The following is a 57,671-nucleotide window of genomic DNA, read 5'->3' as shown; positions in this document are numbered from 1 at the left end:
GCCGAGCTTGACCCAAGCTGTTCAACCTTAAGCTTGATTTCGCGAAGATCCTGTTCAATGACCCCACGGATTTCTTTCAAACCCTGCTCCAGAATATCCATGCGTTGCTGTTGGCGTGTTAACAGCGCGCTGGAATTTGACGATATCGCATTATCGCTTGCCGCGCTTTGTGCCATCGCATTTGCTGGCAGCAGCAAACTGGCCAACACCAAAAAGACTATCCGTTTATTCATCACGTCAATTCCCAACGACAAAGAAAAATTGATGATTGCAATCATCTGTTGCAAACATACTACAGGCGATTTTAGGCAGAAATTAGGCAAAAAAAGAGGGGCTCTTGCCCCCCTTTTCAAACAGATCAACAGGTCTAGTTTAGAACGGTTGCAGCACGGCGGTTAAATTCCCATGACCCTTCATTTGAACCAGAAACCGCTGGGCGCTCTTTACCATATGACACGGTACGGATGCGAGAAGCGTTGAGGCCCTTTGCGAGAAGATAGTCACGGACAGCCACTGCACGGCGATCACCAAGCGCTAGGTTGTACTCGCGGGTTCCACGCTCATCGGCATGACCCTCAATTATAACGACCATAGTTGGATTCACATTTAAGAATGCGGCCTGACGATCCAGAATAGCTTGTGCCTCACCGGCCAGCTCAGAGCTGTCAAATCCGAAATACACAGTGTTACCAACTTGCGCCAGCTTTTCAGCATCGCTCATCTGTGTTGCCGTTGTTGAGCTGCTGCTTGATCCAGCTGATGTTGCACTGCTTGATGAGCTGCCAGAGGCACTCTCACTGGCAACGTTTGAAGCCGTTTCACAGGCAGTGAAAAGAAAAGCTACTGCGCATATAGCGAAGAGTCGTTGAAACATCTGTATGCTCCCCAATTTTTTTCCGGCACACCGGATGGTTTCCATTTCTTATTGTATCCGGTGGCCTCGTTAACAGCAAGCCAACGGAACACCACGGTACTCGTCTTGCGACCCCACCACAGATTAGGGCTAAGCCACACCAAATTCTGCACTGTCCTTACATCAAATTTATGGCAAATGAAACCAAAAAATTGACCAATCAACTATAAAGTCGAAATTTTTTAGAAAGACCGCCTATCTTCGCGCCGAATAACATGATGATGATCGCCCTGCCCAAACATCATCGGGCACACCAATTACTATTTCCCAAGGCCTGCAGACAAAGATTGCAAAATTTCCATTAACTTGCCGAATTCGTTTCGTTAACGCAATATAGGCGACCACGCTGGATCAGATGCATCCGATGGGGTAATGATACGCTTCTCATTAAACCCGGTAATATCGATCCGGTAAACGTGCGTATCGCCACCACTGCCATCGGTTTCAAAGGGCTGTTGCTTGAAATACATCAAGACTCGGCCATTTGGTGCCCATGTTGGCCCTTCAACAAGAAACCCACTTGCAAGAAGCCGCTCACCAGACCCATCAACATTCATCACGCCAATGTAAAATTGGCCATTCGCCATTTTGGTAAAGGCAATGATATCTCCGCGGGGCGACCAAACCGGCGTTGCATAGCGGCCTTGGTTAAAGCTAATGCGCCGAACATTGGCACCATCAGCATCCATCACATAAAGCTGTTGGCTGCCGCCACGATCAGAATTGAACACAATTTTTGAACCATCAGGTGAATAGGATGGCGATGTGTCAATCGACGCCGATTGCGTCAGGCGATTGATCGCTTGAGTTCGCATATCCATTTCATAAATGTCGGTCATGCCATTTTGCGCAAGACTCATGATCAATTTATCACCTGATGGCGCAAAGCGGGGTGCAAAGGTCATGCCCGGGAACGAGCCAAGCCGTTCGGTGCGCCCTGTCGCAATTTCGAACAAATAGACATTTGGTTCATCATTGAAATAGTTCAGATAGGCAATTTCATTGGCTGTTGGTGAAAAACGCGGGGTCAAAACCAGATCAGCACCTGAGGTCAAAAATTGATGATTATGGCCATCCTGATCCATAATGGCCAACCGCTTTAAACGGCGGCTTTGCGACCCTGATTCAGCAACATAGACTACGCGCGTATCAAAATACCCTCTGTCACCAGTGAATTCCTCATAGACGAAATCGGCAATCTGATGCGAAATCCGGCGAATGGCATTTTGATCGGCATTGCCGCCACCGCCAGTGATATTGCGCTGGATCACCACATCCCACAGCACAAATTCCACCTGCAACATGCCAGCCGAATCAACATATGCCGACCCAACAAGAAGCCCCTTGACCCCCAACGGGCTCCAATTGGTGAAATTTGGCCGAATTGACGGCGCTTTTGGTGGCTCGATAAAGGCCGCGCTATCAACCGGCGCAAACAGACCTGAACTTTCCAGATCTTCGGAAATAATCTGGGCGATTTGTTTGCCGACCTCGGACACGACACCATCAGGGCCGGTAAAATTGGCGATCGCGATCGGTGTTGGCGCGACCTGACCTTCGGTTATATCAATGCGAAGCTGGGCATGCGCGATATTACCGAACAGACCAAAACAAGCCGCAACCACAATTACCAATCGCAAAAACATCATCATCGCTAATCCATTCCTATCTTTTTACCTGCCAATATGCGCTGTGCGGCGCAAACCATGTCACTTCATTATCGTGTTAAAAATTTCGGATCAAACCCGAAGATAAAGCTTTTCCATTGTTCATATTTGTCCAACGGCACCGGCAAAGGCGAACATTTAAACATTGTGCGAATGGCCTCATCGGCGGCAACCCGATATGTCCGGTCGGTGGCAAGTCGCATTTTATTGTCAACCTCGGCAGTCAAAACCTTTCCGTCTCTATCTAACGTGACAATTATGTCAACAATTAGCGTGTTTGCACCTGCCGTGCCAATTGGCGGCGACCAGCATGATGACACATGCTGGCGAATGCGATCAATGTCGGAAAGGCCAAGCGGGCCAACAACTGGCTTTTCGGGCGCGCGGATGGCATTGCCAGCCGCCGTTGTCAAATTGCTGGTCAAAGTTTCAGCCGCTTCTTTACGTTCTTTTTCGCGCCGTTTCTTTTCGGCATCTTCGGATACCGCCTTGGCCTTGGCAAGATTTTGCATCACCCCGCTCAACGCGTCTTCGCGCTGTTTTTGCAACGCTTTCTGGCGTGCCAGCTTATTGATGCGTTTGGGCGGTGATTGCGGCAGACGTTTTGGTGCTTTCAGAGTCGCGGTGGTTTTTGGCTTTGATTTTGGCGGCGCCGGTGGCTGGGCAATTGCCGGCTTGGGCTTGGGCGTGATTTTTTGTGGCAGGATTTCTGCTTTTGGATCAGGCGCTTTTGAGACTGGCTTGGCAACGGGCTTTGGCGCGGGCGGTTTTGCACGCGGCGGGGCTGGCGGTGGTGGCGGGGGTGGCTTTTTTGATTTTACTGCCTTTTGTTCCTTTTTTGCTGTATTCGGCTTATCGCCTTGCGTCAAATTTGTCGTTGGCACTGATTGCACCATTTCCATCACCACGATGGGCTGTTCGGCGGGAAGATCGCGCTTGATTGACGGCAAGCCAATCCACGCCAGTGTTGCAACACTGACGTGCAATCCAACCGAAATAATCAACGAACGACGATCCATCTCTAGCGTTCCACGCAAATTTCCATCATGCAGTCATTATTTCGCTTCAGGAAGCTGGGCCACTAATGCAACCTTTTCAAATCCGGCTGCCTGAATGCGACCCATAACACCAAGCACATCGCCATAGGTCACTGCCTGATCACCACGCACAAAAATACGAACATCAGGATTGGCGTTGGAAATGGCCTTCAGGCGCGGGATCAAAACCTCGGCGTCAACCGCGGCTTCTTGCAAATAAAGACTCCCATCAGCTTTGATCGAAACCACCAAAGGCGCTGCATCAGCATTGATTGCCCCAGCTTTGGTTTTTGGTAAATCAACCTCAACACCAACGGTCAAAAGCGGTGCTGTCACCATAAACACAATCAGCAGCACCAGCATAACATCAACAAAGGGTGTGACGTTAATCTCGCCCATTGGACGATGCCGCCGCCCGCCGGTTGATCGTTTGACTCCCGCTCCCATTATTTGCCGCCTTCATCAAGCTGGCGCGCCAAAAGCGTGCTGAATTCCTGCGCAAATGTTTCAAGCCGCGCGCCAAATCGTTCAAGATCACCAGCAAATTTATTATAGGCAATAACCGCCGGAATGGCCGCCGCTAGCCCAAGCGCGGTGGCAAAAAGCGCCTCGGCAATTCCGGGCGCGACAACCGCAAGGCTGGTGTTTTTTGACTCGGCAATCGACTGGAACGAACTCATGATCCCCCAGACCGTGCCAAGCAAACCAACAAAAGGCGATACTGAACCAATTGACGCCAGAAGATTCATCCCGCGCTCCATCCGTTCCATTTCACGCGTGATGGTGAAATTCATCGACCGGTCAATCCGGCTAACCAATGACGCGCGCAAATCGGCACGGCCAGCATCGGCAAGCCCGCGTGACGTTGCCCGTCGCCATTCACGCATCGCTGCAACAAACACAATTGACATTGCATCGCGCGGATTGGCACCTGTATCATCATACAGCTTATCAATCGATCCACCTGACCAGAAAGCATCTTCAAAGGCCTGCGCCAAACGCCGCTCGCGCCGAATGATGGTGATTTTTTCCACCACAATCGCCCAGCACCAGATCGATGCAAAAATCAAAAGCAACATGACCAGCTTGACGAAAGGATCCGCCGCCCAGAACAACCCCATGATGCTAAGATCTGCACTTGAATGGGTTACCGTCAACTCCACAGAATTCATTTATTCACCCTCTGTTTTCGTCCAAATAGCATTTTCGTTCGCACCTTTCGCCGGTGCGAGTTATCCATCTGACAATGCCAGATCGGAAAATTTGGCTTTGACCGCCGCCGGCAGCCGACATATTTTTGGCCGCGCCCCATCGGCCAGCGCGACAAGTCCTATGTCTACGACAAGTCGGGCAAGAATATGGCGATTTTCACGATTTATGATTTTTTGTTGAAGTTTCAGCGATGCGCCGCCAAGCCGAAGCAAGCCGCTTTCAACATCAAGAATATCACCAAGACCAGCAGGAAGATGAAAATCAGCCTCGATCCGGCGCACCACAAAGCCTAATCTGTCATCGGCAAGCATCGCCGGCTGGTCAATGCCAAGACATCGAAGCCACGCTGATCGGGCGCGTTCGGCAAAGGCCAGATATTGGGCATGATAAACAACGCCGGCAGCGTCGGTATCTTCATATTGAACACGAAGCGAATAAAAATGATTGCCAGCGTCGAGCCGGCCATCAAGCATGGCATCGGCACCGGCTGCCAGATTGGCATGATCGAAGGTTCCTGCCTGATTTTTTTGCCGACCACCCACCATCATACCCTATTCGATATCTGCCTCATCACCGGCGATTTGCGTCAGAAGGTCAATCTGCTTGGCAGCCGATGCAGGCGGCGTCATACCAAGATAGGCCCAGCCACCAACCGACAGGCACCGCCCACGCGGGGTTCGCATCAGTAATCCGGTTTGCATCAAATAAGGTTCGATCACTTCTTCCAAAACATCACGCTGTTCAGACAATACCGCCGCCAGCGTTTCCACACCAACCGGCCCACCAGCATAGGATTCAGCCAAACAGGCAAGATAGCGCCGATCCATCTGATCAAGGCCGTTGGCATCAACTTCAAGCCGGTGCAAAGCGGCATCGGCAACCACCGCGGTTACGGTTCCAGCGGCCTCGACCGCCGCAATATCACGAACCCGCCGCAATAGTCGGCCCGCCACACGCGGCGTTCCGCGCGCACGCCCAGCAATTTCGGCCGCGCCATCAGCGCCAAGATCAAGCCCAAGCTTGATCGCCTGTTTGGTCAGAATAAGTGACAATTCATCAGGGGTATAAAACTGCATCCGCATTTGAATGCCAAACCGGTCACGAAGCGGGGTTGTTAATAGTCCCGATCTTGTGGTCGCACCAACAAGCGTAAATGGCGGCAAATCAATCCGCACTGAACGCGCCGACGGCCCCTCGCCGATGATCAGATCAAGCTGAAAATCCTCCATCGCCGGATACAGAACTTCTTCGACCGCAGGCGCAAGACGGTGAATTTCGTCAATAAACAACACATCGCGTGGCCGTAAATTGGTAAGCAGTGCTGCCAAATCACCCGCCCGCGCAATCACCGGCCCTGATGTTGCCCGAAAGCCAACACCCAATTCAGCGGCGATAATCTGCGCCAAGGTTGTTTTGCCAAGACCCGGCGGCCCGTGAAGCAGGCTGTGATCCATCGCATCACCCCGATCACGCGCGGCATGAATGAATGTTTCAAGATTGCGGCGTCCATTGCCCTGTCCAATAAATTCGGCAAGTGAGCTTGGCCGCAAAGCATTGTCACTTCTCTCCTGGCTATCAGCGCCAATCAGGCGGCTGGGGTCATCTGCTTGGGTCATGTTCCCATCTCCCGCAAGGCCGCCGCAATCATATCTGAAAGATTGTCACCGCCTGCCTTTGCCTGAACCCGCATTACCGCGCTATGCGCCTCGGCGCGTCCATAGCCAAGATTGACCAGCGCCGAAACCGCATCACCAAATAACCCAGCGGCGGCACCGTCAAGCCCGCCAGCCGTGCCAGCGGCAGAATCACCAATCGCCAAAGCACCGCCAAGGCTGGTGATTTTGCCAATTTTCTCGCCAAGTTCATTGACCACACGCTGGGCAATTTTGGGGCCAACACCGTCGGCGCGCGCCACCATTGCCTTGTCACCTGCGATAATGGCATTGGTTAAATCGCTTGGTGACAACACCGACAAAATCGCCATCGCCGCCTTGGCACCAACACCCTGAACCGTGATCAAAAGCCGAAACGCATCGCGTTCAGCCAGATCAAGAAAGCCAAACAGCGTCATGCTGTCCTCGCGAACCTGCATTTCGGTTAAAAGCGCAACCTCGCCTGCCATGGCGCCAAGCTGGCCTTGCGTGCGGCCAGAAATATTGACTGCATAGCCAACCCCCTGAACATCAAGAATCGTCTGCTGATCATCAGTTCGCACTATGGTGCCACGCAATTGCGCAATCATGTCTTGCCCCCATTGCTGACATCATCTCGGGCAAGCGCCGCAGCAATAGCCGCCGACAGACCCCCAGTCGTCTGTCCCTTGCCCACTTGTTCCTTGCCCGCCTGCCCTTGGCCCAACTCTACCCCGACTGACGCCGCTGTACCAGCCTCATTGCTGGCGGCGATCGCAATTGCCAGCGCGTCGGCAGCATCGGCATTTTGTGCCGTGACCGCCAACAGGCGCGTGACCATATCTTGGACTTGCTTTTTATCAGCAGTGCCAGTGCCAGCAACAGCCTTTTTGACCGCGCGCGCCGAAATTTCGCCAACGCCAAGCCGATTGACGCCGCAAGCAAGAATGCCAACGCCGCGCGCCATGCCAAGCCGAAGCGCCGATCCGGCTGATTTTGCCACAAAGATTTGTTCAATCGCCGCCTGATCGGGCTGGTGAAGATTAATCACCTCGCAAAGCCCATCAAAAATAATTTGCAGTCGCGCCGCATCATCAAGCGTGGGTTTGGGCTGGATTGCACCATTGGCAATATGCTGCAACCGCCCGCCATCAAGGGCAACAACGCCCCAGCCGGTGCATCGCAATCCGGGATCGATGCCAAGAATTCGCATCATCGACCCCACTTAGGCAAGCTTGGCAATGACGTCATCCGAAATGTCAAAATTTGACGACACATTCTGCACATCGTCATTATCATCAAGCGCATCAAGGAGCTTTAACAAGGTCGTGGCCTGCCCCTCATCAACGGCAATCAAATTTTGCGGTTTCCATGTCAGACCCGATTCCTCGGGCGCACCGAACACGGTTTCCAATGCTTCGCGAACGGCGTTGAAATCATCCGGTGCGCAAATCACTTCATGCCCATTTTCATCTGACTCCACATTTTCGGCACCGGCTTCAAGAACCACTTCGAACATTGTATCAGCATCGGTCACATCAGCCGGATAGATAATTTGGCCAACCCGATCAAACATAAAGCTAACCGATCCGGTTTCGCCAAGTGACCCGCCAAATTTGTTAAAGGCGGCGCGCACTTCTGATGCGGTGCGGTTCCGGTTATCGGTCATCGCATCAACGATTAGCGCGGTGCCACCCGGGCCATAGCCCTCATAGCGGATTTCATCATAATTTTCACCCTCACCGCCCTCGGCGCGTTTGAGCACGCGTTCGATATTATCCTTGGGCATATTGGCAGCGCGCGCCGCCGATAGAGCCGAGCGCAAGCGCGGGTTTGAATCAGGATCGGTGCTGCTGCGGGCGGCAACGGTCAGCTCTTTAATAAGACGACCGAAAACCTTGGCGCGTTTTTTGTCCTGCGCACCTTTGCGATGCATGATATTTTTAAATTTGGAATGGCCTGCCATGATCTCTTGTTGCTTGTCTGCTTTATTGACGGGTTTGCTTGTCTATTTTCGGCTCAAGCCAACGGCAAGACCCGATGCGCAAAGGTATAGCAGATCAAAGCTTGGGGAACCAGCCTTGCCACTCATTTTTCGTCACGACCATTATCGCTGGCATAATGGTTGGCATTATGGCTGGCATTATAGTTGGCAAAGATGCCGCATCAGCTAGGCTGGCGACAAAACCCCGCCACGGCGAAGCGGATAAATTGCTGTTGCAAGGCCAGTATCGGCTGTTTTAACAATCACACCGCTTAGCGTTACAGGTCCAAGCGCGACCGAAAGACGGCTATTGCCTCGCCCAAGAAAGCGGTCGGTTGCCGCGCCCTTATCCATGCCAATCACACTATCATAATCGCCGCACATACCAGCATCGGTCTGATAGGCCGTGCCGCCCGCCAGAATACGGTGATCGGCCGTTGGCACATGTGTATGCGTTCCCACCACAAGCGAGGCTCGGCCATCAGCATAATGGCCAAGCGCCATTTTTTCCGATGTTGCCTCGCCATGAACATCAATCAAGATAAAATCGGCATCACGGCCAAGCTTGTTGCGAACCAGCGCATCATTCAATGCCGGAAAAACCGGATCATTTGCCGCCATATACAGATTGGTCATCAAATTCACCGCAACAAGCCGCTTGCCAGAAGCATTCGTTACCTGAACTATGCCTTTTCCCGGGGTGCCTTCAGCCATGTTCAACGGCCGCAGCAACTTTGGTTCAGACGCGATGTAATCAATAATTTCCTTTTTGTCCCAGACATGATTGCCGGTTGTCAGGACATCAGCACCAGCGGCAAAAAGCGCATCACAGATTTTCGGCGTGATGCCAAACCCGCCAGCCGCATTCTCACAATTTACCACAATAAAATCGAGCGCCAATTCATTACGAAGAAGTGGTAATTGTTCAATCACATCATTGCGCGCCGTCCGGCCAACAATATCTCCCAAAAACAAAACGCGCATTACACTCAATCCTTACTCAATGCCACTGTTCTGCAGCATTGCTTGGCATATCACGATCACCGAAATAATTACCGCCAGTAAACATCCAAAAGCGGCAATCAAACCACGGTCATCAAATCAATTTTGCGGAGGCACCGGCGTGAACAAACCGGTTGGGCACAAAACCGCATCAAGCGGCATGTCATAGGGGCCAACCGGTATTTTGTCCAGCTTTTGGCCATCATAGGCAATGCCGATTGCCGATAGATGATGCCCTGCGCCCCTGAGAACAGCAAGCGTGCGATCATAAAAACCACCACCATAGCCAAGCCGCCAGCCAGCCGCATCAAACGCCAGCATCGGTGCCAGAATCACATCAGGACGGCAAAGCGGCTGATCTGCAGGCGGTTGTTTGGTGCCATAAGGCCCATCATCAAGCCGATCACCAACCGCCCAGCGATGAAAGCGCAAAGGCTGACCCTCGGCTGGCGTGATGGGCAAAGCGGTCGCACAACCCAAACCGGCAAGCCGCGCCAACAGATCAAACGGCGATAATTCACTTCGGATGGGGGAATAGGCAGCATAAATGCCGTTGCCAAAACGGTCAATTAAACGCTCGGCATGCGTTGCCAGCAAGGCCACGGCATCGGTTTGACTTGCGGCAAGGTGATTGCGATTTTGCGCCGCCAGCTTGCGGCAGGCCGCTTTGGCCTCGGCTGGTTCAAGATTGGCTTTGGACAAAATAGACGTCTTTTGTGACATGCAAGCCTCATGGCCAATAGCAAGAAAGCGGCGACAACCACCTCAACCGTCGTTGTATCATCCTCTGTGACCTGCTTTGCAGGTGGGTGCCACATAACCAAGCCACGGCTCGGCCAGAGGCAGCTCCCGAGAGAAAATTTATGGCCCCAGGGATTGAAAAACTAATCGCGAAAAAGCAGTCGTCACCTGAGGCATTATTTAGGGTTTTGTCGCATCAAATGCAAGCTTTGATGTCAGCGTGGCAATCTTTGCCGCTGCATCTTCCAAAAGCGCCGCAGCCCGATATTCGGCTGCGCTTGCATCATCGGCTGATGCGCCTGCTGGCGGGGCGGCTGGTGCCGCCGCATTGGATGCGCCATTTGCCGCTGCGGCCGTGCTGGCGTGATCGGCCAGAATAAGAGCCACCATAGCCAGCAACCGCGCTTCGCCAATTTGGCCAACCGAACCGACAAGCGACTGCATGATCGATTCAACTTCAGCCCCCAAATTGGCAACATGATCTTCTTCACCAGCACCGCAGCCGATCTGATAAGGATGGCCGTTTAACCGAATGGTGACAACTGACTGGCTCATTCACTGTCTCCGTTTCCGATGTCGCCAGCATTCGCCGCGCTTGTTTGCGCCGCATCAATATCGGCAATCACCTGCATGGCTTCGCCAAGCTTGGCTTCAATCCCGCTAACCTCGTCAATCAGCGCGGCAAAATCAGCCTTTGAGGAAGTCGCTGCAATGGCGCTTGATGCAGACGCCTCGATCGATGATTCAACTGCCGATTCCAATGCTGCAAGGGCATCGCCTAGCTGTTTTTCGGCATTTTGCAATCGCGTCATTACCGGCCAAATCTCTCTTGGTTACCGTAACTATTGTTTTCCTATGGCATGCATTACCGCCAAAACAGACAAAACATTACATCGGTTTTTTCTCTAGAACATAATACGTTATGAAGCGAATCTTGCCTGATTCACGAATCGAAATAAAGCGCAAAATATGACTCAACCCAGAAAGATGCCCTGTTTGACCGCGCTAATCTTGGCGTTGATGCATTGACGAACGCGCCCAACAAGGGCAAATTGCGGCTCATCAATTACTTGTCGATTATGCCGAAAAAAAAATATGCCGAAAAAAAAATATGCCGAAAAAAAAGGGCATGATCTTGCCTGACATTCAAACCAGCAATCTTTGGAGGCTATCATGCCGAATTCGTCTCAACGTCAAACAATGGCAAATGCGATTCGGACTCTTGCAATGGATGCTGTCCAAGCCGCCAATTCGGGCCATCCGGGCATGCCAATGGGCATGGCCGATGCGGCAACCGCGCTATTTTGTGACCATCTGAAATTTGACGCGGCCAGCCCTGATTGGCCTGATCGTGATCGGTTTGTTCTATCTGCCGGACATGGCTCGATGCTGATTTATGCGCTTTTACACCTGACCGGTTACGAAGATATGACCATCGAGCAGATTCGCAATTTCCGCCAGCTTGGTGCCCGCACCGCCGGACATCCCGAATTTGGTCATGCCAAAGGCATTGAGACCACAACCGGCCCGCTTGGTCAGGGCATTGCCAATGCTGTTGGCATGGCGATGGCCGAACGCCATATGGCCGCACGTTATGGCGATGATCTGGTTGATCACCACACTTATGTTATTGCGGGTGATGGCTGTCTTATGGAAGGCGTTAGCCATGAAGCCGCTTCAATGGCAGGTCATATGAAGCTTGGCCGGTTAATCGTGCTGTTTGACGACAACAATATTTCAATTGATGGCAGCACTGACCTGTCAACATCGGATGATACAAGCAGCCGGTTCGAGGCCTATGGCTGGCAGGTGCTAAGCTGTGACGGGCATGATATGGACGCCGTTTCCGCCGCGATCAGCGCCGCTCAAGCCGATGACCGGCCAAGCCTGATCTGCTGTAAAACCATAATCGGCCTTGGCGCGCCGAATAAACAGGGCACATCCGGCGTTCACGGCGCCCCGCTTGGCGATGCCGAAATTGCGCTGGCACGCGAAACAATTGGCTGGCCACATGCAGCATTTGAAATCCCCGCCGATATTCTGGCCGAATGGCGCGCTGTTGGTGCCCGCGGCGCGGCGGCGCATCAATCATGGCAAGATCGGCATGCAGCGAGCCAGAACAAAACCGCCTTTGACGCTGCCATTGCCAATGATTTTGACAAGAATGTTGCCGCTGCGGTTCTTGCATGGAAAAACCAATTGGCAAGCGCACCGCAAAAACTGGCAACGCGCGTTGCCAGCCAGAAAGCCATCGAAGCCATTTTACCGGCCTGCCCAACCCTATTCGGTGGATCGGCCGACCTGACCGGATCCAACAATACCCGGGTTGCCGATCACACGATTTTCGACCATGGCAATTATGGCGGCACCTATATTCATTATGGTGTTCGCGAACATGGTATGGCGGCAGCGATGAACGGCATTGCCCTTCATGGCGGTGCCATCCCTTATGGCGGCACCTTTATGGTGTTTACCGATTATTGCCGCCCCTCCATTCGTTTGTCGGCACTGATGGAACAGCGCGTTATCTATGTCATGACGCATGACTCCATTGGCCTTGGCGAAGATGGCCCAACGCATCAGCCGGTTGAACATCTTGCCGCGCTTCGCGTCATGCCGAATTTATTTGTATTCCGCCCGGGCGATGCTGTGGAAACCGCCGAAGCATGGCAAACCGCACTCGAGGCCAAAACCACGCCATCAATTCTGGCATTGAGCCGTCAAGGGCTGGCGCAATTCCGGCATGGTGATATGGCTGAAAACAAAACCGCAAATGGCGCTTATGTCGCTGTTGATTGTGACGGCACACGCCAGATCACTCTGTTGGCCTCGGGATCCGAAGTCGGCATTGCCATTGACGCGCAAAAACAACTTGCCGACAGCGGTATCAACGCTGCTGTTGTTTCGGTGCCTTGTCTCGATCTTTTTGCCATGCAGGATGCGGCCTATCGCACGCAGGTGCTTGGCAAAGCGCCGCGCATTGCTATTGAGGCTGGGCTGCGGCAAAGCTGGGATTGGCTGCTTGACGAGACTGACAGCTTTATCGGCATGACTGGCTTTGGTGCGTCAGCGCCGATTGATGATCTGTATAATCATTTTGGCATTACCGCTGACGCTGTTGTTGCAGCGGCCAAACGCCAAATTGGATAAATGGACGAACCATAAACAGCATAATTTTGAGATGATATCTGGCCAAGGTGTGATTGGTCAGCCGAACAAATCAAGGAGATAGTCGCGTGACATTAAGATTGGCGATCAGCGGATTTGGCCGTATTGGCCGGATGGCACTTCGTGCTTTTCAGGAAATGGGGCATCAGGACATGGAAATTGTACTGATCAACAGCCCCGGGCCAGTTGAGACCTCGGCACATCTTTATGAATTTGACTCGGTTCATGGACGCGCTGCCGGCACAGTGACACATGGCGAAGATTGGATGGATGTTGGCAGTGGCAAAATCCATATGAGCCGCGAACGCGATCCGGCCAATATTCCGCATGCCGCACATGGCGTTGATATCGTTCTGGAATGTTCGGGAAAATTCAACAGCCGCGAAGCATCGGCCGCGCATCTTGCCGCTGGCGCGAAAAAAGTGCTTGTGTCCGCACCCTGCAAGAACGCCGACCAGACCATTGTTTTTGGCGTCAATGACAGCCTGTTAACAGCTGATACCGATGTGGTGTCAAACGCGTCCTGCACGACCAATTGTCTTGCCCCTGTTGCCAAGGTTCTGGCCGACAGCGTTGGTATTGAAGCTGGCTATATGACAACAATCCACGCCTATACTGGCGACCAGCCAACACTCGACTCAAGCCATAAGGATTTGCGCCGCGCCCGCGCCGCCGCCATGTCAATGATTCCAACCTCAACCGGTGCCACAAAAGCTGTTGGCGAGGTTCTGCCGCAGTTACAGGGCAAGATGTCGGGATCGGCCATTCGGGTTCCAACTGCCAATGTTTCGGTTGTCGATCTGGTGGTCACAACAAGCCGCGATACATCACTTGAAGAAATAAACCAGCTACTCACCGCCGCTGCAAATGGCCCAATGAAGGGTGTTCTTGGCATCAATGAGCGCCCGCTTGTTTCGATTGATTTTAACCATGATCCGCATTCTTCGGTTGCCGATCTGACCCAAACAAGCGTATTGAACAAGCGTTTGGTAAGGGTGCTGGCATGGTATGACAATGAATGGGGCTTTTCCTGCCGGATGCTGGATAATGCCGTCGCCATCGGCAAATTTTTGTAAACACGGATAGACCTTTGCTGCAAACCGCAGCGATGCGAACAAGGATTTAGCGATGAAACTCAACGGAAATGCCGTCAAACCCGGCAATGTGATCGAACATAATGGTCGTCTTTGGACAGCGGTGAAAGTGGCGCATGTCAAACCCGGAAAAGGCGGTGCTTTTGCCCAGATCGAACTGCGTGATATCCGCGATGGCACCAAATTAAATGAACGCTTTCGGTCATCAGAAACGGTTGAGCGCGTAATCCTTGATGAAGCGGCCTGTGCCTTTCTTTATGACGAAGGCGACCATCTGGTGTTCATGCATTCCGAAACCTTTGAACAAATCAGCATTGTTAAAGATATGGTTGGCGAGCGCGCTGCCTATTTACAAGATGGCATGGTTGTGACCATGTCCAGCCATGAAGGTGATCCAATTTCAATTGAGCTTCCCGATACGGTTGTTATGGAAGTTGTCGAGGCCGATGCTGTTGTCAAAGGCCAAACCGCATCATCATCATACAAGCCCGCTATTTTGGAAAATGGCGAGCGTGTTATGGTGCCGCCGCATATCGAATCTGGCACACGCATTGTTGTGCGGCCGGAAGATGCAAGCTATGTAGAGCGTGCAAAGAATTAATTTTTAGCGTTACAGGACTTTTTATGGCAACCCGCTCCGCCCTCATCAATGTCATGCACAAGGCGGCCACTGCCGCTAGCCGCAATATGCTTCGCGATTTTGGCGAAGTCGAAAATTTACAGGTTAGCCGCAAAGGGCCAGCCGATTTTGTTTCACGCGTTGACACCAATGCCGAACGCATCATCAAGGCTGAATTATCAAAGGCTCGCCCCGATTGGGGATTTGAGATGGAAGAAAGCGGCATCACCGCTGGTGCCGATCCTGATGCGCCTTGCTGGATTGTTGATCCGCTTGACGGCACCACAAACTATCTTCATGGCATTCCGCATTTTGCCATTTCGATTGCCGTTCGCGACAAGGGCAAAATCACCGCAGCCTTAGTCTTTGACCCGCTTCGCCATGAATATTTCTTTGCCGAGGCTGGATCAGGTGCCTATGTCAATGACCGCAGATTGCGCGTTTCTGGGCGTCGTCAGATGGGCGAATCTATTTTCGCCACCGGCATTCCATTTATCGGGCGCGGCAGTGATGAAGACCATGCGCTTTTTGCCCGCGAATTATTCAATATCATGGGGGTCAGCGCTGGCGTGCGCCGGTTTGGTTCGGCTGCGCTTGACCTTGCCTATGTCGCTGCAGGGCGGTTTGACGGCTATTGGGAACATGGGTTGAAAAGCTGGGATATCGCCGCAGGTATCCTGTTGGTTCGCGAAGCTGGTGGCTTTGTGTCTGACTTTGCGTCGCGCGACCGCGTATTGCAAAGCGGCGATGTGGTCGCTGGCAATCCGGCCGTCCATGCCGAATTGCTAAAGCATCTTGCCAAGGCCAGGGCATAGCCCCTTTTCTTTTCCTGCCATATTTTGGAACGCGGCCAAAAGCTGCTTGGTTGTTGCTGTCCAGAATCAGGATGATTTTCGCGCCGTGATTGTAATTTCATCCGGCAAGACTTGCGAATATTCACAATCCTGCCATTGTTTGATGGCAAGAATTTACGCTATGTGGATTTTCGTGCCTGTCTCGCAGTTGCGATCATCCGCCTAAAACTGCCGTGACCGACCATGCCTAGGAGATAAGATCATGGAAACCAACCCAAGACGTTATCTTGTCAGAATGTTCATCTTTTTGCTTGGGGTTGCCATTATTGCCGCGCTTTTGGCCGTGCCGTTACAGACCGCTTTTATGGGAAATCCAGCACTAAATGGCGTTATTCTTGGCGCATTTGGCATTGGCATTCTCTATATCATCCGGCAAACCCTGCGGCTGATGCCCGAACGCAACTGGCTTCTTGCGGTGAAATCCACTGGCAAGCTTGATCCACCCGAACGCCGGCCGGTTCTGTTGGCAACTGTTTATGCAATGCTGGCAGATTCGCGCCATGATGCGCAGCTATCGGCTTTGTCGCTGCGTTCGGTTCTTGATGGGGTGGCCGCTCGCCTTGATGAAGGCCGCGAAATTTCCCGCTATATGATTGGCCTATTGGTCTTTTTGGGATTGCTTGGCACTTTTTGGGGGTTGCTTCAGACGATTGGCGCGGTTGGGAATGTTGTGAGTTCAATCGACACTAACAGCAATAATTTCGAGGCGATGATGGGGCAATTGCGCATTGGACTTGATGCGCCGCTTTCCGGCATGGCAACCGCATTTTCATCATCTTTATTTGGCCTTGCCGGTTCTTTGATCCTTGGGTTTCTTGACCTTCAGCTAGGCCAAGCCATGGGGCGGTTTTTTAACGAGCTAGAAGATTGGCTGTCGGCCTTTGCCCGGTTTAATGATAGCAGCCCATCATCAAACGCCGAACAAAATGCGCTTGCCAGCGGCATGAGCGAAGAAGCCGCCCGCGCGGTTATAGCTTTGTCGCAATCAATTTCAAATGGCGAGGATAACCGTGAACGCCTGCTCGTTCAGATCTCACAATTGACTGGCACGATGGCGAATCTGAACGAAGCCTTGGCCGATGACCGCCGCATTCGAGAGCATCTGGCACAGTTAAACGCCAATATCATGCAGTTATCCGAAGATTTGCGCGCTGATCGAAACCAGCAAACCGATATTGTGGCCAGTGAATTGCGCGGCCTGTCCTCATCAATCGCCGCGATGATTGATGTCAAAACGCGTCGCGGCAAAGGGGAATAGCCACAATGGCGCTGGCACGAATTGGCAATGCGCGGCGGGTCGAAAACTTCACCTGGCCCGGCTTTGTTGACGCCTTAGCAACCTTGCTGATGGTGATCATTTTCGTGCTGATGGTCTTTGTGTTGATTCAGGTGAATTTGGCCTATCGTGTCTCGGGCCAAGATGCCACCCTTGGCGAGATGCGCCAGCAATTAGCCTCGCTTGGCGAGCTGTTGAATATTGAACGCCGTGCAAGCGCCGATCTTGCCGCCAATCTGGCACAAATCACCAACCAGTTAAATGCCAGCAATGCCAATAAGGACGAGTTGCAAGCCCAATTGGCAAACGTGCAAGCCGCCATTGTGGCGCGAAATAGCCAAATTGCTGCCCTGACAGCAACACAGGCCGATACCGAGGCCGCCCTTGCCGCCGCGCGGAACAGCCTTGAAGAACGGCTCGGCGCGCTGCAGCTTGCCGAAGGGCAATTGGCAATGGCTCAAGCCCAGAACCAAAGCGCCGCCAATCGGATTGACGCGTTGCGCGCCGAAACCACCGCGTCAAAAGCCGAAATCGCACAAATGACCGGTGCCTTGGCCGCCTTGCGGCTTCGTATTGAAGAATTAACAAGCCTTCTTGCCGAAAAAGACCGGCAGGCAACGCAAGACAAGGTTGCCATTGCTAGTCTCGGGCGGTCATTGAACAATGCCTTGGCAAGCCGTGTTCAAGAATTACAGCGTTTCCGGTCAGAATTTTTTGGGCGATTGCGTGACGTTTTGAAAGGACGCGACGATGTTCAGATTGTTGGCGATCGTTTTGTCTTTCAATCTGAAGTTCTATTTGCCCAAGGTCAGGCCGAAATTGCCGTTGAAGGTCAGGACCAGCTTGCCAAGCTTGCGGTTGCCCTTGCCGATATCGCCACCAAAATTCCCGAAGACATCAATTGGGTTTTGCAGGTTGACGGTCATACTGATGACGTACCGATCCGCGCTGGCCGCTATGCTGATAACTGGGATCTTTCAACCGAGCGAGCGTTATCGGTGGTTCGCTTTCTCAATCAGCAAGGCTTGCCAGCCAACCGGCTAGCCGCTGCTGGGTATGGTGAGTTTCAGCCACTCGATGCCGCTGATAATGATGATGCCCGCCGCAAAAACCGCCGTATCGAGCTGAAAATTACCCAGCGCGTTGCCGTGAAATAACCCAGCCCAAACGTCAAAAACACCAACACAGCACTTATACTGACCCGTCGCATTGCCCCTTAGCACCCTTAAGTCGCACCCGCATCACCCATCGGCATTGCCGATAGACATCATCAAGTCACACCGCCGCCGCATAATTGCGCCAAATGATACTTTTGGGCTATTTTTGGGATATGTGCGCCCCCCAACAGATGGTCACTGCCACTGCATGTGACCCAGCGACGTCAAAAGGGGCGTGTTTGCGGCCTTTTGACCGCTTTTATCATCACAACAAGCAGTTGTATGTCCACTGGACCAAAACCGGAAACGCCAAGTAGCCCTGCACGGAAAACAACCTTTCAACACACCATGGCGGCAGTGGCGGTTTCGCCCCTGCCAAACACCGCTCTCGAGCCGCAGATGCTTACTTTTCCGAATATTGGATGCGCAATCGCTGGAACCCCTGATTTTATGGCGCTGGATTTGCCAGCGGTCGAGACGGCGGTTTTGGCGCGTCACGATTTTAATCAGCTTGTCGGTTTCAAAGCCAAACTTCTGTTACCGGACATCAACCGATTGCATTTTATCTACCCCGATCAAACCCATCTTCACTCAATCAACAAAATCACGCTTGAAGCACAATCCCTGCCGTCCATTGACTTTTATTCCCAGCAAACCATTATGCCAATTTTGCAATTTCCAGAGCCGTTGACAATCAGCCTCTACCGGCCATTGTCGATACAGACGCTGTGCTATTGTTTTGGATCTGAAAACCCATCACGTTTTTCCGGCACTGGCATGATTAATATGGATTTCACGAATCAAACCGCCAATGTCCGCGAGATTGATCTTAACGATAACAATATGCATAACCTTCGCGGCAGCATGACATTTCAGATCAGCAATCGAACCAACAACTTTTCAGATGAAAGCGCCATTATGATGCTGCGGCTGGATCAACACGGTGAAAATAGCTGGGACACCCGTGTGATTGGCGCCGTCCAAACACCCGAAACACCCGTGATCAACGGCCAATTTATCGCCACATCAAACACAGATGAAGCGATGATGATCGGGCATTTTACCAGCCAGTAAACGGGTTATTTTGGACATTACCCGACTTTTGGAATTGAAAACTGCAATTCAGCAAGCGTGCGATATAGTGCCGATTCAACCATAAGCGACTCATGAGTTCCAACCGCCAGCAATCTACCCCGATCCATCAGCAAAATACGATCAGCGCGAACAACTGTTGCCAGACGGTGCGCAATCACAAGGCTTGTGCGATCAGCCATCAGATTCTCCAAAGCATGCTGAACCGCAGCTTCAGATTGTGCATCAAGCGAGCTTGTCGCCTCATCGAGAAGCAGCAAACGAGGATTGCGGAGAATCGCGCGGGCAATGGCAATCCGCTGGCGTTGCCCCCCCGAAAGCCGAACGCCCTTTTCGCCGACAAAAGCATCATAGCCACCATCAATTGCCATGATGAAATCATGCGCTTGTGCCTGTTTTGCCACGGCGACAATGGCCGCATCATCGGCATCTGGCTGGCCAAAGGCGATATTTTCGCGAAGCGTTGCCGAAAACAGTGCCGAATCCTGCGGCACCAAACCGATATGGCCGCGCAATTCAGCAAGCGACAGATCACGAAGATTAATCCCACCAACCCGAACCGCGCCATTCACCGGATCATAAAATCTGAGAAGAAGATGAAAAATGGTTGATTTCCCCGCCCCGCTTGGCCCGACAATCGCCACACGCTCGCCAGCCTTGATGGCAAAGCTTACATCGCTGATTGCCGGCCGGTTCACCGCGGCCGGATAGGCAAATTGAACAGCGGCAAATTCGCATGCTGTTGCAGCCGCCCGATTGACCGGTTGCGGCGATGCTGCTGCGGGCAGGCTTGCCTTGGTGTCCAGCAATTGCGCAATGCGTTCAGCCGCACCCGCCGCCCGCTGTAAATCACCAGCAAGTTCGGATAGAAAACCGGTCGAGCTTGCCACCAGAAAAGCATAAAAAATGAAAGATGACAGGTCGCCAGCGCTAATCCGTCCCGCCATCAAATCCTGCCCGCCAATCCACAGAATGACGCCAATTCCGCTAAAGACCAGAAAAATCACAATGCCGCTTAACAGACCGCGAAGTCGAACTCGTGCAAGACCAGCGTCAAGCGACAGATCAACTGCCTGTTCAAAATGCCCTTTGACGTAATCTTCGCGGCCAAAGGCCTGCACCGTGCGGATAGCGCTAACCGTTTCTTCGGCTTCAACCCCTACATCGGCAAGGCGATCTTGTGCTAATCTTGAAGCAGCGCGTAACCGCCGTCCCATGAAAATCAGCGGCAACACAACCAGCGGCACAACGATCAACACCACAAGCGACATTTTTGGACTGGATAGGACCACCATCACAAGCCCGCCAATCAAAAGCAGGAAATTACGCGCTGCCATTGACAGGGTCGAGGTCATGACCGTTTGAACAATGCTCGTATCGGTTGTGATTCTGGATAACACATCACCGGTTCGGGCATTTTCAAACCATCCAGCCGATAAGGTAATGGCATGGCCAAAAATAGCACGGCGAATATCAGCCAGCACCATTTCACCAATTTTATTCACCATGCTGGTGCGAAGATAGCTGCCAAAGGCCAGAACCACAGCAATCATCGCTGTTGCCATCACCGCACGATCAAGCAAGGCAGGGTCGCGTTTGCCAAGCCCTTCATCAACAAGATAGGCAAGCCCGCGCCCCATTCCAAGAAGCGCACCAGCAACAAGCACAAGCGCCAAAATGGCAAGCGCGATTCGGAGACGATGCGGCTGAAGATAGGGCCAAAAGACGGCCAATAGCTGGCGGCTGTTGTAACGGCGCGCTGTTTCTGAGGTCTGATCCGCCGGAGTTGTTGTCTGTTGATCAGTTTTCTGCCCGTTATTCATTCATCAACCCCAATTTTCGTTCACCCAGCCCGCAAACCATTTATTTTCTAAGTCGGGGGGGCTTGCTTATCATCGCTATAGGGGATATACCACCAGCGCTGTTTGTTGGCGAGGAACATTCTGCCGCATGGCAAATCTAGCATCACGAACGGGCAGTTAAGCGTAAAACCGGAGACCGGCATGAAAAAAGATATTCACCCAGATTACCACGAAATCACCGTTGTAATGACCGATGGCAGCGAACATACAACGCGCTCGACTTGGGGAAAGCCTGGCGATGTGTTGAAACTCGACATTGACCCAAAGACCCATCCAGCATGGACTGGCCAGCACCGTATCCTTGACTCAGGTGGTCAGGTTGCCCGCTTTAACAAGCGCTTTGGCGGTCTTGGCATCAAATAAGGCTGTCCCAGCCCGATTTGAAACCCAAATCTACCCATCGCCAAAAGCCAGCAATTGCTGGCTTTTTTCTTGTCCTAACCCTTTTGATGGCGAGATGCCTCTTTTGATGGCAAGGGGCCGCACCGCAACCGAACCGGCGGCGTTTTTGCGGCAGCGATTTATGCCGATAACAGGCAAGGATTAATCGGTTTGGCGGGTTTTAATCGTGGCCTGCGCAGCGGCAAGACGCGCCGCAGGAACGCGGTAAGGCGAACAAGACACATAATCAAGACCGACCTTTTCAAAAAACAGAATTGAATCGCCATCGCCGCCATGTTCACCGCAAATACCAAGCTTGATATCGGGGCGGGATTTGCGGCCACGCTCAACCCCCATTTCAACCAAACTGCCAACCCCTTCAAGGTCAATCGACACAAACGGATCAACCGGATAAATCTCTTTATCAGCATAATCATGCAGGAAAGATCCGGCATCGTCACGGCTGATGCCAAGCGAGGTTTGCGTCAGATCATTCGTCCCAAAGGAAAAGAATTCGGCCTCAACCGCCAGATCAGCCGCGCAGATTGACGCACGAGGCAATTCAACCATTGTGCCAACAAGATATGAAATCGTAACGCCGGTTTCCGCCATCACCGCAGCCGCAGCCGCGTCAATCTCGGCCTTACAAAGCGCAATTTCCCGCGCGGTTGCCGCAAGGGGAACCATCACTTCGGGAACTGGCGATTCGCCAGTGTTTTTGGCAACAGCGCAGGCCGCCTCAAAAATAGCGCGGGCTTGCATCCGACAGATTTCCGGATAAGTCACCGCCAAGCGGCAGCCACGATGGCCAAGCATCGGGTTGGTCTCAGCAAGCTTAACCGAGCGTTGGCGTGCCGTCTCGATTGTGACGCCAGCAGCGGCGGCAACTTCGGCCAATTCATCAGCAGAATGCGGTAAAAACTCATGCAATGGCGGATCAAGAAGCCGGATGGTGACTGGCAAGCCAGCCATGATGGTAAATAATTCTTCAAAATCACGGCGCTGCATCGGCAATAGTTTGGCAAGTGCCAATTCACGGCCTTCAGTATCGGCAGCCATGATCATCTGACGCATGGCAATGATTCGGTCAGCATCGAAAAACATATGTTCGGTTCGGCATAGGCCGATGCCCTGCGCGCCAAAATCAAGGGCAACACGCGCCTCGGTCGGGGTTTCGGCATTGGTACGCACTTCCATGCGGCGCACCTCGTCAGCCCAGCCCATTACGCTGGCAAAGGCACCTGACATTTTCGGCTGGATCATATCGACTTTTCCGGCATAAACCTCGCCGCTGGTGCCATCAATGGTGATGATATCACCTTCGACCAAAACCTGATCGGCGATAAAGACCTTGCCGCTTACCTCGTCAAAGCGCACGTCGCTTGCACCCGAAACACAGGCCCGCCCCATGCCACGCGCAACCACCGCCGCATGGCTTGTCATGCCGCCACGCGCCGTCAGGATACCGGCAGCAGCATGCATACCGTGAATATCTTCAGGGCTGGTTTCAAGACGCACCAGAATCACCACCTCGCCGCCGGCCGCCATTTCCTCGGCACGATCAGCATTCAGCACAATCTTGCCGCATGCAGCGCCAGGAGATGCGGGCAGACCGCGTGCCAGAATGACCTTTTCAGCATTGGGATCAAGTGTTGGATGAAGCAGCTGGTCAAGCGCGTTCGGATCAACCCGACATAGAGCTTCGTCACGGGTGATCAGCCCTTCATCGGCCATTTCAACAGCCATGCGAAGCGCGGCTTCGGCAGTGCGTTTTCCACTACGGGTTTGCAGCATATATAACACGCCCTGCTGGACGGTAAATTCAAGATCCTGCATGTCGCGATAATGCGCCTCAAGCTTTTTGCGAACCGCATCAAGCTGATCAAAGGCCGCTGGCATGGCTTCCTGCATTGACAAAGCTTCGCCGCCACCTTTTTTGCGGGCAGCCACCGTCAATGGCAATGGCGTGCGAATACCGGCGACAACATCTTCGCCTTGTGCATTGATCAAAAACTCGCCGTAAAAGTTGTTTTCACCAGTTGATGGATCACGCGTAAACGCAACACCAGTCGCGCAATCATCGCCCATATTGCCAAACACCATGGCCTGAATATTGATCGCTGTTCCCCATGCCACAGGAATGTTATTCAGCCGTCGATAGGTGATGGCGCGGGTATTCATCCAGCTGGCAAATACCGCCCCAATCGCGCCCCAGAGCTGTTCCCATGGATCTTGCGGGAAGCCGGTGCCAGCCTCATCTTGAACAATGTCCTTATAGCTGGCGACCAGAGCCTTTAAATCATCACCGGTCAATTCAGTGTCTTCATAAACGCCGCGTTGAAGTTTCATATCCTCAAGCGCATCTTCAAACAGGCCGTGATCGACCTCCATCACGACATCGCTATACATTTGGATAAACCGGCGATAGCTGTCATAGGCAAAACGCGCATCATTTGCGCGGCTGGCAAGGCCTACGACGGTGACGTCGTTCAGCCCGAGATTGAGAACCGTATCCATCATACCCGGCATCGAGGCACGCGCACCCGATCGAACCGAAACAAGAAGCGGATTAGCAGAATCAGCAAAACGAGTGCCGGTTTCGCTTTCGATCTTTGCAATGGCTTCACGCACCTGCTGATCTAAAGTGTCAGGATATGTTTTGTCATGGTCATAAAAATGCGTGCAGACATCGGTACTAAGGGTAAATCCGGGCGGAACTGGCAGGCCAATACCGCTCATTTCGGCGAGATTAGCACCCTTGCCGCCAAGAAGATTGCGACGCGATGCATCGCCATCGGTTCCGGTTTTACCAAAATTATAAACCCATTGTGTCATGTCTCTATCTAGCCTTCTATTTTTGTGAAATCAGCCACAGCCAACATTTTTTCACGAATCATTGCCAAAAGCCCAAGTCGGTTCAGGCGGATAGCCGGATCATCATCATTCACAACGATTTTTTCAAAAAACAAATCAATGGGGGAACGCAACGCACCAAGCGCGGCTAGCTGCAACTCAATATTGTCCTGATTCACAGCCATTGTCGACAGTGGATCAAAAAGCGCTTTTTCAGCTTCGGTAAATAGCGCCGGATCAGATGTTGCGGCAAAGGTGGTTTTGGCCTTTTTTTCCTCAGCAGCAAGGATGCTGCTGACCCGCCGCCAACTAGCCATCAATCCGGTGCCATCGACGGCGGCCAAAAAGTCAGCAAGCGTTGATGCGCGTGTCGCCATCAAATAGATATCGTCACCATCATCATCGGCCAAGGCCGCGGCAACCACATCATGCCGCATTTTTTGATCACGAAGATAGCCGCGAAGCCGGTCACGAATAAAGGGCAACAGATCGGCATCAACTTTGGCAAAGCCATAGCCGCTGGCACTCTCCTGCAAAATCTTGCCAAGCGGGATGGTTAGCTGTCCATCAGCAATAATGCGGATAATGCCCAAGGCCGCACGGCGAAGCGCAAACGGATCTTTTGAGCCGGTTGGTTTGGCATCAATGCCAAAAAACCCGACAAGCGTGTCAATCTTATCCGCCAGTGCAACAACCATGGCTTCGTGTGTTGCTGGCAAATCATCGGCCGGGCCTTGCGGCCGGTAATGCGCGGTGATGGCATCACAAACGGCTTTATCCTCGCCGCTGGCAGCCGCGTAATAACCGCCCATGATGCCCTGCAATTCAGGAAACTCACCAACCATACCCGTGACAAGATCAGCCTTGGCAAGACGGGCAGCGCGTGATGCGGCTTTTGGGTTAGCAGATGGCATATGCGGCGCAATGGCGCTTGCCAGCTTTTCCATACGGATTGCCTTATCGTGGATTGAGCCAAGCCCCTCATAGAATGTAACATCGCCAAGCGCGGGAAGATAGCTTTCCAATTGGCGCGCCTGATCCTGTTGCGAGAAAAATTCAGCATCGGCCAATCGCGCCCGCAACACACGCTGATTACCGGCGATAATCACCTTATCGCGTACCGCATCGCCAAGCCGGTTCGATAGAACGATAAAATGTGACGAGAATTTTCCATCAGAATCACTCAGCGTGATGTATTTCTGATGCATTGCAATTGTGGCTTGCAGCAATTCTGGCGGCAGCACCATGAACCGGTCTTCGATCTGACCCATAAGCGGCGTTGGCCATTCGACCAAGCCAGCAATATCGGCAAGATAACTTCCAAGCTGAACCTCATTGAGATGGCATGACTGGCTGGCGGCTAGTTTTTTTGCCTCGCTGATAATCGCGTCATGGCGTTCATCTTGGTCAAGCATCACATAGCCAGCCCGCAATCTGGCCTTTACATCATCGAGGCTGGTAACGCCGGCAAGGTCAATATCGTCAGGTGCTTCAAAATAATGGCCGCAACTGGTCGCGCCAAAAGTGATTGCATCGCCACCACCTAGATCCAGCGCGCCGGCAAGCGGTTTGCCATCAAACAGAATATTGATCCGGTGGAGCGGGCGCACCCAGCGGAATTTGCCACGACCCCATCGCTGGCTTTTCGGCCATGGAAAATGGGTCAGTATATTAATGATGAGCGGCGCCAACAGCGCGGCTGTATCACCGCCGGTGATTTCGCTTCGCGCAAATAAGAACCGGCCTTTTGGCGTATCTTCTTCAACAAGGTCTTCGCGGCTGACCCCAGCCGATTTCAAAAAACCGGCGATCGCCGCCTCGGGCGCATCAACACGAGGCCCACGTTTTTCGATGATGCGATCCGGCTGCGATGCGGCAATATTGGTGACATAGGCCAGCAAATGACGCGGCGCACAAAGGCCGGTTGCCACACTGTTACCTTGCCAGACGCCAAGCGTTGTTAAAGCCGTTTCAATAAGCCGTGCCAGATCACGGCCAGCACCAGACTGCATACGTGCAGGAATTTCTTCTGAGACAAATTCAATTACCAGATCAGCCATTGGTTGTGGTCTCCGTCATTCCCATCCATGCTTCGCAGCATCCTTTGGCCAAGTTCCGAACACGCGCGATATAGGCGGCGCGTTCAGTCACCGAAATCACCCCACGCGCATCAAGCATATTAAACAGATGGCTGGCTTTCATACATTGATCATAGGCTGGCAATGCGAGTGGTGTTTCCAGCCCCAGCAAGCGACCACATTCCATTTCGGCATCACGGAAATGCCCAAGAAGCATATCGGTATCGGCATGTTCAAAATTCCAGCCGGAAAATTCAACCTCAGCGCGTTTGAAAATATCGCCATAAGTTTTGCCACCTTCGGCCTCTGGCACACCATCCCAATCAAGGTCATAGACATTTTCAACGCCTTGAATATACATCGCCAGCCTTTCCAGCCCATAGGTAAGTTCAAGCGGCACCGGATTACATTCAATCCCGCCAACCTGTTGGAAGTAGGTGAATTGGGAAATTTCCATGCCATCACACCAGACTTCCCAGCCAAGACCCCATGCGCCAAGCGTTGGCGATTCCCAATCATCTTCGACAAACCGGATATCATGCTTGTCGGGGTCAAGCCCGATTGCCTTTAAAGAGTCGAGATACAGCGCCTGCGATTCCGCTGGCGATGGCTTGAAAATCACCTGAAACTGGTAAAAATGCTGCATCCGGTTTGGGTTTTCACCATAGCGCCCATCCGAAGGCCGCCGCGATGGCTGAACATAGGCCGCGCGCCAAATATCATCGGGGCCAAGCGCACGAAGCGTTGTTGCCGGGTGAAATGTACCCGCGCCAACCTCCATATCATAGGGCTGCAAGACAACCGCGCCCTGCTTTGCCCAATGGCGTTGTAAATTCAGAATAATCGACTGGAAATCGGTTCTAATTTCGTCGCTTTGTGATGTTGGCATCCGTCACGATTCCTATTGCAAAAGATGCACGGAAATTAGCCGGAAACCGTATCAAAAGGCAAGCTGTTGCTGCCGCTAATAGGGACAGTTTTCCCTATCACAGGTCTCGCCGCTTACCCATGCCCCGCAAATTGTGCATTCCTGCAAATCAACCGATGCGTCATTCGGGTCTTTTTTCGCTGCTCCCGCCGTGTCGCCATTTTTATCTACTGGCTGATCAGCACGGTTCTTCTGGCGTGCCTCGATAAATCGAAATACCATCCAGACAAGCCAGATCAGGGCAAAAAGACCAAGGATTTTCGGAAGTGAGAGAACCATGATTCAAGCGTCCTTTAAAGGCGTAATCCGACATGCATAATGCAACCGGCGTCATGCTGGATTTTGCGGAAAGCCAGCGTTTGTTCTGCCAGCAACGGCGAATATGGCGCTATCCTGACATAACCGGTTTGGCTTTTACAGCCCGAAACGCGAAAAATAAGCGCGCTCAATCGCAAGATCGGCGGTTTCTTGCACAAGTTGGCTGCTCATTGCCGGAAGCCCAAGCGGCAGGAATTTGCGCTTTGGCTCAACAAACATCACATCAGTGTCATCACCAAAACGCTGAAGCAATGTTTGGCGACATTCACCAAGCCCATCAATCAATCCCAATTCAAGCGCACGTTGACCTGTCCAGAACGCGCCGCTGAATAATTCATCATGCGCGCCTCTCAGCCGTGACCCTCGACGCTGTTCGATATGGCTGATAAATTGTTTGTGAATATCGGCCTGCAATCCTTTCAGCCGGCTAATTTCTTCATCGCGTTCAGGCTGAAACGGATCAAGCGTCATTTTGGCCTCGCCAGCGGTGTAAACCCGCCGGTCAATGCCGAGCTTGGCAATGGCTTTATCAAAACCGAAACCGGCCGATATCACCCCAATAGACCCGATCACCGATGCCGGATTGGCATAAATCTCATCTGCTGATGCCGCCAGCCAATAACCGCCACTCGCCGCCACATCCTCACAAAACGCCAAAACCGGCACATCGGCGCGGCTGGCAAGGTCACGAATGCGCTGGCCAATCAATGATGATTGCACTGGCGAGCCTCCGGGCGAGTTAATGATGATGGCAACCGCCATGGCACGCTTAACCGAAAAGGCCTTTTTCAATTGCGGTTCAACCGATTCAAGCGATAGGCCGCGCCGCCCAAGACTGCCCGATTGCGAGATTACACCGCTTAAGCGCACCACTGGCACAACCGACCTGCGGCGTCGCCAAAACATTATTTTGGACAAAAGTCCCATTTCGCCTATTTCCCTTCATCTGGCATCACTGCCAATCACACCCTGCCAATCACGAACTGCCAATCACGCTATGCCGATCATCCACTGGCAATCACGCCTAGACCCTGCGGGCAGGATGCATCATATACAGACCTTCACCATTCATAATGCGGCTAGCGGCTTCGGTAAAGCTGCCATCATCATTATGCATGATAAGACCGGGTAAAATCGCGCCCGGGCCAGACACCGCCTTGCGGACCTGAATGATCACCCGCCCAGCCGGCACCATTGGCCGCGGCCAAAGCGGGAATTGCAGAATTTCTGAAGCACCTGCCGTGGTAAAAAGATGGATTAATTCATCCGCCCGATCTGCCCGGCAAATAAAGCTGATCCGTCCGCGCGGTTTTGCCGCCCACATTGCCGATTTAACCCAATCACCGAGTGCCAGACCTTCGCCGATATGTGCTAAAGCCCGCCGTTTGTCGCGCGGCCTTGTGCCGGTTGCGTAATGATAGGGCGGGTTACTAACAACATGATCAAAACTACCCGCCAGAACGGGTGGCATTTTGGCAATATCATCGCGCAGAATACGAAGCCGGTCATCAAAACCATTGGTTGCGACATTCCGCTGCGCCAATGCCGCCATCACTGGATCAATCTCAATCGCGGTGATCTGCACCGCATCAAGCCGCCGTGCCAAACACAGGCTGACCCCGCCAACCCCTGCCCCCATATCCAGAATACGGCCACGATTAACCTCAATCGCCGCGGCCAGAAGCACCGCATCCGTGCCAACGCGAAACCCGCTTTTTGGCTGCATAATCGACACGGTTTTGCCAAGCAAATGATCATGTGTTACCGCCAGATCATCAAGACCATCAGGCGATGCGCCATCGCCGGTTTTGGCATCATTTCCAATTGTCGGATCTTGGCTCATGTTTTTGTCACCCATAACAGGGGCTGGCTCGGCTGGCTTTGCTGCCAGCCGCCGGACAAACGACCATGATCAATCATCATAAAATTCATTTGCATCCTCAAGCAGCGTTTTTGCCGCCAAAAGCCGTTTCGTCGGGACCATAATCCGGCGCGGAAAAGCCCCAATGCCAGCCTCAAGCGCCGAAATATTTGCATCAAACACATGCGCCTTAATGCCCGCATCACGCAACAGCGCCAGCAAAAATGACAGGCGCACATTATTGGTTGTGCTAACAAGATGTTCCATGACGCCGCATCATGCCGCATTTTTGGCGAATTACCAAGCGTTGCAACGACAAAATTCGCCGTGGGCTGGCCTTTTTTCCTTGCTAGTCGGTGATGTGGCATCGTAATGAATGGAAAAGATTTTAGACACGCCATCCATGCGCGCCGCCAATGGCTAGCGCGGTGACGCTGTCGCCAAAAAGCCAAACGGCTTTAAATTGCGCAAATGCATATTTCCGGTAGGAAGATGGCAAATCGTCATTTGATAGGTTGAAAGAATGAGTGCTAATCCTGCAATCGAGAATCACGGCGAATTGGTTTCGCTTGACCCGCTGGTCAATCTGCTTGCCGATGATATGAAAGCCGTCAATGCAATGATTTTGCAGCGGCTTGCCAGTGACGTGCCATTGATCCCGGAATTGGCCGGACATTTGATTGCCGCTGGCGGTAAACGCATCCGCCCGATGATGACACTTGCCGGCGCGCAAATTGCCGGTGGCAGCGCGCATGCTGTGGGGCTTGCAACCGCTGTCGAATTCATCCATTCGGCAACTCTTCTTCATGATGATGTGATTGATGAATCAAATTTGCGACGTGGCCGCGATACGGCAAATGCGCTTTGGGGAAATGAGGCGTCGGTTCTGGTGGGTGATTTTCTGTTTGCCCGCGCCTTTGAATTGATGGTTGAGGCGGGTGATATTACGGTTCTTGGCCAACTGGCCAATGCGTCAGCGCGGATCACTGAAGGCGAAATCAAACAAATGACCATCGCCGGCATGCCCGACACGCCTCAAGATGCCTATTTCGATGTGATCACTGGCAAAACCGCCATTTTATTCGCCGCCGCCGCCGCCGCCGGTGCCGAGCTGGCAGGCGCAAATGATGATGATGTTGCGGTGATGCATGATTACGGGCTGCAGCTTGGGCTGGCATTCCAGATCATGGATGATGCAATGGATTATGGCGTCAGCAGCAGCTCGATGGGCAAAAATACCGGCGATGATTTCATCGACCAGAAAATCACCCTTCCGGTTATTCTGGCATGGCAGGATGGCGGTGCAAATGATCGCGAATTCTGGCAACGCACAATGGGTGATGGCAATTTTACCGATGGCGATCTTGCCACCGCGCAGGCCATTCTTGCCAGCCATGATGCCATTGACCGGTCCATTGCGATTGCCGGTGATTATGCCAATGCCGCCATTGCCGCGCTGTCACGCCTGTCGTCACCGGGTCAAAGCCAGATGCCCATCATCGCCGCGCTTGCCGCCGCCGCTAGGTTTTCAGCAGCACGGCAAAATTAGGTACCCAATCTATCTGCGCCCAAACTATCCGCGCCCAAACACCCGCAGCAAATAAAGGGCATCTGTTCGCGTCATTTTACGGCTTATGCACACCGCGAAGCCGGGCGGCAATATTGGTGGCGCGGTGCCGTGTTTGACGCGCCCAAAGGCTGTTTTCGGCTTCATCAGCCGCCCCCTGCCAATTGCCGCGATTAATCACCGCGCGCATCCGGCGAAAACCGGCAAGACGCGGTTTCCCGAGATTAAAAGCCACTGAAATAAGCGCTGCCTGCCGCGCCGGTGTAAAGCTGGCAAAAGACGGATATAAACCTTGGCAAATCTGCAACGCAATCACCAGATCATTGGCAAACAGATAGTCAATTTCATCATCGGCAAGGCCGCGATCGTTAAGATTGCGCCCAACCGCGATGGTTAATCTGCCGTGCCGTTTTTTGATCTTTCGGCAAGTGCCGGCGGCGGCACGCGAATTGACCTTGCCAGCGAGACGGCGCAAGATCCCTATAATCAGTTGGTTTTCCACGCCAATGGCTTGCCAAGCTTTGCCGGCGTCAAACCGCCGCCTTGCGGATGATTTCCATCAACGGCGATTCGATGGTTCCACTTCTTGAACATGATGATACGGTGATGCTTGATTGCAGTCAGACCCGTCCGTCACCGCCGGGTATTTTCATACTTGATGATGGTGTTGGTCTTGTTGCCAAACGCATTGAAATTATTCCCAGCCCACACCGCTAATGCTTCGCATTTCTTCGGAAAATTCGGCCTAAAGCAGTTACCAGCGGCGGATTGATGAGGTACATATCATCCGGCGTGTGGTATGGTTTGCGCGTCGCCTGTAATGAAGCATTTCTAATGAAGCTTTTTGAATTGGGTGTTTTCTTTCTTGCGCCAAGACGCGCATGTCAAATTTAACCAATAAGGGCGATCAGCAAATGGCACGCCAATCCAACCGAAAGCCAAGCAAGAAACGGTCGGCAAAATCGAACCAGATGGCTGGCCGCCTACCCCGCAATGCACCACCAATCGAGGTGACAATCAGCCATATTGGCGGGCGCGGCGATGGCATTGCCAAAGCGCTTTACACCCATAATTACAGCGAAGCCGAACATGATGTATTTGTTCCGGCCAGCCTTCCGGGCGAACGCTTGCTGGTTCAGCCACTTTCATTGACGTCACAAGGGATCAAGGCGCGCATTATCGAGCTATATACGCCATCACCCGATCGCCATTCACCGCGCTGCGATGCCTTTCCAGCATGTGGCGGATGCCGGTTCCAGCATTGGGATGAAACCGAAATCAGCAACTGGAAAAGCGCCCTTGTTGCCAATTTCCTTGATCGCACCAAAATCAAGGCTGGCACGATAAGGCCGCTTTACAGCTCGCCGCTGAAAAGCCGAAGACGCGCCAGCTTCCATCTGAAATGCATTGCTGATAGGGCGATTGTCGGTTTTCGCGAACATATGGGTCAACATATTATCAGCCCTGACGGCTGCGCTGTTCTTCACCCAAACCTGTTAGCTCTCCAAAACGCCTTGCAGGATTTTGCCAGCGCCCACCTTCCCTCTGGCTTTGCTGCAGATGCGCATGCCAACCTTCTTGACCGTAGCACCGGCAATGCAAAAGACAGCAATATCTGTCTTTATATCGAGCCAATTTCAGGGGCGCAGCCTTGGAGCCCAGACATGCTTGCCAAATTGGGCGATTGGGCGGCAAGCATAAGATTAGCAAGACTTTCGGTTAGCGATCATGGCAGTCCGATGACGCTTTTTGCCCCTGAAATTCCTGTGGTTCAATTTGGCAAAATTGGCGTTTCGCCGCCTCCGGGGGCTTTTTTGCAGGCGACCCGTGATGGCGAGGCTATGTTACAAAATGCCATTGCTGAAATCGCTGGATCAGCGCGCCAGATTGTCGATCTTTTTGCCGGATGCGGCACGCTTAGCCTGCCGCTGCTGGACAATATTACCAATCTTCTGGCGGTCGAACAAAGCGAAGGCGCCCTTGCTGCGTTGAAATTTGGCGTTGATGCTGCTGGCATTGGCGGGCGAGTAAAGACCGCCGGCCGCAATCTGTTTGACGCGCCATTAATGCCTGATGAGCTGGAAGGCTTTGACATGGCCATTCTTGACCCGCCACGAAGCGGTGCCGCTGCACAATGCCAGATGCTGGCACAATCGGGCATTGCAACAATCGCTATGGTGTCATGCAATCCGGCGAGTTTTGCCCGGGATGCAGCCATTTTGACAGAAAGCGGGTTTCAGCTTGAATGGGTTCAGGTCATTGATCAATTCTCATTCAGCAATCATCTCGAAATGATTGGCGGTTTCCGCCGCTAGCATCAATCGTCATTGGCGGCATCGCAAATCTTGACCAAGGCCGCATTGCAAAATGCCTTTGCCAAAAACTGGTTTGCCAAAAACGGCCTCTAAAGCGCATGATATTAGGATTATGATCAAGCGATCCATGACCATTCACGGACACCGGACAAGCGTGTCATTGGAACAGCCCTTTTGGGACATGCTGCGGGATATTGCCGCCAGCCGTGGGCAATCGCTTGCCAGCCTTGTGCAAAATATTGACCACAAACGTGATGGCGGGCTGTCTTCGGCCTTGCGACTATTCGTTCTGGCCGAATTAAAAAAAGAAACTGCCGTTGTTAAGACAGATACAAAGCCGCTGGATCACTAGCCTTTTTGGGACTATAAGTCGTTTTGGGATCATGAGCGGTTTTGGGTTGGCATGTTATTGCCGCAGATAAACGAGCTCTGCGCATAGATAGGAAGCATCACATATGCATATTGCAATTCTTTTGGCGGGTCATACCAACAAGGCAATGCCCCAGCGCTTTCATGATTATAATGATATGTTCAGCGATCTTTTTGCCAGCCTTCCAATTGGCAAAAATTTTCGCTTTACCACATTGGCCGTGGTTGATGATGTGTTTCCGGTGCATATTGACGATTATGATGGCTATCTTGTTTCGGGTTCCGCCTATGGTGTTTATGACGATGCGCCATTCATTCCAAAATTGATGGATTTACTGCGCCAAATCTATGCAGCCAAAAAGCCACTTGCGGGCGTTTGTTTTGGCCATCAGATCATTGCGCATGCGCTTGGCGGCCATGCAGGTAAATGGGATAAAGGCTGGGGGCTTGGCGTCAAGGAACTGGCCTTAACCGACCTTCCGGATTGGATTGAAACCAGCCGTGATAAGATCAATCTGATTCATGTTCATCAAGATCAGGTGACCAGCCTTCCCGATGGGGCGCGGCGTATTGCCAGCACCAACCATTGCACAAATGCGGCTTTTGTTATCCGGGATGATGTTTTTGCCATTCAGGGTCATCCCGAATTTGACGCTGACTATACCGATGCGCTTTCCAACCTGCTAGTTGATCGGGCCGGTGCCGATTGCGTCAATGAAGCGCGTCAATCACTTGCCACACCGCATGACGGCAAATTGGTTGCAAGCTGGATTTTGGCGTTTTTTGCCAAACATGCGCCAACCGGATAATCGCATTTTTGGGTGATCGGCGTAATTTGCGATCTGGCACCAAACCAAAAGGAATAATCGCATGTCACTTGTAATCGGCCTTGATACTGGCGGCACCTACACTGATGCGGCGCTTCTTGATGTCGATCGCGGTATTGTCTTGGCAACTGGCAAGGCGCTGACCACACGCGATGATTTGTCGGTTGGTCTTGGCGGTGCCATTGCCAAAATTCTTGCCGATTTCGACGGCACACCGGATGATATCAAGATGGTGTCGCTGTCGACAACGCTTGCCACCAACGCTGTTGTCGAGGGTGTTGGTGGGCGCGTTGGCCTGTTTTTGATCGGATTTGACGAGGCCGCGCTTGAACGTGCCGATCTGGCGCGCGCGCTTGGACAGGATCCGGTCTATTTCATCAATGGCGGTCATCGCCCCGATGGCGGTATTCAGGCACCATTAGACATTGCCGCGCTAGATGCTGCTGCAATCAAGCTGAAATCCGAAGTCTCAGCCTTTGCGGTTGCTGGTCATTTTGCCACACGAAACCCGCTTCATGAAACCGAAACCCGCGATTTGCTTCGCGAAATTACCGGCCTTCCCATCACTTGCAGCCATGAATTATCGTCATCGCTTGGCGGGCCACGACGCGCCCTGACCGCGGTGTTAAACGCCCGCCTAATCAATCTTCTGGAACGGCTGATTACCGCCACGCAAAACATTATGTCACAACAAGGCCTGACCTGCCCGTTGATGGTGGTCAAGGGTGATGGCTCGCTGCTTCATGCTGATTTTGCCCTGTCGCGCCCGGTTGAAACCGTTTTGTCGGGTCCGGCCGCCAGCCTTTCCGGCGCGGCGTTTCTAGCTGGTGCCAAATCAGCCTTGATTGCTGATATTGGCGGCACCACAACCGATATTGCCTTTTTGCATAATGGCACGCCGCGTTTGAAAAAAGACGGGGCCTTTGTTGGCGGCTGGCAAACAATGGTCGAGGCGGCCGAGATACGAACCTGCGGGCTTGGCGGCGACAGCGAGGTCACGCCAATCTTGCGTGGCAGAACGGGCGGGCTTAGCCTTGGCCCAAGACGGGCAACGCCACTGTCTTTGCTGGCGCTGCGCTGGCCAACATTAAAAGACCATCTTTCGCGCCAGCTCGATCTGGCTGTGCCAATGGCAACAGATGCGCGGTTCGTCTTTCCAATCATGCCTGATGGCGTTCCGCAATGGCTTACGCGGTCGGAAATCAGGCTTGCCGAAAAGGCCATTGCCGCTGGCCCCGCACCAGTTGCTGAATTGGCGGCAACGCAATTGGCGCTTGGCGCGGTTGACCGGTTGATCAGCCGCGGGCTTCTTGGCCTGTCCAGCTTTACCCCGACCGATGCGGCGCATGTCACCGGTGCCTTTACCGAATTTGACGATGAGGCCGCCAAGCTTGGCGCAAAATTAATGGCTCGCCAGCGCAATGGTGCCGGCATTGCAATTGCGGCAACGCCGCTCAATCTTGCCGAAATGACGCTTGACGAATTGCACCGGCGATCGGTTTTGGCCTTGATGGATGCGGCCTTGGCGCATGAAGGCGGCGACGAAGCGGCAGTTTCCAGCAACCCGCTGCTGGCACAATCATTTCGCAAAACACCGGCCAGCAACGACCAGCTTGTCTCGGTTGGGGTAAAATTAAATACCGACCTCATTGCGCTTGGCGCATCGGCCGCCACCCATTACCCGCCAATCGCCAACATGGTGAGGGTTGCGCTGACGGTTCCTGATCATGCCGATGTTGCTGGCGCGGTTGGCGCGGCGGCCGGATCGGTTCGCCAGCGGGTGATGGTGTCGATTACCCAGCCTGCTGAAACAAAATTCCGCATTCATCTTGCTGATGGCCCGATTGATAAATCCAGCCTTGACGACGCGCTTGCCGCCGCACGGATTGCGGCCAAACAGCTTGCCGAAGCACGCGCCAAAAGCGCCGGTGCCACCAAAATTGACCTTCATCTTGAAGAAGATATAAAGCTGGTGCCTTTATCATCGAATAAGGATTTGTTTATCGAGGCGCTTATCTACGCCACTGCCGAAGGCCGCGCAACGTAAGGTCCCCTTGCCCGCTAAAACAAACGCTGGCGCATCACATCACAATCAGCGGTGAATAATTTATGATCGCTATAGCGTTTCTTGATGCTTCGAATGGCACCAAGCGGCAAATAATCGCGCACCTCATGCCAATGCCAATCAACCTGAACACGACCCGAAACGCGGTTTAGCCGAATATTCATTTCATGTTCATTGGTTGGCGTTTCAACATAGGGATCATCGCCATTAACGGCAAAAACCATCGGGCCTGATTGCGAAACTTTACTAATCCATAAATGATCTTGGCTTGTGGTAAAATCAATCAAATCACCATTGGCTGGCTGTGAAATATTTTTAATAAAATCCAATGATGACATGCGGCGGTTTCGTTCAATCAGCACCATCTGCACGCGCGATACATCCCCGCCATCAAGTTCAACCGTTACATAGACCGAGCCGTCAAATTGTTCGGTTTCGGTGATTTCACCGCGCATCCGTTCAACATCAAAAAGGCCATTGCAAACCATCGAAACCGTATTGGCCGCAGCTAGCACAACCGAAAATGGCAGCAACAGCAACAGCGATAAAAGCCATAAGCCGCGGCGCGCCAACATCACCGGCCTTGTAATCATTTGGCGGTTTTTTATCTTTGTCATAAAGCCTCCTTTGCCATGCGCCAGAAAGACCGGTGCATAGAACATAAGGAACAGATTAATTACATTAAGCTTTTAAACAAAATGATGGTTTATTTGGTGGCATGGGCACCGGAAGTCAGGCGATATGATTCATGAAATTAGGGGGCTGACAAATCCGGCGGGTATCAGCGGCCAAAAAAATGCGCGATATCCGGCAGATTGGCGCTGCAATTGACAGTCAGGGCGTGGCACTGGTGAGTGATATTTCGGCAGCCGATGCGATCATGTCAGGGCAGCTGGTGCCACTCACTGATCGCTGGCTGGCATCTGGCAACGGATATCATATCGTATCTGGTGCAGGCAGACCACGTCGAGATGGAGATGAGTTTCCAGGATGGATGGCGGACGGGCTAGTATTTGAAGTTGCTTCATCTGCATGAACGGGTATGGCCACGCAACCATCGCGACAGACGATACAAAAAGCAAGGGTTGGTGGGCCCGGCAGGACTCGAACCTGCAACAACACGGTTATGAGCCGTGGGTTCTAACCAATTGAACTACAGGCCCCACCCTTTGGCGGGTTAATGACAAGCGCAAGCGCCAGCCCCCTTTCCCGCAACAGATATTTTCAACGCGCGCCCCATCAGGGCATGCCGCATCACCCTAGCTTTCGAGAAAGCTACGCAATTTACGCGACCGTGACGGATGCTTTAGCTTGCGAAGCGCCTTGGCCTCGATTTGCCGGATACGTTCGCGTGTCACGCTAAATTGCTGGCCCACTTCTTCAAGCGTGTGATCAGTATTCATGCCAATGCCAAACCGCATGCGCAAGACGCGTTCTTCACGCGCGGTCAGACTGGCCAGAACCCGCGTTGTGGTTTCGCGCAAATTGGCATGGATGGCGGCGTCAAGCGGCTGAACGGCATTTTTATCTTCGATGAAATCACCAAGATGGCTGTCTTCTTCATCGCCAATTGGAGTTTCAAGGCTGATTGGCTCTTTGGCAATCTTCAAAACCTTGCGCACTTTATCAATCGGCATTGACAGTTTTTCGGCAAGCTCTTCAGGTGTTGGCTCGCGGCCAATTTCATGCAGCATCTGGCGCGAAGTGCGAACCAGCTTATTGATTGTTTCGATCATATGAACCGGAATCCGGATCGTGCGCGCCTGGTCGGCAATCGAGCGCGTGATGGCCTGTCTAATCCACCATGTTGCATAGGTCGAAAATTTATAGCCGCGCCGATATTCAAATTTATCAACCGCCTTCATCAGGCCGATATTGCCCTCTTGAATAAGATCGAGGAATTGCAGGCCGCGATTGGTGTATTTCTTGGCAATCGAAATCACCAGCCGCAAATTGGCTTCGACCATTTCGCGTTTGGCACGCGCTGCCTCGCGCTGGCCACGCTGGATGGTTTGGATCACTTCACGGAATTCGGGAACCGACAGACCAATATCATCGACGACAAGCTTGATCTTGTCGCGCAGTTCGGCAATTTCATCCGCACTATTGGCCAACAGCTTTTTCCAAGCCTTAGTGTTATAGCCATTGCCGGGCCAATCTTCACAAACCTCACGGCCATTCCATGCGTCAATCATCTGAACGCGGGTCACGCCATTATCGGTGGCAAGGCGCATCAGGCGACCTTCGATTTGGGTAACATGCCGGTTCAAGGTAAAGACCTGCTCGCTCAAGGCTTCAATCCGGTTCGGGTTGAAAATCACCCCTTCCATCAATTCACACAGCTTGACCTTAATCTCGAAATGCGTTGTTTCGCTTTTTGCGACAAGCGGTTGTTCTTTGGCCATGCGGGCAAGGCGGCGATCCTGACTTTTGACAAAGGCCTTATAGGTTGTGCCAACTTCGTCAAGAAGCGCCATCACATCATCACGAACGGCATCTTCCAGCGCGGCAAGCGATAGGTTCAGATCATCATTTTCATCATTATCATTATGCGAGTCACGGGTTGATGTGTCGGTGTCGCTATCCCCGCTTTCATCATCCTCATCTTCGTCTTCTTCATCTTCAATTTCTTCTTCTTCGTCTTCATCATCCTCGAGATCATCATCCGGAATGTCATCGCCAAGCGGGTTGACGGTATTTTGGTCGATCAGCGGGTTGCCATTGATTTTGGCGTAGGTGGCTTCAAGATCGATAATATCACGAAGCGGAACAACGCCATCGGCAATCTGGTCACGCCAATGCATCAAGGCGCGAATGGTCAATGGCGATTCACAAATGCCACCAATCATCATTTCGCGGCCAGCTTCAATCCGTTTGGCAATGGCGATTTCGCCCTCGCGCGACAACAGCTCGACACTGCCCATTTCGCGAAGATACATCCGCACCGGATCATCGGTGCCCGAAACATCACTATCCGACAGATTGCCGGCGGCGCGGCCTTCTTCGGCGCCTTCGTCATCACTATCGCTTTCGGCGCTGTCAACGACCGACACGCCCATCTCGCTTAAAGATGACATCACATCATCAATCTGTTCGGATGTATAATCTTCGGCAGGAAGCGCCGCGTTCAGCTCGTCATGCGTAACAAAGCCGCGTTCCTTGCCAAGCTTCATCAAAGTTTTGATGGTTTGCTGGGCTGCGTCGAGGCTGGCCGCTTCGGCTGCCTCTGGGGTGTTCTGATCAGGTTCGGCTTGTTTTTTTGCTTTACTGGCCATTTTGTTGCTCATGTTCCTGTCCGGCTGTGCAAGCAACCAGATGCGCTTGATCCAGTGTTGTTGCATCAAATGTCATTTGCCTGCCATTTTAGCAGAGCCTGTGGGCAAAGGCCCGGTATTATCTATTTTTTTGGGGTGCCGGCCTGCGAAAACAATCCGGACTTACCGCCGACAAGTTGAAGTAATTCATCTAAATGTATCGCAGCTTTGTCATTTGACAATTGGTGCGGGTCAAATGGCAGTCTGGCTTTCATATCATCCCCCGTCACTGCCGCCAATACATCACCTGAATTCGATCCTTGTAGATGATAGTTTATCGCTGCTGCGTCAAGGTCTGGATCGCGGATTACCGCGTCAATAAGTGCTTTTTTCAGCCTTTCGAGTGATTGATCCCCCGAATCGAGCATCGACAAAGCCTCAAAATTGGCAGAAACCAAGGATGGATGCGCCAATAACAGCGCCACAACCGCACGATGTCGATTAATCAGCCCTGTTTGTGGCCGAGACGCACGCCGCGGCGCCACCATTGAAGATATGCCGCGGATTTGATTACGCATTGCGGCGATTCGGCTTTCAATTTCATCACCATAGGCACTTCGCACGTGATTATTGCCAATGCTGCGAACATGGCCGCGAACCACCTGCCAGAATTGCGCCCGCGCCTCGGGCTGGCGAATATCAAATTTGGCCTGACTCTGTTCCCACAAAATATCAACAAGTGACCGCGCCGTGTCAATCACTTTGCGAAACCCCTCAGGCCCGCTTGCCGCAATCAGATCGTCAGGGTCTTTGCCTTCAGGAAGCACCGCCAGCCGCGCCGATCGTCCAGGCTCGAGAAGCGGTAAAATCCGTTCAAGCGCCCGCGTTTGCGCCCGCTGTCCGGCAGCATCACCGTCAAAACACAAAACCGGTTCATCATGCAATTTCCATAACAGCGCAATCTGTTCGGGCGTCAAGGCGGTGCCAAGCGGGGCCACTGCCGCGGCAGCGCCACTGTGATGAATGGCAATCACATCCATATAACCTTCAGCAACTACAAGCGGCAGATTCCGGCGAAGCCCTTCGCGCGCTTGAACCCAGCCATATAGGACGGCTTTTTTGGAAAATGTCGGCCCCTCGCCCGAATTCAGATATTTTGGTTGGGCATCACCAAGCGCCCGCGCGCCAAAGGCAATCACCTTGCCTTGTCTGTTTTCGATCGGAAACATGACGCGATCACGAAAATAATCATAAAGACTGCCATCGCGATCCGATTTGCGGATGACACCGGCGACAAGCATATCCTCATCGGAAAAGCCCTTATCCTTTAATGCGGCACGCAGCCCCATTCGCGGCGAATAGCCAATCCGGTAGGTTTTCACAATCGCCGAATCAAGCCCACGCTGCTTTAAATAGCGGGTTGCATCGCGGCCATCATCACGCCGCAATGCGTCTTCGAAAAACAAGGTCGTTTCTTCCAGAATATCGAGCGCGGCCTTGCGCTGACGTGATGCGGCCGGATCTTGTGGCACTGTGCGCGGCACGGCCAATCCAGCCATTTCGGCAAGACGTTCAACCGCTTCCATAAATTCCAAACCGTCCATTTCACGAAGAAACGAAATCGCATCGCCATGAACGCCACACCCAAAACAATGATAGAAACCATCATCGTCAACAACTGAAAAAGACGGGGTTTTTTCGGCATGGAACGGGCATAGACCACTATGACGGCGGCCTTTGCGGATCAGCTTCACCCGCCGTCCAACAACATCAGACAGCGGCACGCGTTGACGAAGATCTTCGATAAATTCGGGCGGCACCGCCATAATTCAAAGCTCCGCTTGGTTGGTCAGCAAAAGGGCATTTAGTGATGGGGTCACTGCTCGCCAGCAACCATGGGGTACCGATATCATAAACGTGGGCATCAAAACCACCAAATTTGGGCAAGGCCAATTAATATAACGTCAGGCGCGTCTAATCAGCATGCCGCAAAACTGTGACGAATACCGCAACGAATAACGAGAATCTTCGGCATGATCAAAAGACCAATCAGCCGTTTCCCATCAGAGCTGTCTTGACCGCCTGACTGGCCGCCGAAAAATCCATCTGGCCAGCGTAATTGCTTTTCAAAAAGCCCATGACCTGTCCCATATCCTTGACCGATGCTGCGCCTGTCTGTTCAATGGCAGCGGCAATTGCCACACTCATTTCATCATCACTTAGCTGGGCTGGCAAAAATTCTTTGATGATGGCAATTTCGGCTTCTTCAGCGGCGGCCAGTTCGGGACGCCCACCATCATTATACATTTTTGCTGATTCGGTGCGTTGCTTTATCATAGTCTGTAACAGGCCAAGGATATCATCATCGCTGATGCCATCAGGATTACCATTGCCTCTTGCCGCGATGTCACGATCTTTCAGGGCAGCCATGATAAGCCGCATCGTGCCTAGTGCTGCCTGATCCTTATCCTTTAATGCCTGCTTCATTGCTGCTGCAATATTTTCGCGCATGAGAATGTAATCCTTTATGAAACCAATCAAGGTGTCGCCCCGACCAAACGACGCGGTTTTACGCGACTAAACCAAATGCCGCAAGCCCTCCTGCTTTGGCTTGACCAATGGCGTCCGCTCGGGTAAGACAACAGCCGTTTGGCAAACATTTGTTTGCTAACGGGTTTCTTATAACAGGATATGGGATCAAATGGGGCAGAAAATCAAGTCTGGCCAGTATTTTGCTGCGCTTCGCGCCAATCGGGATAATCCGACAGCAGCCCTCATTCTTGAAGATGGATCTGTCTTCACCGGCTATGGATTCGGTGCCGCCACCAGCAATGTTGGCGAAATATGTTTCAACACATCAATGACTGGCTATCAAGAAATTCTAACCGATCCTTCCTATGCCGGACAGATCATCACCTTCACCTTTCCGCATATTGGCAATGTTGGCGCCAATGATCAGGATTTCGAGACCATTACACCGGCCGCCTTGGGATTGATCGTTCGTCAAGCCGTCACCAATCCGGCAAGCTGGCGGGCAACAAGCGATCTTGATAGCTGGCTGAAAACACATAATCTGCCTGGGATTAGCGGCATTGACACGCGCGCGCTAACCCGCCGCATCCGCGATCTTGGCGCACCACGCGGCGCTTTGTGTTGTGCGCCTGATGGCAATATTGATATTGACGCGCTAAAGGCACAGGCTGCCGCATGGCCTGGTCTGAAAAATATGGATCTTGCGGTTGATGTTACCTGCGACAATCCACACGATTGGCATCAGGGAAGCTGGCAGATGGACAAATCAGCCCATCTTGAAACGCCATCCAAATATAAAGTTGTGGCTATGGATTTTGGCTGCAAACACAATATTTTGCGCAGTCTTGAAGACGCCGGCTGTGCAGTTCATGTTGTGCCAGCTAACGCCACAGCTGACGAAATCATGGCTTTGCAGCCAGACGGGGTGTTTTTATCAAATGGCCCGGGTGATCCAGCTGCAACCGCCGCTTATGCTGGCCCACAAATTGCAAAGCTGATTGATCAAAATATGCCGGTTTTTGGCATTTGCATCGGTCATCAGCTTATGGCCCTGGCGCTTGGTGCCAAAACCCACAAAATGGACCGCGGTCATCGCGGCGCTAATCATCCGGTCAAAGACCTTGCCACTGGCAAGATCGAGATCACCAGTCAGAATCATGGGTTTGTGGTCGATCCGGACAGCCTGCCTGCCGAATTGGAAGTGTCGCATATTTCGCTGTTCGATAAATCGGTCGAAGGGCTGCGCCATACCAGCAAACCTGCCTTTTGTGTTCAATATCACCCCGAATCATCACCCGGACCACATGATTCGCGGTATCTATTTGAACGATTTACCGACCTGATGGAAAAAACGAGAGCTTAAGATATGCCGCGCCGCAACGATATCAAATCTATTCTCATTATCGGCGCCGGCCCCATTATTATTGGGCAGGCCTGCGAATTTGACTATTCTGGCGCACAGGCCTGTAAGGCATTGAAGGCCGATGGCTATCGCATCATTCTGGTCAATTCCAATCCAGCAACGATCATGACTGATCCAGACATGGCCGACGCCACCTATATCGAGCCAATCACCCCGGGCATCGTTGCCAAAATCATCGAAGCCGAGCGCCCCGACGCATTATTGCCGACAATGGGTGGTCAAACCGCGCTGAATACCGCGCTTTCGCTTTACAATGATGGCACTTTGGAAAAATACGGCGTTGAAATGATTGGCGCACGAACTGCCTCAATAGAAATGGCCGAAGACCGAGAATTATTTCGTCTGGCGATGGAACGGATTGAGCTTGAATGCGCCCGCGCCAGCACGGTCAATAATTTTGCCGATGCACTGGCTGCCCTTGATAAGGTTGGTTTGCCAGCGATTATTCGCCCATCTTTCACCCTTGGTGGTGAAGGTGGCGGTGTTGCTTATAACCGCGCCGAATTTGAAACCATCGTTGGCAATGGTCTTCGCCTGTCACCAGTGTCAGAAGTGCTGATTGAAGAGTCGCTTCTTGGCTGGAAAGAATTTGAGATGGAGGTTGTGCGCGACACGACCGATAATTGCATCATCATCTGTTCAATCGAAAATATTGATCCGATGGGTGTCCATACTGGCGATTCGGTTACGGTTGCCCCCGCGCTGACCCTGACCGACAAGGAATATCAGGTGCTTCGTGATGCTTCATTGGCGGTGCTTCGTGAAATTGGCGTCGATACTGGCGGGTCAAATGTGCAATTTGCCGTTTGCCCAAACACCGGCCGTGTCATTGTGATCGAGATGAACCCGCGCGTCAGCCGCTCATCAGCGCTTGCATCAAAAGCAACCGGTTTTCCGATTGCCAAAGTCGCTGCCAAATTGGCGGTGGGATATCGGCTTGACGAGCTGGTCAATGACATTACCGGCGTCACCCCAGCCAGTTTTGAGCCAACCATTGATTATGTTGTGACCAAAATTCCGCGCTTTACCTTTGAAAAATTTGCCGGTGCCGATCAGAATCTTTCGACCTCGATGAAATCGGTTGGCGAGGCCATGGCGGTTGGCCGGTCATTTGAAGAAAGCCTGCAAAAGGCGCTTCGCTCGATGGAAATTGGCCTGACTGGTTTGAACAATGTCGATATGCCTGCACCTGATAGCGCGCTTGGCGAAGACCCGCTTCGCGGCTGGCTTGGCGAGCTGGTTCCAAACCGGATTTTACGCATTGCGATGGCATTGCGAAGCGGTATGTCAATTGCCGAAGTGCATAGCGCAACAAGCTGGGATATCTGGTTTCTGGAACGGATTGCGGCCATTATTGAGGCTGAAAACGCCGTTATCGATAATGGCTTGCCAGATGATGCGGTATCGCTTCGCCATCTGAAATCACTTGGCTTTGCCGACAACCGCCTTGCCGAGCTTGCCAATCTTGATGATGCCACCGTTCGGGCGATGCGCGTAACCCTAGGGGTCAAACCTGTCTATAAGCGGATTGATACTTGCGCTGCCGAATTTGCATCTGATACCGCCTATATGTATTCAACCTATGAAGTCACCGGTCAGGCCGAATGTGAGTCTGATCCAAGTGACCGGAAAAAAATTGTCATCCTTGGCGGCGGGCCAAACCGCATTGGTCAGGGAATCGAATTTGACTATTGCTGTGTTCATGCTTGCTATGCGCTGTCGGAGGCGGGCTATGAAACCATCATGATCAATTGTAACCCGGAAACGGTGTCAACCGATTATGACACGTCCGACCGGCTGTATTTTGAGCCTTTGACAGACGAAGATGTGATTTCGGTTATCAAACGCGAGGCCGAAAAGGGCGATTTGCGCGGCGTTATCGTTCAGCTTGGTGGCCAAACCCCGCTGAAAATCGCCGCCGCCTTGGAAGTCGAAGGCATCCCCATCCTTGGCACCAGCCCGGATGCAATCGACCTTGCCGAAGACCGTGAACGTTTTCAGAAACTCATACAAAAGCTGGACCTGTTGCAGCCCGAAAATGGCATCGCCCATTCGGCTGAAGAAGCCCGCGCAATTGTTGACCGTATCGGCTTGCCGGTTGTCATACGGCCATCCTATGTTCTTGGTGGGCGGGCAATGGAAGTCGTTCACCAGATCACCGATCTTGAACGCTATATGCGTGATGCCGTTGTTGTATCGGGAACCAACCCTGTATTGATTGACAGTTTTCTCAATAATGCCATCGAAGTTGATGTTGATGCGTTATGCGACGGCACTGATGTCTATATCGGCGGCATCATGGAACATATCGAAGAAGCGGGTATTCATTCTGGCGATTCGGCCTGTTCGTTACCGCCACAGCATTTGTCTGACGAAATTCTTGCTGAAATCCGCCGCCAAACCTCCGAGCTTGCCTTTGCCTTGAATGTTGTCGGTTTGATGAATATCCAATTCGCCATCCGCGAAGATAAAATCTATCTTCTTGAGGTGAATCCGCGCGGCAGCCGCACGGTGCCGTTTGTGGCGAAAACCACCGGCGTTCCGCTTGCCAAAATCGCCTCACGCGTGATGGCTGGTGAAAAGCTAGCAAGCTTTAATCTCAAGGATCTTGATTTGCCGCATGTCGCGGTGAAAGAAGCGGTTTTCCCATTTGCCCGCTTCCCCGGTGTTGATGTGTTCCTTGGCCCTGAAATGAAATCAACGGGCGAGGTCATGGGCATTGACCGCAGCTTTGGCGCGGCATTTGCCAAAAGTCAGCAAGGGGCCGGTGTTGATTTGCCGCTATCAGGCACTGTCTTTATTTCGGTCAAGGATGAAGACAAACAAGCCTTTGTCGAAATTTGCCAAAACCTTGTCGAAGACGGCTTTAAGATTCTGGCAACCGGCGGTACTACCGATGCTTTGAACGCGACAGGGGTTCCGGCAACACGGATCAATAAGGTGATGGAAGGTAGGCCGCATGCTGTTGATGCGATGCTGTCTGGCGAAATTCAGCTTGTTTTCAACACAGCCAAGGGTGCTGGGGCGATCAAGGATTCTTTCTCGCTTCGGCAAAATGCCCTCACCAATAAAATCCCCTATTACACAACGGCTTCCGGAAGCCGCGCCGCGGCTGAAGCCATTCGCGCCCTTCGTCAAGGACAGCTTGGTGTTCGCACCTTGCAGGATTATCTTGCAGATATTAAGCGTTAACCGTTAACCTACGGTAATACTATTGGGTAACGCCGCTTCGCGGCTCGCGTAAATGGATTTGTAAAACGATGGAAAAAATACCTTTCACCCCACAGGGGCTTGATGTCATTAAAGAAGAGCTTGCGCATCTCAAAGGCACCGAGCGTCAGGCAGTGATTAATGCCATTGCCGTTGCCCGCGAACATGGTGATTTGTCGGAAAACGCCGAATATCACGCTGCGCGTGAAAAACAATCATTCATCGAAGGGCGTATTTCCGAGCTTGAAGATGTGACAAGCCGCGCCGAAGTTATCGATGCCGATAAGTTAAATGGCGAAAAAGTGACATTCGGCACCAGCGTTGGTGTTGTTGACGAAGAAACCGACGAAGAAGCGCTTTATCATATTGTCGGGCCTTACGAGACCGATATTTCCAAACGCATGATTTCAACATCATCACCTATTGCGCGGGCCGTCATTGGCAAAAGCGTTGGTGACTCGGTTGAGGTGCAAACCCCGGGCGGCGTGCGGTCTTATGAGATATTGTCAATCGCCTTGTTTGACATCACCAAGGTTTAGGAAAATCAACCAAGCTTTAGCAAAACCGAACCAGGCTTGGCGGTTGCTAGGTTTGGCGGTTGCTAGGTTTGGCAGTCTCTAGGTTTGGCTGATTGGCACGCCAACAAGCTGTTTTGCCGACCGGATCGACAAGGCGGTTTTCACATGGCTGACATTTTTTGCTGGTGTCAGATGGCTGGTCAGGAATTTCTGGAAATCATCCCAATCATGCGCAACGATTTTCAATAGAAAATCGGTTTCGCCCATCAGCATATGGCATTCGCGCACTTGCGGCCATGTCGATACCAGCGTTTCAAAATCCTGCAAATCGGTTTCGGCCTGGCTGGTCAGGCCAACAAAGGCAAATACCTGAACGCTATAGCCAAGCGCGTCCGAATCGATGTCGGCATGATAGCCTTTGATAATACCCGCATCTTCCAGCGCGCGAACCCGCCGAAGGCATGGCGGTGCCGAAATACCGGCATTTTTGGCAAGATCGACATTCGTCATGCGTCCATGATCTTGCAAATCATGCAAAATTTGCCGATCAACCGAGTCCAGTTTGATTTTTTCAGCCATAAATACAGCGCCAGCAGTGATAAAGCGTTACGTTACGACCTGCATAATAGACGCGCCACGCATCATTCGACAAGCGATATTGCGTAATATTATTGCCTGAAGACCGCGCTCAAGTTACTTATAGTTATCAACCCGACCAAGATGGAGACATCGCCTTGCCCACATCCACCCCTTTGCCACCATCGGGCAAAACCGCCGAAACCAATGGTAAAAAACCCCAGATTTGGGTGATTAGCGATGGCACGGCAGGCATGCGGCTGCAGGCAATTGCGCTTGGCGAGGCGTTGATCGCTGCCGACATAACAAACCAGACCAGCCTTGCCGATATCGTCATCAAACCGTCTTGGTGGCTTCGGCATTTGCCGCGGCTTGTTCCTTTCCTGCCAAAGGCATTGTTATCACCATGGCTTGGGTCAATTGGGGGTCGGCTAAACAAGGACAAACCGGCAATTATCATCACTTGTGGTCGGCGCATGGCGGGAACGTCGATTGCGCTTAACCGACTTTCAAAGGCATATGCGGTTGGCACCCGTACAATCCATATTCAAGATCCGCGCTTGCCGCCGCATTATTTTGATATGTTGATCGTGCCCAAACATGATCCGGCACGCGGCGCAAATGTTGTGACAAGCCTAGCATCGTTAAACCGTCTTGATATGCCGAAAATCGCCGATGCGGCAAGTCAGCTTAATGAGAAATGGCGCGCCCTTCCCGCGCCGCGCGTGGCGGTGCTGCTTGGCGGAACCAACCAGCGCTATGCTATTTCGGCGATGATGGCAAAGGATATGGCAAAACGGCTTGCCGATTTTGCCACCAAAACTGGCGCTAGCCTTGCGCTCATCCCATCACGGCGCACACCTGCTAATCTTGTTAGCCAGCTTACTGCCGCGCTTGGGTCATGGCCCTATGCGGTTATGGATCAGGCCGAAAACAATCCCTATCCGGGAATTTTGGGGCTCGTTGATGCGGTGATTGTTACATCTGATTCGGTCAATATGATTTCTGAGGCTACAATCACCGGCCTGCCAGTTCTGATTGTCGAATGGCAAAGCGAGACCGGTCGGATTGGCGCGTTTCATGATGCGATGATGGCAGCGGGGCATATTGCTCCAATGCGCGACCAGCTTCCGCAAGACGGCTTTACCCCGCTTGTTGAAATGCCCACGATTGTAAAATCGGTTTTGGCGCGGCTTAACAGCTAAAGTGCCGTCATCCGCGCCAAAGGTAATTGATGAAATAAAAAGTAATCAGTGAAATAATTTGCGGCCATCATTGGGGAACATCCCATCATAAAGACCGGCAACCTGTTCACCATATCCGTTATAGATTTGCGTTCTTACATTCTTATTACTACCAAGCAGCCGTTCGGTTTTTTGCGACCAACGCGGATGCGGCACATCGGGATTTACATTCGCCCAAAATCCATATTCATTTCCATTCAACTGTTCCCAAAAAGACACGGGCTGTTTGTCGGTAAAGGTAAAGCGCGTAATTGATTTGACCGATTTAAATCCATATTTCCACGGTGTCACCAACCGGATTGGCGCACCGTTCTGCGCTGGCATTGGCTTGCCGTAAATGCCGGTTGCCAAAAAGGCCAGTTCATTTGTGGCTTCGGCAAGGGTTAGCCCCTCAACATAGGGCCATGGATACCAGCTTTGCTTTTGCCCGGGGGCAATTGATGGGTCAAGGAAGGTTTCCATTTGCAAATATTTGGCTTCGGGCTTTGGCTTTGCCAATTTGACCAAATTGGCCAATGGTACCCCGCTCCACGGCACCGCCATCGCCCATGCCTCAACACAGCGATGCCGGTAAAGGCGTTCTTCCAACCCGCCTGCCTTGGCAATCAAATCTTCGGCATCAAGCTGTATTTCAGTTTCAACCAAGCCGTCAATTGTGACCATCCATGGATCGGTAACCAGCTTTTGCGCCCGTTTCCAGATATTCTTTGATGATCCAAATTCATAGAAATTCGTATAGGTTGTTGCATCATCTTCAGGTGTGATATCGCGGTCTAGCCGATAGGCCATATTGCGCGGCGCTGGATATCCTTCGATGGCAGCAACCGCCGCCGCCGCAAACCCGCCAACACCAGTCAAGGCCGTCGTCAGTCCAAGACCGGCAAAGCCTGCAGCGCGAAGCCATTCTCGGCGGTTGAGGTAGATATGTTCAGATGTTGCATCGGCTTCAGCCATAGCCCAGCTTGGGCGTTTTTTGATCAGCATTAGCTATCTCCTTCGGCGATAAGGCTTTGCTCATCTCTATGTCTACCGGGTCAATATGGCAAAGATGCGGCATAATCTTGCGGCACCTGCACCGATCGTGACATCAGATATCTCACGACAGGCTGGCGGTTACTTTCGCAATTCTTTGCATCGCATCGGCCAAAACATCATCCGCCGCGGCATATGAGATTCGGAAATAGGGCGACAGACCAAACGCAACTCCCGGCACCACCGCCACTTCACCCGCCTCAAGAAGATAGCTGACAAAATCGCTATCGCTCTCGATAATTTTACCATCAGGCCGCTTTTTCCCAATCAATTTGGCAATCGAGGGATAGACATAAAAAGCCCCATCGGGAAGCGGGCAATCAATCCCGTCAATTTTGTTCAGCGCTTCACAAACAAGCTGGCGACGACGGGCAAAGGCAGCGCGGTTTTCAGCCATGAAATCCAACGGCCCGTCCAGTGCGGCAATCGCCGCATATTGTGCCATTGAATTCGGACTTGATGTTGATTGCGATTGCACCTTTGCCATTGCCTTGATCAATGGCACCGGCCCACTGCCATAGCCAATACGCCAGCCAGTCATGCAATAGGATTTTGACACGCCATTGACGGTTAGAATACGGTCTTGCAGATCGGGCGCAATCGTTGCCATGGTCACAAATTTGAAATCGTCATAAACCAGATGTTCATAGATATCGTCACTGATCAAATGCAATTGCGGGTGGCGACGCATGACCGCGGCAAACGCCATCAAATCATCCGCATCATAGCCAACCCCGCCCGGGTTTGACGGGCTGTTCAGGATAAGCCATTTGCTATTTGGCGTAATGGCCGCTTCCAGATCTTCGGCGCTAATCTTCATGGGATTGGCACCGCTTCCCCTTACAAAGACCGGTTTTGCCTCGCAAATTTCGACAATGCCGGCAAAGCTAACCCAGTAAGGTGTTGGAATAATCACTTCATCGCTTGGGTTCAGACTGGCCATTAGCGCGTTAAACAAAACCTGCTTGCCACCGGTGCTTACCGTAATCATATCCGCTGTACAGGTAACGTTGTTTTCACGCGCAAATTTGCGGCAGATCGCTTGCTTCAATTCGGGGATACCGTCAACTTGCGTATATTTTGTCTTGCCTGCTTTCATCGCCGCATTCGCAGCATCTTTGATATGCTGCGGCGTATCAAAATCAGGCTCACCAGCAGCAAGCCCAATTACCTTGCGGCCTGCAGCTTTCATATTCAATGCCATGTCGGTAATCGACACGGTTGGTGATGGCGCGATGCGGTTTAGCCTGTCCGAAATAAGGCCCATTGATCCGGTCTCCTTTCCCCTTTGAAATTTATGGGGTGCTTTGTGGTTTAGGACAAGTGCTTTTCGCCGCGCCCCCTTTCTTCTTTGGGCGAACATGCCTATCTTAGGGGCATGAACGAAACCAGTAACGACAATCTCATCATCACCCGATCAAGCGGCCCGGCAAATTTTGACCTAACCTCAGAATTTAAACCGGCTGGTGATCAGCCAACTGCGATTGCCGAATTGATCGAAGGCATTCAAACGGGTGAACGCGATCAGGTTCTGCTTGGGGTGACAGGATCAGGCAAAACCTTTACCGCCGCGCATGTCATCCAGCAGATCAAACGGCCAACGCTGATTTTAGCGCCAAACAAAACATTGGCCGCCCAGCTCTATGGCGAGATGAAGTCGTTATTCCCCAATAATGCTGTCGAATATTTCGTTTCCTATTATGATTATTACCAGCCCGAAGCCTATGTGCCGCGATCCGATACCTATATCGAAAAAGAATCGTCAATCAATGAACAGATTGACCGGATGCGCCATTCGGCAACCCGCGCCCTTCTTGAACGTGACGATGTTATCATTGTCGCGTCGGTATCATGTATCTATGGCATTGGTTCGGTTGAAACCTATTCCAGCATGACGATGAAATTGGGTGCTGGTGAAACGGTCTCACGACAAGTTTTGCTGCGCCAGCTGACCGAGCTTCAATATCGCCGCAATGATACAAATTTTGTGCGTGGCGCATTTCGGGTTCGCGGTGACTCGGTTGAATTATTTCCGGCGCATCTTGAAGATAGCGCCTGGCGTATTTCGCTTTTTGGCGATGAGATCGAAGCCATTTTTGAATTTGACCCACTAACCGGCTCAAAAAATGCGAAACTGGATAGCATCACAATTTTCGCCAATTCGCATTATGTAACGCCGCGGCCAACCTTGCAGCAGGCCTGCAAGCAGATCAAACAGGAACTCAAAGGCCGCATTGCCGAATTCACCGCCAATAACCAGCTTCTCGAAGCCCAGCGTATCGAACAACGCACGCAATTTGATGTTGAAATGATCGAAGCGACGGGCGCTTGTGCCGGAATTGAAAATTATTCGCGCTATCTTTCTGGTCGTGGGCCGGGCGAACCACCGCCAACGCTGTTTGAATATCTGCCAGAAAATGCACTTTTGATCATTGATGAAAGCCATGTCACCGTTCCCCAGCTTGGCGCGATGTATAAGGGCGATTTTGCACGCAAATCAACCTTGTCAAATTATGGCTTTCGGTTGCCATCATGCCTTGATAACCGGCCTTTGAAATTCGAAGAATGGGAAGGATTCAGGCCACAAACCATTTTTGTTTCGGCCACCCCGGGCAAATGGGAGCTAGAGCGAACCGGCGGTGTCTTTAGTGAACAGGTGGTGCGGCCAACAGGATTGATTGATCCAGATTGTATTGTTCGGCCAACGGTCAATCAGGTTGATGATATCATTGCCGAATGCCGTGACGTTGCCGCCAAGGGTCAGCGTGCGCTGATTACAACCCTGACCAAAAAGATGGCCGAAGCCTTGTCCGAATATATGTATGAGTCAGGATTGCGCGTTCGCTATCTGCATTCAGACATTGATACGCTTGAACGGATCGAAATCATGCGCGATCTGCGCCTTGGCGTATTTGATGTGCTGATCGGCATTAACCTGCTTCGTGAGGGGCTTGATATCCCCGAATGTTCGCTTGTTGGCATTTTGGACGCTGATAAGGAAGGCTATCTTCGGTCGCGAACGTCACTTATCCAGACCATCGGGCGCGCCGCGCGAAATCTCGATGGCCGCGTTATCCTTTACGGCGACCGCATAACCGATTCAATGCAATATGCGCTGGATGAAACCAACCGGCGGCGCGAGCGCCAAACAGCCTATAACAAAGCCCATGGCATTACGCCTGAATCGGTTCGCAAAGACATCGCTGATGTTCTGGATTCGGTTTATGAACGTGGTGACCATCTAACGCCGCAAGCGGGTGCCAAATCAGGCGATCTGATCGGCAGCAATTTCAAAACCGTGCTTGCTGATCTTGAAACCAATATGAAAGCCGCTGCGGCCAATCTTGAATTTGAGGAAGCGGCACGATTGCGCGATGAAATTCGCCGCATGGAAGCCGCCCAGCTTGGCCTGTTTGAACCCGGGGTTCCATCCGCCATTGCCGAAAGGCATGGGTTTCCTGCTGGTACCCCCGGCGCGCCAATTAAAAAGCGTGGACGGCGGCGCTAAAGCTGATAAAAGCCAAAGAACCAAGGTGTCACACCGCTTTGCGCCAATTGCAAAAATCACTGTAAAACAGCGGCTAATCGCCAGTGGTTTTGCACAAGTTCTGCAAAAATGCCTTGATTCGGTTAGCTGGCTTTAGAATTTACGCCGATTGAACGTCTTTTTGCCCTTGAAATATGTTAACTATCTGTATTAATTTAATTTTAATTTTATGCCTATTTTTTAGGCAAAGGGTAATTTGTCGTAGAAAAACAGTACGCCATAAAAAAATTTAGGGGTTTTTCCACAGGTTTATCCACAGCAATCGGGGAAAACAATTTTTAGCATTTCCGAAGATAAAATCTAGTTGATTCGCAAATTCCGCATTTGCGCCGCAAGGCAGCAACCATATCCTTGTATTCCGGCGCAAATCATCGATCGGTCACTAATGAATCGAGGTCGAAGATCATTGGCATGATTTGAAAATCGCCACATTTCCGACTGCGACAATGACTTTGCTTGGGAAATTTTTTATACTGCTATTCGTGTCGGGACGCGCACCAAACCGCCGTCAAGAATTCGGCAATCATAAGCCAGCAAACAACGCCAGAACCGCGGCCAAACCCCAATAGGTGAGACATAAAGTGGAAGACGCACAGAACATGCCGCCAAATTTGAAACGCGGTATTGCCTATTTGAAAACCGAGCTTAAGACCTTGCCAAGTCAGCCCGGGGTTTACCGTATGCAAAATGCGGCTGGCGAGGTGCTTTATGTTGGTAAGGCGCGCAATCTTGTTCGCCGCGTTACAAACTACACCCAGCCAAATCGCCTATCCAACCGGATCATGCGCATGGTTGGCGAAACCCAAAAATTAGAGGTCATTGTCACAAAATCCGAAATCGAAGCACTGCTGCTTGAATCAAATCTGATCAAGAAAATGCAACCACGATATAATATCTTGCTTCGTGACGATAAAAGCCTGCCGCAAATTCTGCTAACCGACGATCATGAATTTGGCCAATTGACCAAACATCGTGGCCGGAAAAACCGCAAAGGCGACTATTTCGGACCATTTGCCTCGGCCGGATCGGTCAACCGCACCGTAGCCGACCTTGCCCGCGCCTTTATGCTTCGCACCTGTTCTGACAATGTGTTTGCAAGTCGCACGCGCCCCTGTTTGCAATATCAGATCAAACGTTGCTCGGGGCCTTGTGTCGGGCTTGTTAGCCGCGAAGATTACGCCAAGCAAATGGCGCAAGCCCGCCGTTTCCTAAATGGCGAATCCGCCAATGTGCAGCGTGAATATGCCGCCCGCATGCATGCGGCGGCTGAAACGCTGGAATTTGAAACGGCGGCGATCTGGCGCAACCGCATTCGCGCCTTGACCGGTATTCAGGCCAATCAAGACATCAATCTACCAACTGTCAGTGATGCTGATATCATCGCTGCGGCGCGAAGTGGCGAGCGAAGCTGCATTCAGATTTTCTTTATCCGTGGCGGATCAAATTATGGCAACCGGTCCTATTTTCTGGCGCATCTTGCTGATACCCCAGCCCATGAGGTGATTGGTGCCTTTATCGGCCAATTTTATGAAGATAAAGAACCGCCTGCCGAAATCATGCTTAGCGAAATGCCCGAAGATCACCGCCTGTTAAGCGAGGCATTGACCCGTAATGCAGGCCATAAGGTCACGCTTAGCTGTCCAGTGCGCGGCGATCGGCGCAAAGTCACAACAATGGCGCTTAAAAATGCCGAAGAAGCGCTTGCCCGCCATCTTGCCAACGCATCATCACAACGCCGTCTTTTGCGCGAACTGGCAGCCGCGCTTGATCTGGCTGAACCACCAACGCGCATTGAAATTTATGATAATTCGCATATTCAAGGCAAACATGCGGTTGGCGGCATGGTTGTTGCGGGGCCAGAAGGTTTCGAAAAGGGCGCCTATCGCCGCTTTAACATCAAGGATGAAGGCAAATTTGCAACGGCCATTGGTGATGATTTTGCCATGATGCGGCAGGTGATCCATCGGCGATTTTCACGCGCCTTGAAAGAAGATGCCGACCGCCAATCGGGCAATTGGCCTGATTTGCTGTTGATTGATGGCGGCGTTGGCCAGCTATCGGCCGTGCATGAGGCACTTGATGATCTTGGGCTTGTTGATCTAAACGTCGTTGCCATTTCAAAAGGGCCTGACCGGCATGCCGGACGCGAACAATTTCATATCCGTGGCCGCGCCAGCTTTACCCTTGCACCCGACAGCGCAGCAATGCATTTTCTGCAACGGCTTCGTGACGAATCACATCGCTATGCCATCGGCGCGCATCGCGCCAAACGAACCAAGACCGAATTCACCAATCCGTTAGACGCGGTTCCGGGCATTGGGCCAAAACGCAAAAAGGCACTTTTGGCGCATTTTGGCTCGGCGCGCGCGGTTTCTGCCGCTGGGCTTAGCGATTTAGAAGCGGTTGAGGGAATTTCGAAAAAATATGCTCAACAAATCTATGATTGGTTCTATAGTGGCTCTTAGATAGTCCAGTTGGTTCACCTGAACCATCTTTAAGGGCTAAATTATAAACTAGGCTTTTCGCAAAGGATCGCAGGCGCATTCATGTTTACACTTGCTTCGCTTCCAAATTGGATGACCGTTATGCGCATTGCCATCACGCCGCTGATTGCGGTTTTGATCTGGAGTGACGTCGCGCCATTCTATTACCAATTGGCGCTGTATCTCTATACAATCGCCAGCGTCACTGATTATGTTGACGGCTATATTGCGCGGCGGCTTAAAGTTGAATCGCCGTTTGGCGAGATGCTGGATCCGATCGCCGATAAATTGCTGATTGCGGCGGTGTTGCTGGCGCTTGCCAGTGTGCAAACAAGTGGATGGCTGTTTTTGGTACCAGCTTTGATAATTCTCATTCGTGAATTTATGATTTCGGGATTGCGCGAATATCTGGCGAAACAAAATGTATCAGCACCCGTCACCAAGCTTGCCAAATGGAAAACAACCGCGCAGATTCTGGCGCTTGGCTTTTTGATGGGTGCGCCGGGCTTTCCGGGCTTTCCTTTCGCGCATGAGATTGGGCTAATCCTTTTATGGATTGCCGCAATTCTGACCGTGCAGACAGGGTCAGGCTATGTCAGGGGTGCCTTGGGGCATGTAAATAGTCTTCGCTAGGCTGCATCATTGCCGCAAAATCACGATTAGGCCTTGATTGACCGCATTGGCTGTTGAATCATAGCAAGGCAAAAATTGGCAGCTTCGTGATTACCGACTGCCCAACAATGATAAATGAGACCATAGATAATGAAAATTATGTATTTTGCATGGCTAAAGGAACATACCGGCTGTTCTTTTGAAGATATGCCCATCCCAGATGGCGTTGATACTGTTGGCGCCCTGATCCCGCATATCACATGTAAATCAGCTGGTCATAAAACCGCTTTACAAAATCTTGATGCGGTTCGGGTTGCGGTCAACCGTGTTTATGGTGACCTTGCCACGCCGATTGGCGATCGTGACGAA

At 52.1% G+C, this 57,671-nt stretch carries 54 protein-coding genes, 1 tRNA gene and 1 other RNA gene (2 of these 56 running past the window's edge); 23 read left to right on the top strand and 33 right to left on the bottom strand.

Annotated features, from left to right (window positions below):
- From ABXT40_RS02870 to ABXT40_RS02795, 16 genes are all read right to left on the bottom strand, one after another.
- Positions 1-233, bottom strand: the beginning of a protein-coding gene (locus tag ABXT40_RS02870; protein WP_443646333.1) for a hypothetical protein. It extends 892 nt beyond the left edge of the window; only the first 233 of its 1,125 coding nucleotides appear in the window; it begins with the start codon at positions 231-233; the stop codon falls past the left edge of the window.
- A 134-nt stretch (positions 234-367) separates the two neighbouring features.
- Complete coding sequence (gene pal / locus ABXT40_RS02865) at positions 368-721, bottom strand: peptidoglycan-associated lipoprotein Pal (RefSeq protein ID WP_443646332.1); 354 nt, start codon at positions 719-721, stop codon at positions 368-370.
- 515 nt (positions 722-1,236) lie between these two features.
- The gene (tolB, locus tag ABXT40_RS02860) at positions 1,237-2,562 is read right to left on the bottom strand and encodes a Tol-Pal system beta propeller repeat protein TolB (RefSeq protein WP_443646951.1); all 1,326 of its coding nucleotides are present in this window, start codon (positions 2,560-2,562) and stop codon (positions 1,237-1,239) included.
- A gap of 68 nt (positions 2,563-2,630) precedes the next feature.
- The gene (locus ABXT40_RS02855; RefSeq protein WP_443646331.1) at positions 2,631-3,599 is read right to left on the bottom strand and encodes a hypothetical protein; all 969 of its coding nucleotides are present in this window, start codon (positions 3,597-3,599) and stop codon (positions 2,631-2,633) included.
- Positions 3,600-3,635: 36 nt separating this feature from the next.
- A complete protein-coding gene (tolR, locus tag ABXT40_RS02850; protein ID WP_443646330.1) occupies positions 3,636-4,064 on the bottom strand; it encodes a protein TolR in 429 nt (142 codons plus the stop codon).
- The gene (tolQ, locus tag ABXT40_RS02845; protein ID WP_443646329.1) at positions 4,064-4,789 is read right to left on the bottom strand and encodes a protein TolQ; all 726 of its coding nucleotides are present in this window, start codon (positions 4,787-4,789) and stop codon (positions 4,064-4,066) included. Before tolQ ends, tolR begins: the two co-directional genes overlap by 1 nt.
- A 60-nt stretch (positions 4,790-4,849) precedes the next feature.
- Positions 4,850-5,371: a YbgC/FadM family acyl-CoA thioesterase gene (locus ABXT40_RS02840; protein ID WP_443646328.1), complete on the bottom strand. Its 522-nt coding sequence runs from the start codon at positions 5,369-5,371 to the stop codon at positions 4,850-4,852.
- Positions 5,372-5,380: 9 nt separating this feature from the next.
- The gene (gene ruvB / locus ABXT40_RS02835) at positions 5,381-6,445 is read right to left on the bottom strand and encodes a Holliday junction branch migration DNA helicase RuvB (protein WP_443646327.1); all 1,065 of its coding nucleotides are present in this window, start codon (positions 6,443-6,445) and stop codon (positions 5,381-5,383) included.
- Complete coding sequence (gene ruvA, locus ABXT40_RS02830) at positions 6,442-7,071, bottom strand: Holliday junction branch migration protein RuvA (RefSeq protein WP_443646326.1); 630 nt, start codon at positions 7,069-7,071, stop codon at positions 6,442-6,444. The genes ruvB and ruvA overlap by 4 nt, the downstream gene beginning before the upstream one ends.
- A complete protein-coding gene (ruvC, locus tag ABXT40_RS02825) occupies positions 7,068-7,676 on the bottom strand; it encodes a crossover junction endodeoxyribonuclease RuvC (RefSeq protein WP_443646325.1) in 609 nt (202 codons plus the stop codon). The genes ruvA and ruvC overlap by 4 nt, the downstream gene beginning before the upstream one ends.
- Positions 7,677-7,685: 9 nt before the next feature.
- Positions 7,686-8,426 carry a YebC/PmpR family DNA-binding transcriptional regulator gene (locus tag ABXT40_RS02820; protein WP_443646324.1) on the bottom strand — a complete coding sequence of 247 codons (741 nt, stop codon included), beginning with the start codon at positions 8,424-8,426 and terminating at the stop codon, positions 7,686-7,688.
- A gap of 204 nt (positions 8,427-8,630) precedes the next feature.
- Positions 8,631-9,428, bottom strand: coding sequence for a TIGR00282 family metallophosphoesterase (locus ABXT40_RS02815; protein WP_443646323.1), 798 nt, complete (start codon positions 9,426-9,428; stop codon positions 8,631-8,633).
- Between the two features lie 117 nt (positions 9,429-9,545).
- Positions 9,546-10,169 (bottom strand): 5-formyltetrahydrofolate cyclo-ligase, encoded by a 624-nt coding sequence (locus ABXT40_RS02810; protein ID WP_443646322.1) that lies wholly within the window; start codon positions 10,167-10,169, stop codon positions 9,546-9,548.
- 30 nt (positions 10,170-10,199) lie between these two features.
- Positions 10,200-10,354: non-coding RNA, 6S RNA (gene ssrS, locus ABXT40_RS02805), on the bottom strand.
- A 13-nt stretch (positions 10,355-10,367) separates the two neighbouring features.
- Positions 10,368-10,742 carry a cell division protein ZapA gene (locus tag ABXT40_RS02800; RefSeq protein ID WP_443646321.1) on the bottom strand — a complete coding sequence of 125 codons (375 nt, stop codon included), beginning with the start codon at positions 10,740-10,742 and terminating at the stop codon, positions 10,368-10,370.
- Positions 10,739-10,999 (bottom strand): hypothetical protein, encoded by a 261-nt coding sequence (locus ABXT40_RS02795; RefSeq protein WP_443646320.1) that lies wholly within the window; start codon positions 10,997-10,999, stop codon positions 10,739-10,741. Before ABXT40_RS02795 ends, ABXT40_RS02800 begins: the two co-directional genes overlap by 4 nt.
- 361 nt (positions 11,000-11,360) lie before the next feature.
- On the opposite strand from ABXT40_RS02795, the gene tkt reads away from it, so the two are divergent.
- From tkt to ABXT40_RS02760, 7 genes are all read left to right on the top strand, one after another.
- The gene (tkt, locus tag ABXT40_RS02790) at positions 11,361-13,337 is read left to right on the top strand and encodes a transketolase (RefSeq protein WP_443646319.1); all 1,977 of its coding nucleotides are present in this window, start codon (positions 11,361-11,363) and stop codon (positions 13,335-13,337) included.
- A gap of 86 nt (positions 13,338-13,423) precedes the next feature.
- On the top strand, positions 13,424-14,431 hold the full coding sequence (gap, locus tag ABXT40_RS02785; RefSeq protein ID WP_443646318.1) for a type I glyceraldehyde-3-phosphate dehydrogenase: 1,008 nt from the start codon (positions 13,424-13,426) through the stop codon (positions 14,429-14,431).
- A gap of 52 nt (positions 14,432-14,483) precedes the next feature.
- The gene (efp, locus tag ABXT40_RS02780; protein WP_443646317.1) at positions 14,484-15,050 is read left to right on the top strand and encodes an elongation factor P; all 567 of its coding nucleotides are present in this window, start codon (positions 14,484-14,486) and stop codon (positions 15,048-15,050) included.
- 23 nt (positions 15,051-15,073) lie between these two features.
- Positions 15,074-15,883 carry an inositol monophosphatase family protein gene (locus tag ABXT40_RS02775; protein WP_443646316.1) on the top strand — a complete coding sequence of 270 codons (810 nt, stop codon included), beginning with the start codon at positions 15,074-15,076 and terminating at the stop codon, positions 15,881-15,883.
- Between the two features lie 241 nt (positions 15,884-16,124).
- Entirely contained in the window at positions 16,125-17,180 is a 1,056-nt protein-coding gene (locus ABXT40_RS02770) for a MotA/TolQ/ExbB proton channel family protein (RefSeq protein WP_443646315.1), read from the top strand.
- Positions 17,181-17,185: 5 nt separating this feature from the next.
- Positions 17,186-18,355, top strand: coding sequence for a peptidoglycan-binding protein (locus ABXT40_RS02765; RefSeq protein ID WP_443646314.1), 1,170 nt, complete (start codon positions 17,186-17,188; stop codon positions 18,353-18,355).
- Between the two features lie 210 nt (positions 18,356-18,565).
- Positions 18,566-19,429, top strand: a complete 864-nt coding sequence (locus ABXT40_RS02760) for a hypothetical protein (RefSeq protein WP_443646313.1) — start codon at positions 18,566-18,568, stop codon at positions 19,427-19,429.
- Between the two features lie 17 nt (positions 19,430-19,446).
- Here ABXT40_RS02760 and ABXT40_RS02755 read toward each other — a convergent pair whose 3' ends face one another.
- Positions 19,447-21,270 (bottom strand): ABC transporter transmembrane domain-containing protein, encoded by a 1,824-nt coding sequence (locus ABXT40_RS02755; protein WP_443646312.1) that lies wholly within the window; start codon positions 21,268-21,270, stop codon positions 19,447-19,449.
- Between the two features lie 180 nt (positions 21,271-21,450).
- Here ABXT40_RS02755 and rpmE point away from each other — a divergent pair, with 180 nt between their 5' ends.
- Positions 21,451-21,672: a 50S ribosomal protein L31 gene (rpmE, locus tag ABXT40_RS02750; protein ID WP_443646311.1), complete on the top strand. Its 222-nt coding sequence runs from the start codon at positions 21,451-21,453 to the stop codon at positions 21,670-21,672.
- A 180-nt stretch (positions 21,673-21,852) separates the two neighbouring features.
- On the opposite strand, the gene ppdK is transcribed toward rpmE, so the two are convergent.
- The 7 genes from ppdK to ABXT40_RS02715 form a co-directional block, all read right to left on the bottom strand.
- Complete coding sequence (gene ppdK, locus ABXT40_RS02745; protein WP_443646310.1) at positions 21,853-24,525, bottom strand: pyruvate, phosphate dikinase; 2,673 nt, start codon at positions 24,523-24,525, stop codon at positions 21,853-21,855.
- A gap of 8 nt (positions 24,526-24,533) precedes the next feature.
- Positions 24,534-26,603 carry a glycine--tRNA ligase subunit beta gene (gene glyS, locus ABXT40_RS02740; protein ID WP_443646309.1) on the bottom strand — a complete coding sequence of 690 codons (2,070 nt, stop codon included), beginning with the start codon at positions 26,601-26,603 and terminating at the stop codon, positions 24,534-24,536.
- Complete coding sequence (locus tag ABXT40_RS02735) at positions 26,596-27,510, bottom strand: glycine--tRNA ligase subunit alpha (RefSeq protein ID WP_443646308.1); 915 nt, start codon at positions 27,508-27,510, stop codon at positions 26,596-26,598. Before ABXT40_RS02735 ends, glyS begins: the two co-directional genes overlap by 8 nt.
- A 75-nt stretch (positions 27,511-27,585) precedes the next feature.
- A complete protein-coding gene (locus ABXT40_RS02730; protein ID WP_443646307.1) occupies positions 27,586-27,828 on the bottom strand; it encodes a hypothetical protein in 243 nt (80 codons plus the stop codon).
- Positions 27,829-27,963: 135 nt separating this feature from the next.
- Positions 27,964-28,794, bottom strand: coding sequence for a S49 family peptidase (locus tag ABXT40_RS02725; protein ID WP_443646306.1), 831 nt, complete (start codon positions 28,792-28,794; stop codon positions 27,964-27,966).
- Between the two features lie 97 nt (positions 28,795-28,891).
- A complete protein-coding gene (locus ABXT40_RS02720) occupies positions 28,892-29,710 on the bottom strand; it encodes a tRNA1(Val) (adenine(37)-N6)-methyltransferase (RefSeq protein WP_443646305.1) in 819 nt (272 codons plus the stop codon).
- A 69-nt stretch (positions 29,711-29,779) separates the two neighbouring features.
- On the bottom strand, positions 29,780-29,995 hold the full coding sequence (locus ABXT40_RS02715) for a putative signal transducing protein (protein WP_443646304.1): 216 nt from the start codon (positions 29,993-29,995) through the stop codon (positions 29,780-29,782).
- Between the two features lie 256 nt (positions 29,996-30,251).
- On the opposite strand from ABXT40_RS02715, the gene ABXT40_RS02710 reads away from it, so the two are divergent.
- Positions 30,252-31,277 (top strand): polyprenyl synthetase family protein, encoded by a 1,026-nt coding sequence (locus ABXT40_RS02710; protein ID WP_443646303.1) that lies wholly within the window; start codon positions 30,252-30,254, stop codon positions 31,275-31,277.
- Between the two features lie 76 nt (positions 31,278-31,353).
- Here ABXT40_RS02710 and ABXT40_RS02705 read toward each other — a convergent pair whose 3' ends face one another.
- The gene (locus ABXT40_RS02705) at positions 31,354-31,797 is read right to left on the bottom strand and encodes a glycoside hydrolase family protein (RefSeq protein WP_443646302.1); all 444 of its coding nucleotides are present in this window, start codon (positions 31,795-31,797) and stop codon (positions 31,354-31,356) included.
- Between the two features lie 71 nt (positions 31,798-31,868).
- Here ABXT40_RS02705 and ABXT40_RS02700 point away from each other — a divergent pair, with 71 nt between their 5' ends.
- From ABXT40_RS02700 to ABXT40_RS02680, 5 genes are all read left to right on the top strand, one after another.
- A complete protein-coding gene (locus ABXT40_RS02700; protein ID WP_443646301.1) occupies positions 31,869-32,012 on the top strand; it encodes a hypothetical protein in 144 nt (47 codons plus the stop codon).
- 164 nt (positions 32,013-32,176) lie between these two features.
- Positions 32,177-33,610 carry a class I SAM-dependent RNA methyltransferase gene (locus ABXT40_RS02695; protein WP_443646300.1) on the top strand — a complete coding sequence of 478 codons (1,434 nt, stop codon included), beginning with the start codon at positions 32,177-32,179 and terminating at the stop codon, positions 33,608-33,610.
- A gap of 127 nt (positions 33,611-33,737) precedes the next feature.
- Positions 33,738-33,962: a ribbon-helix-helix domain-containing protein gene (locus tag ABXT40_RS02690; RefSeq protein ID WP_443646299.1), complete on the top strand. Its 225-nt coding sequence runs from the start codon at positions 33,738-33,740 to the stop codon at positions 33,960-33,962.
- Between the two features lie 103 nt (positions 33,963-34,065).
- The gene (locus ABXT40_RS02685) at positions 34,066-34,788 is read left to right on the top strand and encodes a glutamine amidotransferase-related protein (protein ID WP_443646298.1); all 723 of its coding nucleotides are present in this window, start codon (positions 34,066-34,068) and stop codon (positions 34,786-34,788) included.
- A 61-nt stretch (positions 34,789-34,849) separates the two neighbouring features.
- Positions 34,850-36,853, top strand: a complete 2,004-nt coding sequence (locus ABXT40_RS02680; RefSeq protein ID WP_443646297.1) for a hydantoinase/oxoprolinase N-terminal domain-containing protein — start codon at positions 34,850-34,852, stop codon at positions 36,851-36,853.
- A gap of 14 nt (positions 36,854-36,867) precedes the next feature.
- Here the strand turns inward: ABXT40_RS02680 and ABXT40_RS02675 are convergent, their stop codons facing one another.
- The gene (locus tag ABXT40_RS02675) at positions 36,868-37,488 is read right to left on the bottom strand and encodes a hypothetical protein (protein WP_443646296.1); all 621 of its coding nucleotides are present in this window, start codon (positions 37,486-37,488) and stop codon (positions 36,868-36,870) included.
- Positions 37,489-37,667: 179 nt separating this feature from the next.
- Between ABXT40_RS02675 and ABXT40_RS02670 the strand changes: the two genes are divergently transcribed.
- The gene (locus ABXT40_RS02670; protein WP_443646295.1) at positions 37,668-37,907 is read left to right on the top strand and encodes a hypothetical protein; all 240 of its coding nucleotides are present in this window, start codon (positions 37,668-37,670) and stop codon (positions 37,905-37,907) included.
- A 50-nt stretch (positions 37,908-37,957) separates the two neighbouring features.
- On the opposite strand, the gene ABXT40_RS02665 is transcribed toward ABXT40_RS02670, so the two are convergent.
- From ABXT40_RS02665 to ABXT40_RS02650, 4 genes are all read right to left on the bottom strand, one after another.
- Positions 37,958-38,034: transfer RNA gene (locus ABXT40_RS02665), tRNA-Ile, on the bottom strand.
- Positions 38,035-38,130: 96 nt separating this feature from the next.
- Complete coding sequence (gene rpoD / locus ABXT40_RS02660) at positions 38,131-40,146, bottom strand: RNA polymerase sigma factor RpoD (protein ID WP_443646950.1); 2,016 nt, start codon at positions 40,144-40,146, stop codon at positions 38,131-38,133.
- Between the two features lie 122 nt (positions 40,147-40,268).
- Positions 40,269-41,951 (bottom strand): DNA primase, encoded by a 1,683-nt coding sequence (gene dnaG / locus ABXT40_RS02655; RefSeq protein WP_443646294.1) that lies wholly within the window; start codon positions 41,949-41,951, stop codon positions 40,269-40,271.
- Between the two features lie 223 nt (positions 41,952-42,174).
- A complete protein-coding gene (locus ABXT40_RS02650) occupies positions 42,175-42,636 on the bottom strand; it encodes a GatB/YqeY domain-containing protein (protein WP_443646293.1) in 462 nt (153 codons plus the stop codon).
- Positions 42,637-42,826: 190 nt separating this feature from the next.
- Between ABXT40_RS02650 and carA the strand changes: the two genes are divergently transcribed.
- The 3 genes from carA (at position 42,827) to greA (ending at position 47,829) form a co-directional block, all read left to right on the top strand.
- Entirely contained in the window at positions 42,827-44,020 is a 1,194-nt protein-coding gene (carA, locus tag ABXT40_RS02645) for a glutamine-hydrolyzing carbamoyl-phosphate synthase small subunit (RefSeq protein WP_443646292.1), read from the top strand.
- Positions 44,021-44,023: 3 nt separating this feature from the next.
- The gene (carB, locus tag ABXT40_RS02640; RefSeq protein ID WP_443646291.1) at positions 44,024-47,272 is read left to right on the top strand and encodes a carbamoyl-phosphate synthase large subunit; all 3,249 of its coding nucleotides are present in this window, start codon (positions 44,024-44,026) and stop codon (positions 47,270-47,272) included.
- A 68-nt stretch (positions 47,273-47,340) separates the two neighbouring features.
- Positions 47,341-47,829: a transcription elongation factor GreA gene (gene greA / locus ABXT40_RS02635; protein ID WP_443646290.1), complete on the top strand. Its 489-nt coding sequence runs from the start codon at positions 47,341-47,343 to the stop codon at positions 47,827-47,829.
- Positions 47,830-47,907: 78 nt separating this feature from the next.
- On the opposite strand, the gene ABXT40_RS02630 is transcribed toward greA, so the two are convergent.
- Entirely contained in the window at positions 47,908-48,387 is a 480-nt protein-coding gene (locus tag ABXT40_RS02630) for an Lrp/AsnC family transcriptional regulator (RefSeq protein WP_443646289.1), read from the bottom strand.
- 155 nt (positions 48,388-48,542) lie between these two features.
- Between ABXT40_RS02630 and ABXT40_RS02625 the strand changes: the two genes are divergently transcribed.
- A complete protein-coding gene (locus tag ABXT40_RS02625) occupies positions 48,543-49,589 on the top strand; it encodes a mitochondrial fission ELM1 family protein (protein WP_443646288.1) in 1,047 nt (348 codons plus the stop codon).
- A 45-nt stretch (positions 49,590-49,634) separates the two neighbouring features.
- Here ABXT40_RS02625 and msrP read toward each other — a convergent pair whose 3' ends face one another.
- Positions 49,635-50,612: a protein-methionine-sulfoxide reductase catalytic subunit MsrP gene (gene msrP / locus ABXT40_RS02620; RefSeq protein WP_443646287.1), complete on the bottom strand. Its 978-nt coding sequence runs from the start codon at positions 50,610-50,612 to the stop codon at positions 49,635-49,637.
- Between the two features lie 112 nt (positions 50,613-50,724).
- Positions 50,725-51,927, bottom strand: coding sequence for a pyridoxal phosphate-dependent aminotransferase (locus ABXT40_RS02615; protein ID WP_443646286.1), 1,203 nt, complete (start codon positions 51,925-51,927; stop codon positions 50,725-50,727).
- Between the two features lie 111 nt (positions 51,928-52,038).
- On the opposite strand from ABXT40_RS02615, the gene uvrB reads away from it, so the two are divergent.
- From uvrB to moaD, 4 genes are all read left to right on the top strand, one after another.
- Positions 52,039-54,168: an excinuclease ABC subunit UvrB gene (gene uvrB / locus ABXT40_RS02610; RefSeq protein WP_443646285.1), complete on the top strand. Its 2,130-nt coding sequence runs from the start codon at positions 52,039-52,041 to the stop codon at positions 54,166-54,168.
- 620 nt (positions 54,169-54,788) lie between these two features.
- Positions 54,789-56,672 carry an excinuclease ABC subunit UvrC gene (uvrC, locus tag ABXT40_RS02605; protein WP_443646284.1) on the top strand — a complete coding sequence of 628 codons (1,884 nt, stop codon included), beginning with the start codon at positions 54,789-54,791 and terminating at the stop codon, positions 56,670-56,672.
- 81 nt (positions 56,673-56,753) lie between these two features.
- Positions 56,754-57,323 carry a CDP-diacylglycerol--glycerol-3-phosphate 3-phosphatidyltransferase gene (gene pgsA / locus ABXT40_RS02600; protein WP_443646283.1) on the top strand — a complete coding sequence of 190 codons (570 nt, stop codon included), beginning with the start codon at positions 56,754-56,756 and terminating at the stop codon, positions 57,321-57,323.
- Between the two features lie 129 nt (positions 57,324-57,452).
- Positions 57,453-57,671, top strand: the 5' portion of a protein-coding gene (gene moaD / locus ABXT40_RS02595) for a molybdopterin converting factor subunit 1 (protein WP_443646282.1). It continues 33 nt past the right edge of the window; the window shows 219 of its 252 coding nt (coding positions 1-219); the start codon lies at positions 57,453-57,455; its stop codon lies beyond the right edge, outside the window.

The sequence above is a fragment of the Candidatus Ponderosibacter sp. Uisw_141_02 genome, from assembly GCF_048087665.1.
GTDB lineage: Bacteria > Pseudomonadota > Alphaproteobacteria > Puniceispirillales > Puniceispirillaceae > UBA3439.
This window is presented reverse-complemented; position numbering and strand designations above follow the sequence as displayed.

Bases quoted from the DNA above. Each gene is read 5' to 3' on its own strand.
- ABXT40_RS02725 (WP_443646306.1), bottom strand. From the start codon at position 28,794: ATGGGACTTTTGTCCAAAATAATGTTTTGGCGACGCCGCAGGTCGGTT.
- ABXT40_RS02755 (WP_443646312.1), bottom strand. From the start codon at position 21,270: ATGAATAACGGGCAGAAAACTGATCAACAGACAACAACTCCGGCGGAT.
- ABXT40_RS02650 (WP_443646293.1), bottom strand. From the start codon at position 42,636: ATGCGCGAAAATATTGCAGCAGCAATGAAGCAGGCATTAAAGGATAAG.
- carB (WP_443646291.1), top strand. From the start codon at position 44,024: ATGCCGCGCCGCAACGATATCAAATCTATTCTCATTATCGGCGCCGGC.
- ABXT40_RS02695 (WP_443646300.1), top strand. From the start codon at position 32,177: ATGTCAAATTTAACCAATAAGGGCGATCAGCAAATGGCACGCCAATCC.
- tkt (WP_443646319.1), top strand. From the start codon at position 11,361: ATGCCGAATTCGTCTCAACGTCAAACAATGGCAAATGCGATTCGGACT.
- tolR (WP_443646330.1), bottom strand. From the start codon at position 4,064: ATGGGAGCGGGAGTCAAACGATCAACCGGCGGGCGGCGGCATCGTCCA.
- ABXT40_RS02630 (WP_443646289.1), bottom strand. From the start codon at position 48,387: ATGGCTGAAAAAATCAAACTGGACTCGGTTGATCGGCAAATTTTGCAT.
- ABXT40_RS02730 (WP_443646307.1), bottom strand. From the start codon at position 27,828: ATGGTTCTCTCACTTCCGAAAATCCTTGGTCTTTTTGCCCTGATCTGG.
- greA (WP_443646290.1), top strand. From the start codon at position 47,341: ATGGAAAAAATACCTTTCACCCCACAGGGGCTTGATGTCATTAAAGAA.
- ABXT40_RS02800 (WP_443646321.1), bottom strand. From the start codon at position 10,742: ATGAGCCAGTCAGTTGTCACCATTCGGTTAAACGGCCATCCTTATCAG.
- ABXT40_RS02685 (WP_443646298.1), top strand. From the start codon at position 34,066: ATGCATATTGCAATTCTTTTGGCGGGTCATACCAACAAGGCAATGCCC.
- ruvA (WP_443646326.1), bottom strand. From the start codon at position 7,071: ATGATTGCGCAATTGCGTGGCACCATAGTGCGAACTGATGATCAGCAG.
- dnaG (WP_443646294.1), bottom strand. From the start codon at position 41,951: ATGGCGGTGCCGCCCGAATTTATCGAAGATCTTCGTCAACGCGTGCCG.
- ABXT40_RS02670 (WP_443646295.1), top strand. From the start codon at position 37,668: ATGCGCGATATCCGGCAGATTGGCGCTGCAATTGACAGTCAGGGCGTG.
- ABXT40_RS02810 (WP_443646322.1), bottom strand. From the start codon at position 10,169: ATGTCACAAAAGACGTCTATTTTGTCCAAAGCCAATCTTGAACCAGCC.
- tolQ (WP_443646329.1), bottom strand. From the start codon at position 4,789: ATGAATTCTGTGGAGTTGACGGTAACCCATTCAAGTGCAGATCTTAGC.
- glyS (WP_443646309.1), bottom strand. From the start codon at position 26,603: ATGGCTGATCTGGTAATTGAATTTGTCTCAGAAGAAATTCCTGCACGT.
- efp (WP_443646317.1), top strand. From the start codon at position 14,484: ATGAAACTCAACGGAAATGCCGTCAAACCCGGCAATGTGATCGAACAT.
- pgsA (WP_443646283.1), top strand. From the start codon at position 56,754: ATGTTTACACTTGCTTCGCTTCCAAATTGGATGACCGTTATGCGCATT.
- ABXT40_RS02715 (WP_443646304.1), bottom strand. From the start codon at position 29,995: ATGGAACATCTTGTTAGCACAACCAATAATGTGCGCCTGTCATTTTTG.
- ruvB (WP_443646327.1), bottom strand. From the start codon at position 6,445: ATGACCCAAGCAGATGACCCCAGCCGCCTGATTGGCGCTGATAGCCAG.
- pal (WP_443646332.1), bottom strand. From the start codon at position 721: ATGAGCGATGCTGAAAAGCTGGCGCAAGTTGGTAACACTGTGTATTTC.
- ABXT40_RS02675 (WP_443646296.1), bottom strand. From the start codon at position 37,488: ATGACAAAGATAAAAAACCGCCAAATGATTACAAGGCCGGTGATGTTG.
- ABXT40_RS02680 (WP_443646297.1), top strand. From the start codon at position 34,850: ATGTCACTTGTAATCGGCCTTGATACTGGCGGCACCTACACTGATGCG.
- ABXT40_RS02770 (WP_443646315.1), top strand. From the start codon at position 16,125: ATGGAAACCAACCCAAGACGTTATCTTGTCAGAATGTTCATCTTTTTG.
- ABXT40_RS02720 (WP_443646305.1), bottom strand. From the start codon at position 29,710: ATGAGCCAAGATCCGACAATTGGAAATGATGCCAAAACCGGCGATGGC.
- ABXT40_RS02690 (WP_443646299.1), top strand. From the start codon at position 33,738: ATGACCATTCACGGACACCGGACAAGCGTGTCATTGGAACAGCCCTTT.
- msrP (WP_443646287.1), bottom strand. From the start codon at position 50,612: ATGCTGATCAAAAAACGCCCAAGCTGGGCTATGGCTGAAGCCGATGCA.
- ABXT40_RS02710 (WP_443646303.1), top strand. From the start codon at position 30,252: ATGAGTGCTAATCCTGCAATCGAGAATCACGGCGAATTGGTTTCGCTT.
- ABXT40_RS02735 (WP_443646308.1), bottom strand. From the start codon at position 27,510: ATGCCAACATCACAAAGCGACGAAATTAGAACCGATTTCCAGTCGATT.
- tolB (WP_443646951.1), bottom strand. From the start codon at position 2,562: ATGATGTTTTTGCGATTGGTAATTGTGGTTGCGGCTTGTTTTGGTCTG.
- ABXT40_RS02700 (WP_443646301.1), top strand. From the start codon at position 31,869: ATGGTTCCACTTCTTGAACATGATGATACGGTGATGCTTGATTGCAGT.
- uvrB (WP_443646285.1), top strand. From the start codon at position 52,039: ATGAACGAAACCAGTAACGACAATCTCATCATCACCCGATCAAGCGGC.
- rpoD (WP_443646950.1), bottom strand. From the start codon at position 40,146: ATGGCCAGTAAAGCAAAAAAACAAGCCGAACCTGATCAGAACACCCCA.
- ABXT40_RS02775 (WP_443646316.1), top strand. From the start codon at position 15,074: ATGGCAACCCGCTCCGCCCTCATCAATGTCATGCACAAGGCGGCCACT.
- ABXT40_RS02815 (WP_443646323.1), bottom strand. From the start codon at position 9,428: ATGCGCGTTTTGTTTTTGGGAGATATTGTTGGCCGGACGGCGCGCAAT.
- ABXT40_RS02855 (WP_443646331.1), bottom strand. From the start codon at position 3,599: ATGGATCGTCGTTCGTTGATTATTTCGGTTGGATTGCACGTCAGTGTT.
- ABXT40_RS02615 (WP_443646286.1), bottom strand. From the start codon at position 51,927: ATGGGCCTTATTTCGGACAGGCTAAACCGCATCGCGCCATCACCAACC.
- ABXT40_RS02795 (WP_443646320.1), bottom strand. From the start codon at position 10,999: ATGACGCGATTGCAAAATGCCGAAAAACAGCTAGGCGATGCCCTTGCA.
- rpmE (WP_443646311.1), top strand. From the start codon at position 21,451: ATGAAAAAAGATATTCACCCAGATTACCACGAAATCACCGTTGTAATG.
- ABXT40_RS02820 (WP_443646324.1), bottom strand. From the start codon at position 8,426: ATGGCAGGCCATTCCAAATTTAAAAATATCATGCATCGCAAAGGTGCG.
- ruvC (WP_443646325.1), bottom strand. From the start codon at position 7,676: ATGATGCGAATTCTTGGCATCGATCCCGGATTGCGATGCACCGGCTGG.
- carA (WP_443646292.1), top strand. From the start codon at position 42,827: ATGGGGCAGAAAATCAAGTCTGGCCAGTATTTTGCTGCGCTTCGCGCC.
- ppdK (WP_443646310.1), bottom strand. From the start codon at position 24,525: ATGACACAATGGGTTTATAATTTTGGTAAAACCGGAACCGATGGCGAT.
- ABXT40_RS02765 (WP_443646314.1), top strand. From the start codon at position 17,186: ATGGCGCTGGCACGAATTGGCAATGCGCGGCGGGTCGAAAACTTCACC.